Source organism: uncultured Methanobrevibacter sp., assembly GCF_902769175.1.
In the GTDB taxonomy this organism is placed as follows: Archaea; Methanobacteriota; Methanobacteria; order Methanobacteriales; family Methanobacteriaceae; genus Methanobrevibacter.
On the sequence record NZ_CACXNW010000001.1, the window covers coordinates 1 to 57671 of the forward strand.

A 57671-nucleotide genomic window follows, 5' to 3' on the forward strand; every position below is an offset into this window, starting at 1 on the left:
CAAATCATAACACACACAAGACTTTAGAAATATGATTAAATTAATTAAACAAATCAAAATTCTCCTTTAAAATTTTATTCTGCCAATCTCAACCATTTAATTATTTTAATCATATTAACTCCTTTTTTTATGAACATTTTTTAAAACCATCAATCTAATTAAGAAAACTTATATAATATTTTTTTTAATAATCTATAATTAGGTGATAAATTATGAGAATTAAATATTTATTTTTAGCTTTTATGCTTTTAGTCTTAGCAGGAAGCATTACAGCTATTGCAGCTAATGAATCTGTTGTAGATAACTATAAATTTACTGTACCTGACAATTTCACTATAGCAAACAGCACTGAACATGTTGTAACATTACTTAATGGCAAAGATCACAAACTTGTCTTATCTAATTTGGATGATGCAAAAAGCCCAGATCAATTTAAGGCAAATCTTAAATCCAATGGCTATAAGATTTCTGATAATGAAAGCAATTTCACTGCAGGAATCTTCGATGTAAGACAAAACGAAATCAGCAAAGACAAGTTCAAAGGATATGTATATATCTGTGATGACAATACTGATGACGATGGAGACGATGAGCTTTTCATTACTTTCACTTGCACATCAGATAATGAAGACTTTGCTGCTGATAATACTACCGTTGTTAACTTATTAAAATCCATTAAGGAAGTTGATGATTAAATTCAAGCTTTCAACCCACCAAGCTTTTTAAGGCCTTCGGCCTTAAAAACCTTGACCAAAAATATTTTCACTGTTTTATAGTTATAATAAACGGTTGAAATCAGGTTTTACGACTTCTAGAACTTTGATTAAAAAAATATTTTAAAATAAGATGGATTAATCTTTTTTCTCTTTTTTTCTCTTTTTTTAGGATTTTATTATCATTAAATTTACTGATTTTTAAGAAATTATATAAACTTAATCAAATAAACAGTATTATTAAAGGTGATGATAATGAGATTTAAATATTTGTTTTTAGGATTTTTGCTTTTGATAGTAGCAGGAAGCATTACAGCTATTGCAGCTGATGATAATTACGCTTCCCTTGGAGATTATACATTTGACATCCCAGATGGATATCAGATTATAGATGAAAATGACAATTCAGTGACTATGCAACAAGATGATAATCATTCTGTAATTGTTTATTATTTTAATAATGCAATGAACTTGATGAGTTAAATTCATTGGTTGAAAAAACAGGATGTAAGTTTGGAGAGGAGCAAACCTTCCAATCAGGAAATTTCAATGTTACTGAAAAGACTTACAGTTTCATGGATATTCAAGGATATTCCTATGTTTGTGATGATGGAAAAGGAACTCCTATTTTAATTGTAAGTGCAAATCATGGTAGTGAAAACACTACAACTCCAGATCAAGATGTTGCAAGGAAAGTTGTTGAATCTTTAGAATAGGTTTTCGATTACAAGCTTTTAAAAAAGTTTGATTAAAATATTTCCAAACTTTTAGAAAATGTTTGATCAAAATATTTTTCACTTTATGTGAGAATCTTTTCCAAACTTTTAGAAAAAGTTTGATCAAAATACTTTTACTTTAGATGAACTCTTTTTCTCTTTTTTTATTTTTTTAACAATCTTTTTATTCAATCATTAATCATTTTTTAATATTTTTTGCAAATTTTAAAAAACATATAAAGAAATAATAAAAATTTATATAAATTATTTAAAAAAGAATAAAATGTATAAAATGAAATCTAATTCAATTATCAATTTTTAAAATATTTTTTAAGCCTTTAAGGGTGATTATATGGGTTTGTTCGATAAAATCAAAAGTGCAGTATCCTCTCCTAAATCTGAATCAAAGGGAAATAATAAACAAAATGAAACAAGTTCTAAAGGCTCTAAGAACTTTAGTCATTTGGATAAGTTAATTCACAGTGGAAGCAAGAAGATTATTTTATATTCAGACATTGTATTAGGAAGAAGAGAAGACTCCAAATATTTGGATGGAATCGACTTGGATGTTGATGGCCTGTTTATTGATGGAAATGGCCATACAATAGATGCAAAAGGAAAAACAAGAATCTTCTATTGTTCTGGAACCAATATTACACTGAAAAACATAATATTCAAAGGAGCATTCAATGATGGTGATGGCGGTGCAATAAACAATAGAAGAGGTGAGCTCACTATCGTTGAATCCACTTTCATTGAGAATGGAGCTAAATATGGCGGTGGAATATATAATGATGATGGAAAGGTTAAAATCATCAAATCCACATTTAAAGACAATAGGGGAGAAGGAGACTCTAGCGAAGGAGCTGCAATTTATAATAGTGCTGAGATGATCATAACAGATTCTACACTAAGCAATAATGTTGCAAGTTCAGCTGGAGCTATTAAGGCTCCTATTGGAACATTGACTATTGCCAATTCAAGATTTTTAAACAATAGGGCTGAAGAATATGAAGGCGGTGCAATTGGAACCAGCAACTCCTTTGCATCAAGACCTTGTTATCTAAGCATAGAAAAATCCACTTTTGAAGGCAATTCTGCCCAAAGCAATGGCGGTACAATATGTGATAGGGGAGATATTTCAAAAAGCAAATTGGACATATCAGAGTCAATATTCTCAAAGAGTGAGGCCAAAAGTTCAGGTGGCGTAATATATGTCCAAGGTGAGCTGAACATATCAGATTCCAAAATAATCGACAATAGGTTTGAAAACAGAGAGGAATTGTACAACAACGGCAATGTCAAGATTTCAAATTCTGAATTTTCAAACAACGTAAGTTCAGACAAGCTCATTTACAACAGCGATTCAATGAGCATTGAAAACACATCCTTTAAGGATAACCGTTCAAAACGTATTTTAGAAAATTTTGGTCATAGCTTAGGAGTCTTTTACTGTGAATTTTTAGGAAATGATGCTGAGGACAGCATAATTCACAATACTAAGGATAATTGCACTATAGATGGTGCATCCTTTGAAAATTCAAATCTTAACATTTACAATACCGGTGAAATAAACTTAAACAACCCTAAGGTAATGGATGAAGGCAAAACAATACAGAATTATGGATACATCTATTTAAAATCATCACAGGATTTAAGTGATAAGATAGAGGGTACAAGTAAGCTTAAAAGTGATTTAAGCCTAATTCCACAAGAGAATAAAATGGATTTCAGTCGTTTGGATGAATTGATCCATAGCGGAGTCAAGGAAATTGTTCTCGATGAAGACATCTCTCTTGAAAGCTATGAAAAAACTTACTATGAAGGTGGAATAGAACTGGATGTAGATGATTTGGTCATTGATGGAAATGGACATAAAATCGATGGATGCGACAAGTCAAGAATCTTCATTGTCACTGGAAGCAAGATAACTCTGAAAAATATAATATTTGAAAACGGACATTCATTCAAGAATTATGACCACCCATTAAACGACAATGGAGGAGCGATAAAAGTCAATGGAGGAGCTGATTTAACAATTGAAGGCTGCAAATTCATAAGCAACAGTTCAGAAGGATCTGCCGGTGCAATATACAATAGCGGTAAATTGAAAATATTAAAATCAGATCTATCCAGCAATGATTCAAAGCATTATGGAGGATGCATATACAATAGAGGCATATTGAGCATATCCCAATCTAAATTGTTATACAACAAAAGCGCATGGAAAGGTGGAGCAATATATGATTATGGAAAAGAGTTGAACATATCCGATTCCACATTGTCAACCAATTCTACAGGAGCAAATAAAATGTTTGGACCTTGCGGATTTGGAGGAGCGATATATAGTATCTGCAGTCATTTGAATATAGATAAGTCAAGCATAGTTAACAATAAGGCACCAAGCAATGGGGCAGCAATAAGCTTGGCATCAGGATCTTTAGAAATGATTGAATCTAACCTTAGCGATAATATGGTTACTGATGATGATGAGGGAGGAGTGATTTACTTATCAAACAACTTGCCTCATACCTCTATGAGAGTAGATGAAACTAAAGTATGGGATATTGAAACAATAGATAAGGATAATGTAAGTTTCAAGGATTGCATTTTTAAGAACAATAGGCCTGGCAATAATATCATTGAGGAAAGCTATTATGTCTTTTAGGTGATTATCATGAAATGTATTTGTTTTTTAGCTTAATGATTTTGGCTTTGGCATGTTCAGCATGTCATGCAGCTATTGGCCATGATTTTAAAGTTCCAGACAATTATATTATTCAGAATGAGTCTGATAATTATACTCTACTCCAAAGCGATCCATATCATACCATTTCCATTTCCCGTTTAGACAATGATACAGATGAGGATTTAATGAAGTATCTTCTTGAAGAGTCATATTATGATTTTATATATTCTGACAATTACACTAAAGGAAGCTATGAAGTAGAAGAGAATTATTATAATCAGGAGTATCAAAGGGGAATTATGTATTTCTGTAAAAATGAAAAGGAATTATTGGTTATAGATTATAAGATTCCTATTTCTGAAGATGTTAGGGATAGTCCTGTTGAGGTTATTTTAGAGAGTTTGGGTAGTTAAATAAATTAAAGATTATAAATAAAAAATATACATACAATAATTCAAATATGGTAAGATTAATCTTGGGTGGTAGAATGGAAGAGTATAAAGGAATTTATGCATATGTCGACAAAAAAAAAAAAACAGAAGAAATAATTTACATAGGTAAGGATAGTAGTTTATATCGAAAAATATGTCATAGTCAACATCATCAGCCTTCAAAATATGATGTCCAAAGGATTAATCAAATATTACAGAGCAATCCAGATAGATATGAATACGTTGAATTAATTAGATTAGATAAGAATATCACAGATGATGAATTAACTGAATATGAGATAAAATATATTGCTCTATATAATCCAAAATTTAATTTTACAGAAGGAGGGGATGGTTTTGGAAGTGGTGAAAACAATCCTTTCTATGGAAAAACTGGAAAAGATAATCTTTTTTATAAAGATTATGCAAGAGTTATAAAAAGTGGTTCCCCCACTGGAAAGCAAATATATAGTTTAGAGTATGATTCTAAAACTCTTACAACAAGTATTGATAAAGAAAAATTAGAAAAACTAGCTGAAGAGATCAATAATGGAGCAGACCCTAATATATTATTAGAAAAACCTCTTGCTGTGATTAATAAAGATGGAACTAGAAGAGGAGAGCAATATTATGCGGTAGTGGTTGATGAAGAAAGAATCAAAATTAGTAGGGATTTGGAGTTACTTCAAAAAATATGTGATGATATAAATAATGGTGAGGAAGTAGAAATAACATTAAATAAATACAAAGCACCTCCTAAAATTGCCAAAGCGGGAAAAACAGCTGATGGAAAACAATATTTTTCATTAATATATGATGGAAAAAGGATTAAAAGAAGTGCAGATAAAGAATATCTCCAAAAAGTTATGGATGATATAAATGAGGGGGTTGAAGTAGAAGCCGCTTTAAAAAGGAATATGAAAACCTCTGAAATTAAACCACCTAATAGGTAAAGATGGAAAAACAACTGAAGGAGAACAGAGATATGTATTAAAGTACAGAAATAAAAAATTAAAAAGAAGTGTAGACAAGGTTCATCTACAAAACCTTATTGATACTAAAGAATATCTCCGAATATATGAAGAAAAATTTCTAAAAAAATAAAATTTGTTACTTAAAAAATAATTTAATTTTACAGCAACAAATTCTAATATTGATCTGATTCAAAAATACTCCTACTTACACATGTTTTTCCTATTTTAATGTTCAACAACTTTTTAAAAATTTGCTAGACAAATTCCCACTATTCCTCATCAAATGCACTAATAGAATTTTCTTCATCTAAATCTACAAGAGTCATATTAAATGGTTCCGTTTCATTGAATATTGTTTGGTTATCCTTAATAATTACAATTTGACAACTACCTATATTGACTAAATCTTTACGATTTAAAAGTGCGGATACCACAACTGATTTATCACTATTAATATAATTTCCATTATCAATGGTTATGCTTGTTTTATTTGAATAATCAGTACTGTGATAATTGTTCTTAAGAAGGTTTTTGTCTTGATCATAGAAATAAACCACTACTTCGGAACCTATTAATGATGATGAAACATCCGACAAATCACAGCCAAAGAAGTAAATATAATGATCCCCCCATGGATTGCTTTTGTCTTCATAAAATGTATCTACATTTATCATTGTAATATTTTCATAAGGGATATTGTCTGAGATATTAGATGTTATGTTATCTTGTGAATTATCTGTTTTTATATTTCCAATATTTCCGCTAAAAACCATTAAAAATAGTAATAATGCAACAATACAACACAAACACCATGCAAAATCTAAATTACTCATTTTTTTCTGAATTTTTTTGTTTTTAGGGGTTTGTCCTATTTTTTCTTCTATTCTTTCTTGATATGTTTGTTTTTTTTTGAACTTTTTTATTTTCAGTTTTTTTAGATGCTTTCATTATATTTTTGTCATAAATTCTGTTAATGTTAACTTGAGAGTTAGGTTTCTCTTTCGGTAGTTTGCTTCCACATCTTGAACAAAAATTAGTTTTAGCTCTTTTTTCATATCCACAATTTGTGCATTTTATTTTCTCTACAACCAACGAATCTGTCAAATATGAACTATATGTTTCTTGATGTAAGAAATTTCCGCATTTACCACAGAATTCAGCATCACTTGGATTTTCATGATAACAAATCTCGCATTTTATCTTTTTATCTTTTTCTTGTAATAAGTTTCCACAGTCCATACAATATTGCGCATGGTCAGGATTTTCATATTTACAAACAGAACAGATTCTCATACATACCCCTTTTCTTTACCAATTAATCTTTAATCTATTTTATATTACCTATAAATTTTATTATAATTTCTTAAAAATTTAGTTAATTAATTGTTTATTTGTCTATTCATGTATATGCAGAAAAACAAAAAGGAGAACAATATATTAAGTGCCTTTAATTGGATTAAGGCATAATAATAGATTTGAGTTAGTGAATCGTAAGTTTACTTAAGTATAATTAAATAAATAATGATTCTCATTTAGTAAACTGATCAATAATTTTTACATCATAATTTATTTTTATTCTAAATTTCATTTTTTTGTTTTTTTAATAAATTTTATATTTAATTAATTTTATAGTATATTTATAATAATGTAATTGAGGTTATTTCATGAAAGAGCTTTTTGTAGTTGCTGCTATTATAAAAAAAGATAATAAAATTTTAGCTACCCAAAGAGGATATGGTGAATTTGAAGGTCTTTGGGAGTTTCCAGGTGGTAAAATAGAAGAGGGGGAAACTAAAGAGGAAGCTTTAGTTCGTGAAATAAAAGAGGAATTAAATGCTGATATTATAGTTGAAAAATTTGCCCTTGATTTAGAGTGGCAATATCCTAATTTTTACCTTCACATGTCTTGTTTTGAATGTATTTTAAAAAGTGATATAGAGCTATTAGAGCATATGGGAGCTCGATGGCTGTCTTTAGATGAGATTGATTCAGTAGAATGGATAGAAGCAGATATTAAGGCTGTAAATTATATTAAAGAATCCTTAACTTTCTAATTTTTGGTGTGTAAATGAACAAAAATATAAAAGATTTAATTAAAGAGGGAGCAGAGACAGCTTTTATTGATGAAAATTTTGAATCCTCTTCAGAGTATAGGCCTAGATTATTAGTTAATAATAATGGCCATAAGGTCTTGAATTCAATTAAGGATGAATTAAATGATTGTAAAGAGTTTTATATTAGCGTTGCATTCATTACCATGGGTGGACTAACTCCACTATTGCAAGATTTAAAGGATCTTGAGAGGAAAGGTGTAAAAGGAAAGATCCTTACCACTGATTATTTAAATTTTACAGAGCCTGAAGCATTAAAAAAGCTTAATGCTCTATTAAATATTGAAATTAAAATGTATGAAACTGATGAAACAGACGGTTTTCACACTAAAGGATATATTTTTAAAAACAAAGGCATTTATAATGCCATTGTTGGAAGTTCAAACCTTACTTTAAATGCTTTAACTGTCAATAAAGAATGGAATATAGGTTTTACTTCTCTCTATGATGGAGAAATTCTAAAAAGCTTAATCGATGAATTTGATGATTTATGGGAAAAATCCTCAACTGTAGAGGATATCATTGTAGAGTATGAAAATATTTATAATTATAAAAAGAATTTCAGAGATTTTGATAGAGACATTAAAAAAATTAAGGATGAAACAGAAGAGGAATTAGTGCCTAATTCGATGCAAATAGACTTTTTAGATAATCTTAGAACACTTGTTTTAAATGGAGAAGATAGGGCACTTCTTGTTTCAGCTACTGGTACTGGAAAAACATATGCAGCTGCTTTTGCAGTTAAGGATTTTGCTCCTAAGAAATTCTTGTTCATTGTTCACAGGGAACAGATTTTAAAGCAAGCCATAAAGTCATTTAAAAGAATATTTAATGGTGAAGATAATAAATTTGGCCTTCTATCAGGTAATAAAAAGGAATATGACAAGGATTATTGTTTTCAACCGTGCAAACAATGTCTAAAGAAGATTATTATACAAAATTTGATAGGGAAGAATTTGATTTTATTGTTATAGATGAAGTTCATAAAGCAGGAGCTTTTAGTTATAAAAAGCTTTTAAGCTATTTTAAACCTAAATTCTGGCTAGGAATGACTGCTTCACCTGATAGAACTGATGGTGAAAATATTTATGAAATCTTTGATTATAATGTGCCCCTTGACATCAGACTTCAGGATGCATTGGAAGAGGATTTGTTGTGTCCTTTCCATTACTTTGGAATAAGTGATTTAACAGTTGATGGCGAAGTCTTGGATGATGAAAGTGATTTTAGATTTTTGGTATCAGATGACCGTGTAAAGTATTTGCTTGAAAAATCTGAATATTATGGCCATAGTGGGAATAGATGCAAGGGTCTTGTATTTTGCAGTACAAAAAGAGAAGCAAGGGAATTAGCTGACGCATTTACACAAAAAGGCCATCCTTCACAGTTTTTAAGTGGAGATGATTCCCAAGAAAAACGTGAGGAAGCTATTTATAGGCTAACAAGTGATCATGTTACTGATTTTTTAGAATATATTTTCACTGTGGATATTTTTAATGAAGGAGTAGATATTCCAGAAGTCAATCAAGTACTTTTGGTCAGGCCAACTCAATCTTCTATTATCTTTATTCAACAATTGGGAAGGGGTTTACGTAAATTTAAAAATAAGGAATATGTTGTTATCATTGATTTTATTGGAAATTATAAGAATAATTTCTTGATTCCTATTGCTTTATCTGGAGATAGAACTTTTGAAAAAGATAATATCCGCAGATATTTAATGGAAGGATCAAAGGTAATTCCAGGTCAATCTTCAATCAGCTTTGATGAAATATCTAAAAAGAGAATCTATAAAGCTATTGATAATACAAGCTTTTCAAAAATTCCGTTATTTAAGGAAAAATATCAAAATCTTAAATTTAGGCTTGGTAGAATACCATATCTTTGTGACTTTTACATAAATGGTGAATTTAATCCAGAATTAATTTTAAGCCATAATAAATTTGATTCATATTATAACTTCCTAAAGAAAATAGATGACAGCTATGATGAGAATATTGAGGAATTGGATAATCTTTCCTTAAAGTTCATTTCATCTAAAATCATTAAAGGAATAAGACCACATGAAGCTGTTATTTTAAGATATTTAAGATATAATAAATACTTCACTATTCAAGCTATTGAAAACATTTTAGAAGAGGAATACGGTCTAAAAGATCAATTTGAATCTATTAAGGGTGCTATAAACCTCTTAAGTTTGAATTTCTATAAAAAGGAAAGTGCCATCTCTAATCAGACAACACTTTTTGATAATGATAAAGTCAGTTATGATGATTATCAGGCCAATACAGTTACAAGTGCAATTGGCAAGATCGATGATTTCGATTATGAAAATATCTTCTTCAATATGGATGTTGATTTAGATAGCTTAGAAAATCATAAGGAACATAAATTTACTATTTCTGATTACTTTAGAAAGGCCTTAAACAATAATGCTTATTTAAAACACTTTGAAGATGCAATTGAATACACTTTACTCAAAAATATGGTTCTGCATATAAGGTTGAAGATGATGTATTTAAACAATACGCTAAATATTCAAGAGAGGATGTTTTAAGACTCTTGAATTGGAGGTTCTTCATGAACGGCCAGAATATTGGAGGATATAAGATAAAGTATAACACTTGCCCTATCTTTGTAACCTATGATAAAAAAGAGGATATTTCTGAAACCATTAACTATGAAGATGAATTTGATTCAAGAGATGTATTCAGTTGGATGAGCAGAAACAATAGAAGAGTGGAAAGCAATGAGCTTAAGCCTCTTGTCAATTATACAGATTTGGATGTTCGTTTATTTATCAAAAAGAGTGATGATGAAGGAATTGACTTTTATTACATTGGTAAATTAAGTCCTTTATCTTATAAACAGTTGTATAGAAACATTGATGGTAAAGATAATCCTATTGTTAACTTTAAATTTAAAATAGATCACACAGTAGATGAAAATCTCTATAATTACTTTATGGATAAATTAGATGAAGAATAATTTAGTTAGATTCTTCATCAGTTAATTCTTTTATTCCTATTTCTTTTAGGAGCTCAAAAACTGGATTTAACCTTTTATATTTTGGTACAAATATTATAAATCCATCCCGTCCTCTGGTAAGCAACACTCTATATGTATTTTTTCTATATAACTTATCATTGTCTCCACTTCCTTCAAATATAAATGTTCCTTTTCTTTTATTCCATTTCATATCTGTTCCCCATACAACTATAGGCATATCTAGCTCAAGTCCTTGAACACCAAACTCTGATACTGCTTGTTTTAATTTACAGCAGGAATATCGATTGTAAGGTGGCGCATTATACCATTTCCCATAGTTTAAATCACGTGTTGTTTCATAACGCACATCAATACCATATTTTATAAGTCCGTTCGCTTTAGAAGATGCGATAATCCCATATCTTTTAGTTGGTTCATTTTTATATCTACGTTTACAATAGTCTTTAGCAATTTCAAGGTCTCTTGTACAGTACATTGTATAATTGTCAGACAAAATACTTTCTGAAAGTTCCGAAGCTTCTTCTATATTTCCATTTATTAGATTATTGGTAAAATCATTTACATTTTCAGATAAATGGGAACGTAATGATATGGTAAGACCAAATACTTTATCATTTATATTTTCTTTTAACGGATTTTTTTCAAATGTTTCTGACAGTTTAGGTGGATAAACTATTTCCCATTCCTTTTTACTATTATTTATTGCATCATCCCATAATTTTAGACCGGAATTTTCCCCTGTGTGTATTTCCTGGCCTTCACCAACTAATATTAAAAGGACACACCATTCTAAACGTTTTTCGCAAAGTTCAATCATTACTTCAGGTTCAGATTGATCTCCTCTATCATCCTTTTTCATTCGTTCTTTATTCCATGCACGTTGACCTTCGTCAAAAACGATAACATTGTAATTGAAATCTTCTGCCTCGTTGTCTATATACTCTTTTTCTATATTTTGCAAGTCTTTTACAAAAACGTCACTTTGAAGGGTGTCTATTAAAACTTGAACCAAAGGGCCGTTTCCTGACAAGTAAACAGACTTAAATTCTTTAACATTATAAATGTATTGAAGTCCTAAATAAGTTTTTCCAGCACCTGGGACTCCTGTAACAAAAGATATCACGTGTTTTTTATTATTTTTTGCATACTCTGTCAGACTATTTAAGTTTTCCAAGGTTTCTGGAATACAGGTACTATTTACTCTCCGAATATTAGGGAGCTCTTCCTTTTCCATAATTAATCGAGCTGCTTCTACAATTGTTGGTAATGGCTCATATTTTGAATTTATCCATGTTTCTAATAGTTCCGGATTAATATTTTCTGTATAAATATCATCTAATGTATTTTGGAGCAAGTCATCAGAAACACATATTATGCCATTTATTTCTTCATATAAATTTTTAGTTTTTGTTAAAACAAGAATTGGAACAACATTTTTGTCTCTAGATTGATAGTGATATTCTCTTAAATCTCTTGCATAAGCTGATACTTGGTCTAAATCTTCCTCCTTAATTTTATATTTCATTTTGAATTCCAGGACAATTACGAGTTCTTTAGATAATAGAATAACATCCGGTCTTCTTCCACCTTCATATGGAAGAACATATTCAAAATAATGTTTATGTTTGGATTAAGGGAAAGTTTTTTCATGACCTTGTAAGAGTCTTCCCAAGCTATAATTTGCCCCGACTTAATTTAACAAATTTAAACCCATCCTTAAAATTGGTTTTAATTGTTGCATTGAATTCTTTTAATTCTGTTTTATTAAAATTAGCTATTGAATCAGCATAACAGCATCGGTTTTTTAGTGCTGAATCAAAAATGATTGTAGTTGGTACTATTTTTCCATCGCAATAATCTTTTATAAATTTAACACCTGGACGGTTATCTTTTTGAGTATACCAACATTTTTTCTGGTCATTTTCAATAAGACCTATATTTTTCATCTTTTGTTCATTAATCATACTAGGCTCTTCATCTTCTAAATACAGTTCAATTACATTTAATTCATTATTTAGTTTATAGTAAACCATATAATCCCCTTTTTTAATATTTTTGATTTAAATAGGTTTTTCAATGATTTAAATAATTATTTAATTGGTTTACTATATATAACTATTTATAAAAACTTTTATATTTCATAATCTAAAAATAGTATTGATTATCTTAAAAACTAATTTTCAGTGGTAATATGACTTTAGATGAAGATAGAATTATGGATGGTGCTAGGACAGCTTTTATTGACAAAAATATATCCTCTGATGCTGATTTAAAACCTAAACTTATTCATAATGATAATGGGGAAAAGGTGTTAAATTATTTAAAAGAGGAGTTGTCATCTTGTGATGAATTTTTTATTAGCGTATCTTTTATAAGAGATAGTGGTATAAAGCAGATTATACAGGATTTGGATAATTTAAGTGAAAGATGTGTTAAAGGCCGTATATTAACCACTGATTATTTGTATTTTACTCAACCTGAAGCATTGAAAACATTAATGGAATATCCAAATATAGAAGTTAGAATGTATAAAGTTAAAGATAAAGGTTTTCATACAAAAGGATATTTTTTTAAAAAAGATAACAATTATAGGGCTATTGTCGGAAGTTTGAATATTTCAGGAGATGCATTAACAAGAAGTGAGGAATGGAATATTGGTTTTTCATCACTAAATGACGGCGAAATTATTAAAGACATAATTAATAAATTTGATGACTTATGGGAGATTTCATCTAAAATAGAAGATATTATTGAAGAATACACAAAAGATTATGATAAATATAAGAAAAGTTATCAAAAATTAATATATTCCAATAAGTCTAAACATGATAATGAAGATCCTATTAATCCTAATACTATGCAAAAAGAGTTTTTAGAAAATTTAAAGGATTTTAAGGAAGATGGAGAAGATAAAGCATTACTTGTCTCTGCTACAGGTACTGGTAAAACATATGCAGCTGCTTTTTCTGTAGATGAATTTAAACCAAATAAATTATTATTCATTGCTCATAGGGAACAATTATTGAAACAAGCTATAAAATCTTTTAAAAAAATTTTAACAGATGTAGATGAGGGAGAATTTGGTTTAATTTCTGCAAATGGAGAAGATTATGATAAAAATTATTTATTTGCGACTATTCAAAAATTATCTAAAAATGAAATTCTTTATGAAAAGTTCAAAGAAGATGATTTTGATTATATTATAATAGATGAAGTTCATAGAGCAGGTTCTTATAGTTATAAAAAAATATTAGATTATTTTAAACCTAAATTCTGGCTTGGAATGACAGCTTCACCAGAGCGAACAGATGATATAAATATTTTTGAATTATTTAATTATAAAGTTGCTCAGAATATTAGTCTTCAACAAGCTCTAGAATTAGATTTACTATGTCCATTTCATTATTATGGGATAAGTGATTTTACAGTTGATGGTAAATTAATTGATGACTATTCTAAAGTTAATGATTTAGCATCCGAGGACAGAGTGAATTATTTAATAGAAAAATCAGAGCATTTTGGATATTCTGGAGAAAACCGAAAATGTCTAGTATTTTGTCGTTCTACAGATGAAGCTATTAAATTAGCACATGAATTTAATGGTAGAGAAATTAAGGCAAAATCCTTATCATCAAGAAATAGTCAAAAAACTCGTGAAAAGGCTATAAAAAGTTTAATAAGCGATGAAGAAGGTACTTTGGAATATATTTTTACTGTAGACATCTTTAATGAAGGTGTGGATATCCCAGAAGTCAATCAAATAATACTTATAAGACCTACAAAATCACCTATAATTTTTACGCAACAATTAGGTAGAGGACTTAGAAAATCTAAAAATAAAGAGTATGTAGTTATTATTGATTTTATAGGAAATTTTAGGAAAAATTTTTTCATTTCAATTGCATTATCCGGAGATAAAACTTATAATAATGAAAATTTACGTAAATATTTAATTCAAGGATCCAAATTACTTCCTGGTGAATCTACTATAAATTTTGATAAGGTATCCGAAAAAAGAATTTTTAAAGCTATTACAAAAAATTTCTCGGATTTGTATTTAGTATTATACCCGGCTTATAATAGTCTTAAAAAAAGGTTAGATAAAATACCAACTTTAAATGATTTTTATGATGAGGGAGATTTAGATCCTTCATTAATTTTAAATCATAAAGATATTGACTGTTATCATTGTTTTTTAAAGAAAGCAGACAAAAAGGATTATAAAGGTCATTTAAATGATGAAGAAATAAAATATCTAAAATTTATAACAGATATTTTTTCTAATGGAAAAAGACCCCATGAACTTTTGATAATTAAATTATTGATTGAAAATAAGTTTTTTACTATTAATATGTTAGAAGAACATTTGAAAAGTTTTGATATCGAAAACGATTTAGTTTCTATTGAAAGTTCCTTTAATATTTTTAATTTAAACTTCTTTAAACAATTCGCTAAGGAAAAGTATGACGGTGTAAAATTTTTTGAATTTGATTATAATTCAACAGAAGACAATTCTCAAGAGAATGATTATGATTTTAAGGGTTATGCTTTAAAAAATAGAAAAGATGAAGAATTTAAAATTTCCGAAAAATTTAATATTTTTTTAGAGGATCCTTTATTCTTAAAACATATTAATGACTTGATAATGTACTCATTAAAAAAATATGAAGATACCTATAAAACAAATGATAAATTCAAACTTTATGAAAAATATACTAGAAAAGATGTTTGTAGATTATTAAATTGGCCTAAGGATGAAAGCTCAACAATCTATGGATATAGTGTAAAACATAATACTTGTCCAATTTTTGTCACTTATGAAAAGTAAGAAGATATCTCTAGTAGTACAAAATATCCAGATAAGTTTTTATCAAATAATAGATTTAAATGGATGACAAGAAATAAGGTTTCATTACGCAGTAAAGAAGTTAAAGGTATTATGGATGAAAATACAGATATTAGATTATTTGTTAAAAAAAGCGATTTTGAAGATGGTGATTTCTATTATTTGGGCAAATGTAAGCCTGATTCTAGCAATCCCCCTGTTCAAGATAGTATTATCGATGATGATGGAAATTCATTAAAAGCAGTAAAATTTGAATTTAAAATTTATCCTTCTGTTGAAAAAGATTTGTACAATTATTTTTTGAATGATATGTGATTTTATTGTTTTTATGAATAGTAAACCAATATGATTATCCTCGTGATGATATCAATAATCCTTTAGTAAAAAAGGAGAGAATCATTAGAGACGGTTTAAACAAAAAACTCTTCTCATTAGTAGAAGAGTACGAGTTCTTCAGTGTCATAAAAAATAAACAAGGTGATATAGACAATACCATTAGTCTTTTGAACATTATAGAAAGACTGGATTTAGAGACTCCTAGGTTGAAAATAGATTTTCATCATATAGATGAAACTTTTGATAAATGTTGGGAAGGCCTCGGAGATCAAGTTCCTATGACTCCCCAACAAAAAAAGCAAATCCAAAATTTTGCATCTGAATTCTTTGATACATATCAATAAAAGTTCAGAAAAAAAATAAAACAATCCAGAAATTAGGTAGTGTGATTATCCAAAAGGTTAAGGTTTGCAATGAATATGATAATGCTGAAGAAGTTAAAATTATAGTTTCCTTACAAAAGAAGAATAAAAAACAATATAATTAGATGGAGAAGTATTATGAAAATCGCTACATGGAATGTGGAACGACTTAAGCACCGAAAATCTCTTAATGAGATAATTGACATATGTAATAGTATTCAGGCAGATATTCTTGCCCTGACCGAGAATGATGATGCAATTAAGCCAGATTACAAGTATTGGTGCCATACCCCCACACCTCCTCCATTTAAGAGAAAAGGTCATGAGTCAATAACATATTCTCCGTCAGAACATAGGGTATCAATATATACCAACTATGAGATTAAATGTCAGCACGAAACATATGATAAATACACAGCACTATGCCTTGAATTGGAGACAGAAAATGGCAATATACTCGTATATGGTACGATTATGGGAATACAAGGAAACCGTCACTCTTCCTTTAAAAGAGACCTTATAAAACAGACAGAGGACTTCAATAAACTCAGTGAAGAAGGGTACAACCTTTGTATATGTGGCGATTATAACTGTAGCTTTTCCGATAATTACTACTTCACACACAAGTAGAAATCTCATTACCAAGACATTCACCAAGTGTGATGTTCAACTGGTAACGGCTGGAAGTTGGCACGGCATAGATCACATCGCAATATCCAAGAAATTTATAGGTGAAAATCCTGTACTAGTCAGTGAATGGAACACGAAAAAAACTTTATCTGACCATAAGGGAATATCAGTACAATTTGATTAAAATAAGCGAAACAGACAGTACATAGGAAGAATTAAGAGTTATAATATTATTGGTTTCCTTTCATACACTCTATATAAAGTGTAATCAATAAATTCTTTATCAAAATTTAATTCATTTAATATGCATAATTCTAGAAGTAATTTTAAATTAAATGTAAGGCTAATTACATTGTATACATCATGTTCTTTCTCATGACTATAATGGGTGTAATAATTTCGAAGGCCAACAACATCATCAATAAACTCTTTCTTATTTCCATTTGTTATTTTTTGAGTAATATCGAAATTTTCTAAATTCTTAATCAAATCTTTTAAACGTTTTCTGAGAGAAACTTCATTTCCAAATTTAATTTTATTTCTCCAACTATCCTTTTGACCTTCGCTCATAATTGAATTGTTAACATATTCATTTAATTCATTTTTTACAATTTCATATTCTTTGTCATCCATAAATTCATCTTCAAAATTTTCATTTTTTCTCACATATGCTTCTAAAGCCTGAGTATATGATAAAAATTGATATTCTATTGTAATATTATCTGAAAAGTTTGTAAAATAAATATCAAATAAAGGTTTATATTTTTCATGAATATTGAACCATCTTTCAAAAATATCACTTTTTGATTCAATGTCTGAAAAGCAAAGTAAACTTTTATATTTACTGAATTCATTAGGGGGTGTAATTTAATAATTTAGAATAAATATTAATTTTATTTTGTTTGTTGGAGTCATTTGTGTAGCAGATGATGTTTTTGATGTTAGTTTGATTATACATAGCTAATGTTAAAAAGTTCTTCAGAGATCGTATATTTTTTAAAATCTCATCGAAGTTCTGGGAAGAGTTATATTTTAGTTGAATATGATATTTATTTTTAATTGTGAATGAATTAGATTTGATAGTGGTGGAAGGATATAAAATAAAAATTATAATGCCTTTTTCAATTTTATAGGATATTTCCTTATTAATTGGGGTTATAATAAGTGTATTGTTTTCAAAAGTAGTATCAAATGAGTCTTTTTCAATCCATTCTTCTAAGTTATGGAACATCACATTAATGTTGTTGAATTTTAGCTTTGTTTCATTGTTATAATTTTCAAATATATACCTGACTAAAAAATCTTTTTCAAGAGGGTTGGCGATTAAAGAGCATTTATACAATGTTATATGCCTATTCCTAATTTTTCCAACGATTGTAACATGTTTTTTTGGTATAATAATATTTTTATCTATATCTGTTTTTAAATAAAAGTTATCTGTTTTCTCAATAATTTTCCCACAAAATTTATATTCTTCGTTAGTTTCAAACCAAAATTCACCCTTTTTATCTAAAAAATTTTTCATTTTATTCACATCTATGAAGTTTTATATAATTCATGTTAATCACTTTAAGGGTAAAAATAGTTGAAATTTAGAATTATTAAAAAAAGTAAAAAAAGTATAATAGCTAATAAATTATAGCTATTATTGAATAGTTTAACTTATTTTGCATATTCAAATGCAGCCATTGCCTTAACAATTTTTGCATCGTCTTGAGGTTTTGCCTGCAATTGCAATCCTACAGGAATTCCTTCCACTTCACCAGCTTTTACGCTTGCTGCTGGAATACCTGCCAAGTTAGCGATTACAGTAAGAACATCGTATGCATACATTTCCATAGGCTCTAGTTTTTCACCTAATTTGTGTGGCAATTTAGGAACGGTAGGACCTACAATCAAGTCTACACCTTCTAACATATCATTGATTTCATTTCTAATGATTGTTCTTGCTTGAAGTGCTTTTTGGTAGTATTTTCCACTGAATTCCTTTTGTGAAATGTATGAACCCATTTGGATTCTTCTAAGTACCTCTTCACCACATACCTCTTCAATTCTGGAACCGTATTTTCTTCCATCGTATTTTCTTGTTGCAGAGAAGAATTCCACATAATTGATAAGGTAGTAGGTAGGCAAACAAATGTCTATGTAATTGAAGCTTAATTCAACAAGTTCTGCACCTAATTCTTCAAGTTTAGCTACAGACTCATCAATGATTGCATTGATTTCATCATTGGTAACTTCCTTGAACTGTTTACAGGTAGCTATTTTCATTCCAGCTAATGGCTTTTCCTCATCTTTGGTTGCTTCAGCTATTTCAGTAAAGTTAGGAGCATCCCATTTTAAGGTTGTGCACTCAGTTGGATCGTATCCAATGATAGTGTCAAGTGCAAGGGTGATTCCAGTAATGTCACGAGCCATTGGACCGATTTGGTCTAAACTCATTGACAAGTCAAGCAATCCTTGTCTTGAAACTGCACCATAGGTAGGTTTCATACCAAGAACTCCACAGTGGGAAGATGGGTTTCTGATTGATCCACCAGTGTCGGAACCGATTGCAATGTCACACATTTCAGCTGCAACTGCTGCTGCACTTCCTCCACTTGAACCACCAGGGATTCTTCCAGGTGCTGCAGGGTTGTTGACAGCTCCATAGTATGAGGTTTCAGTTGAACTTCCTGCTGCAAACTCATCCATGTTGTTGATACCGATGATGATTCCATCTTCTACCTTTATCATTTTAACGACAGTTGCATCATAGCTTCCTATATAGTCTTCCAAGGTTTTTGATGCAGCGGAAATGATTAAGTCTTCTACATTAATATTAGCTTTAATACCAAACACTAAACCTGCAAGAGCTCCAACTTCTTCTCCTGCTTTGATTTTAGCATCGATTTCTTCTGCTTTAGCAATAGCTTGTTCGGCATTTAATTCAAGAAAAGCATTAATATCTTCATTTTTTTCTTCAATTACCTTTAAGTAAGATTCTACATTTTCCTTAGCAGTAATTTCCTGATTTTTAATTGCATTTAATTTTTCAAGGATATTCATTAAAACACCTTTTTTCTCTTTCACGAATATTTGTAATTATGAGTAACAGTTAGCTATTGTCTTAACTGTTAAAGTAAAATTTATAAAAAATAGTAAATTTTGATTATTTTTTATATAATATATTAATTATATATTTCCATATTTAAATAATATTTGGTATCTTAAGTATTTTTTCATTGTAATTTCTTAGTAATACTTAAGATTTCATTATAATTTTTTCATTGATTGGATAGATTTAGGCATTTTCAAAGTTATTTGTTTCTGTTTATATTAATACATATGTTGGTTTTAAGCATTTTCTATGTTGATTGCATCATTATTTATGCTAATCTCAATATTGTTTATCTCCAATATTTGAGAGTATTCAATATTGTCAACATATTTATTCAATTCATAAGTGTCAGAATTCTCATCCTCAAGCGGGTTGAAGACTATTCCAGAATATTTAATGCCTATCTTTATTGAATCCTTCTTTTTCCTTACAATGATGTCAACCAAGTCAACTTCACCATTTATCCTTATGATGTTTAGAAGCATTTCTTCAATGGCTGAAATGACTATTTCGGATAGTTTTGAATGAGGGATTGTTTTCTTCATATCATTTGATAAGCTTTCAACCTCCTCAGCACTTCCATTGAATGTATATTCAAATAGGTTTTTATAATCAGATTGCTTCAATAGGAAAAATCCTGAAGTCTCTCCATTGGTTTTTTTAGACACATGTCTTGTATAGATGAAAATGGTTAGGATAGTTAAAATTTCAGTCACTGCAAATCCTATCCAAATTCCATTCACTCCCAAAAAGTAAGAAAACACATAAATGAGGATTAATGGGAAAACCAATCCTTCAAGAAGTGCAATGGCATTTGACAATTTGATCTTTTGTGTACTTTGGGCATAATATACATATAGATTGGTTACTGCATAGCCAACGAAGCATAATGAAAACATTTGAACAGCATTTATTACAAATGGAATCCTATCTGGATCATGCACATTGAAAAGATACAGTGCAATGTGTGGGAATGCTATAAATAACATCATAAAGAACAATCCAAATCCAATAGCAAGTTTCATTGACCTGTCACAAACATATGCAACCCCACGATAGTCCTCTTCCTTATAGTAGACTGATACAATTGGAACAATTGACTGGATGGTTCCTAAAATAAAGATCATAACTATGAACAGAACATTATTGCACATATTGAATGCTTCCAACCCAATTACACCGACTAAAGCCGTCAATAGGTAATTGATTAACACTCCTCTAATTCCATCATATAAAAAACGGGCAGATGAAGAATACCCAGATTTACATATTGTTCCTAAATACCTTAGAAATGTTGGAGCCTTCACTTTAATTATTTTTATTGATTTCCTTGAAGAGAAGAAATAAGATGTAATTACAATTGTTCCTATTCCAAATCCTACACTACTGGCTAATCCTGCACCTCCAACACCTAAATTCAGATATTTCATGAAAATAACATCACATGATACATTAATGACATTTGCAATGAGAAATGTCCAAAACTGCAATTTGAGAAAGCCATATGATTTAATGAAATATGCCATGCAAGCTACATAACACAAAAATGGCATTCCAATGGCATATAGGAGCAAATATTGTTTTACAAGAGATTGCAATGCAGCGGACTGGCATAATATTTCTGTATATGCATCACCGAAGATAAAGCATGAAATCATAAAGAGAACTCCAATAATTATGTTTGACAAAAGAGCAACGGTGAAAATCGTATTTGCCTTTTCATCATCAAAATCAGCTTTTGCTATTGAACACAATATGCTTCCTCCAAGACCTATCATCCAGTAAACAACACAAAGGAATAGTGTCAATGGTTCTATGGTTTGAATGACCGCTAAGTATTCAGATCCCAATATGAAACTAACTAAAAGGGCATCTGCCAGTATTGCAAAGTTTCCAGCTATTGAAATTGCCATGGTTGGAATTAGCAATTCCCTGAATTTTCTGTTTATTAAATTAAAGTTTCTCTCGTATTTCATTTAATCATCTTGTAAAAAATTCTTTTTTTATTAAAATTTATTTGCAAATATTTATCTATAAATTAGTATAAATTTTTTTCATTTCTTTATCTTTTAGATAAAATTCTTTATTTTTCCTAGTTTAGTAAAAACTCTTTTATTTTCCCCTATCTTTTTGAAGCTATTATTACTTTATTTAAATTATGCAAAGGCAATTCTATTTTTAAATCCAAAACCTTTATAAGAGCTTCAATACCAATTCTTCCATTTGGAGCATATTGGTAAGTGCTTTCAGGAATTAATATCAATCCACTATTCTTTACTTTGTTAATAGTCTTTAATAAATAGTATGCTAAACAGTCTGCATTTTTATTGGATATGCTTTTATTTAAATTAAGGACAACACAATCAAACTTGCCTTTAACATCATCCACTTTATCTAGTTTAACCTGCATTAAATCCATCTCTTCAAATATTTGGTCTGTTATAAAAAGACATGAACCATATGGACGGATTCTTCTTAAAATGGATTTGATATCATCATCAGATTTTTCTTCATTGGTCTTGTCCTCTTTGCTGGAAGGACTGCTTAACACCAATTGAAATGCATGCTTTTCAACGCTTCGTAAAAAGTCAAGGTCTTTTCTGATTTGATGGCCATCAGGATGTGATAGGTAAACGGTTCCTTCAGTTGTTTCTAGATTTTGTGTTTTGACAAAAGTTCTTGCTTCATCAAAAATGCCTGGTGTGGTCTTATAATGGCTTTGCAGCTTATTGCTGATATATGCCATAGGAGAGGATTCAGCAATAATATCCTTAGGAACGGAGAAAAACTTCATTATGCCATAACCATATAGCTTATATCCTTTGTCACGTTCGTAGTAAAAGTTTTTAGGGTTTAAGTATGAATCAAGAATGTTGTCTGTTTCATGCTGACCTGAAAAGCTATCCAAATATTCTGCGTCCATATTTCCCCCACATGGACGGCAATTAACTTCAATCAACACAGGTCCATTCTCATCCACCATATATTCTCCATGCACAGCGCCATACTTAATGCCTAATGCATCAGCTACATTATATGCATATTCCACTAGAGATGCTTCACCGATATTTAATTCGTTAACTGTTTCACGATAGTCATAAATATTGGATCCATCAGTTGTTTTAAACTTATGATATTTCCAAATAAGGGTTACACGATGGTCACCATTGCATGAAGCAGTATTTACACAGTATTCTTCACCATCAATATACTCCTGAACTATAAATTCATCGATTTTGTCCCCATATAAATTGACATCATTGAATAGTTCTTCAAGGGAATTTATCATTTCTTCCTTGTTTGAGCATATCTTAAGACCTACAGAACCAGCACTATAAATAGGCTTTATAACAACTTTCTCAAATCCTGATTTGTCATAAAATTCAATAGCCTCTTCGATTGAATGTATTGTTTGACCACGGATGTGTCTAAGGCCTTTTTCAGCTATTTTCTCCTGCATTTTGTCTTTAAGGGTCATTGCATCAAGATTTTCTATTGGATTGCATAGGAGGTTTAAGTCATTAGCTAATTTGGTAGCTAAAATAACTCCCTTTTCAGATCCTGCAATAACCAATAGGGGATCGTATTTTTTTACCATTTCGAGAGTTTCTTCATAAGAGTCCTTTTCATGAATCAACTCAAAATCAGCTTCAATGGATTCAAGGGATTTATCCACTAATTCATTATATCCCCACTCATCTACATCCATTGATTTTAGTTTTAAACCTATTGGATTATAGTTTCTGTTAATGATGTCTTGAATAAAATTCGCTCCAGTCGATGCAATTTCGACAATAACTATGTTTCTCATATATATCTGTCCAATATTATATTTTTTGTCGAAATTTTATTTTCCAAGTTTGATGTTTTTTAAAGTTAGTGGCTATGGTTTATTTTTCTTTGTTTTCCTTTGTTTGTTTTATGGTATTTGTTTAGTGGCAGTGTTTTATTTTTCTTTGTTTATTCCTTTGTTTTATTTCTATAATAAAGTTTTTATTACTTGCTCTTATTATTCATTAAATTATTTAAGTAGCAACAGTATTATTTTTTGTGCTGCTACTTAGTTTAGACTAAAAGTTCTACAATCTCTAATGATTCTTATTTTCAACTGGCAACAGATTTATTTTATAATCTTTTTGAAGCTATTGTAACCTTTTTAAAGTCTTGCAATGGCAATTCAAGTTTCAATCCTAAGGCCTTTACCAATGCTTCAGCACCGATTCTTTCATTAGGTAAATATTGATAGCTTGAATGAGGAATGAATATAAATCCTCCAACCTTTACCTTATCAATAATGTTCAGCATTAAATTTGCCACTTCATCATCTTTTTTTATTGATTATGCTTTTATTCAAATTGACAATCACACAATCAAATTCACCGTTTATATCTTCGATATCTTTAGGCAAGACCTGCATCAAGTCGATGTCATCAAAGACTTCTTCTGTTACAAATAAGGTTAATCCGTATGCCTGAATCTTATTTAAAATGGATTTAAGGTCTTCATAGTCTTCTTTTTCATCAAATGATGTTTTCTTTTCTTTTCGATTGCTCAAGAACAGTTGAAATGCATACTTTTCCACATCACATAGGAAATCAAGGTCCTTTTGAACAACATATGGATCATTATGAGCTAAGTAAATTGTTCCTCCTGTTGTTTCCAAATCCTGTGTTTTGGTAAAGAACTTAGCCTGCTCGATAATTTCCATGCTGGTTTCACAATGGCTTTTTAACTTATGGCTGAATTCAGTCACTGGAGCTGATTCTGCAGTAATGTCTTTTGGAACAACAATTGACTTTATCGCTCCATGCCCATATAATGTGTAGCCCTTATTTTTTTCGTAATTGAACTTTTCAGGATTCAAATAGGAATCAAGTGCACTGTCTGTTTCATGTTGTCCGGATATTTTATCTAAAAATGGAGCTGACATATTCAATCCACATGGACGACAGTTTACTTCAATCAGGACAGGCCCGTTTTCGTCAATCATGTATTCTCCATGAACCGGTCCGTATTTGATGCCTATAGCACTTGCTACGTCATAGGCATATTCAACCAAATCCGCTTCGCCAAGGCCTAATTCATTAATAGTTACTTGAGAATCATAGATTTGTCCACCTTCATTGGTTTTTCGCTTATTATATTTCCATATGAGAGTTATGCGATGAATTCCATTGCAGGAAACTGTATTCACAATATATTCCTCTCCATTAATTCTCTCTTGAATTACAAATTCATTTACTTCGTCTCCATATACATTGACTTCATTGAACAGTTCTTCAAGGGAATTTATCATTTCTTCCTTATTTAAGCAAATCCTAACTCCAACTGATCCTGCACTGTATACAGGCTTTACAACAACTTCCTTAAATCCGCATTCGTCGTAATAGTCAATAGCCTCTTCAATGGAACGTATTACTTTACCGCGAATGTGCCTAAGACCTTTTTCAGCTATTCTTTCCTGCATCTTATCTTTAAGGGTCATTGCATCAAGATTTTCTATTGGATTGCATAGGAGGTTTAAGTCATTTGCCAATTTTGTTGCTAAAATAACTCCCTTCTCAGATCCTGCAATAACCAATAGGGGATCGTATTTTTTTACCATATCGAGAGTTTCTTCGTAGGAATCCTTTTCATGAATAAGTTCAAAATCAGTTTTTATTTTTTTATAGGATTCTTCTACCAACTTTTCATAAAGTTGATTTGCTTCTCCCTCTTCGTTTTTTGTCTGCAATACTATAGGATTATAATTTCTGTTTTTAATGTCTTGAATAAAGTTAATTCCAGTAGAAACACATTCTACAATTATGATATTTCTCAATTTTCACACCTTTTATTTAATTCATCCCGATTTTTATAATATTTTGTATAAGTTCAGCAATTTTTTTTTAATTTTTCATAGGTTTTCCATTGTTGCCTTTATTTCTTGTTTTTTTCACATATATATCTTATTAGTCATTTAATCATTTTGGTATTGTTTTAGTTTTTTCAATGCCTTTTTAGACCATTCGTCATCCATTAAAAAAGCTCTGCCAATTCCAATCAAGTCACAGAATCCTTCTTGAAGCAATTTTTCAGCATCTTTTGCCTTTTTAACTCCTCCAGTAAGAATCACAGGAACGTCACATGATTCCTTAGCTATTTTGCTCAATTCCTTAAAGTATCCTGGCTCTTTGCTTACAGGGCTTCTGTATCTACATAGTCCACCGCTGATGTCTATCAAGTCAACTCCATTTTCAATAAATGAGTTTACAGCTATTGGAATGTCTTCAAGCTTTTACCCGCCTTCCAAATAGTCATATGCACCTAATCGGATTGCTATTATATAGTCTTCACCAGTAAGCCTTCTCACTTCCTGTATTATCTCATTATGCAATCTTATTCTGTTTTCCAGATTTCCACCATATTCGTCTGTTCTTTTATTTGTGTATGGTGAATAGAACTGATTTAGGAAATATCCATGTGCTGAATGGATTTCAACACCATCAAATCCTGCCTCTTTAGTTCTAACTGCAGCTTGAATAAATGCATTCTTGAGGCGATTTATATCTTCAAGAGCCATCCTATTCAAATTGACCTTGTTTTCGCTTATGGACTCAAATCCTGCATGGCTGATTTGAGCTATTGCAAAGCTGCCCATTGAATGTATGGCCTCTGTCAGTTTCTTATAGCCTTCTATAACACTATCATCTGCTATTGAAAGCTGTCTTTTGCTTGCTATTCCTTCAGGAGAAACATATGCATGTTCCACTATTATAAGACCTGTTCCATCAGCTCTTTTAGAGTAATAATCAATCAATTCTTCTGTCACTTTACCGTATTCACTTAGTTCTCTTGCCATAGGTGGCAAGACTATACGGTTTGAAAGTGTAATGTTTTTTATTTTTAATGGAGTATTCAATATCATGATTTCACTTGTTCATTGATTTTTCACACTTATCTTATTGTTTATTATTCATTATTCAATTATTAATGAAATTTTCATTTGTTAATGTTTATTTTTCATTATTCAATTATTAATGAAGTTTTCATTTGTTATTGTTTATTTTTCATTATTCTATTAGTAATGAAGTTTTCATGTGTTTTTTAAAATTTATATATTACTAATTTTAAATTATATTTAATAAAAGCTTATTGTAGAATTAATTTTATTTGGGCGATTGGAATGACTAAAAAAGCTATAGTATTTGATAACTCGGGAACATTGCTTGAGAGATTCAGAGTTATAAAGGATGTATCTACATGTGAATTCATAACCAATATAAACTCTTTAGACCTTATTGACAGCTGCATAAATGCTGCTTTAGTGGTTCTTCAATTCAATACAAGCCGCTTAAAGGACATGGATGAAAATATGCAAATCAGCGATTTTGTATTGGAGAATGACATTGAATTTGAAATCAGCTATTCATCTACAGATGTTTCCAAAGAGGATATAGTTGCTATTTTTGAAAAGGATAATGCTGTTTTAAAGGACATTTCAGACACTTTCCCATTATTGAAGGAAAGGGTTCCAAATATGGAATTATGCAATGGATCTGCTGTAATTGTTGATATTGAAGAAGAGAAAATTGCATATACAATCACATCTGCAGGCCAATTATTCAGTGGCGTAAAGGATACCATAGCCAAGCTTCAGGACAATGATATAGATGTATTCATTGCATCAGGAGACAGATCTGGGGCCATCAAAATGCTTGCTGACATTACCGGAATTCCAAAAGACCATGCATTTCCTACAGCAAACACTCAAAGAAAGGCGGAAATAGTAGGGAATCTTCAGGATGAAGGCTATAAGGTCATGATGGTTGGTGACGGTCCAAATGATGTTTTGGCTTTCCAGCAAGCAGATTCCGCTGTGCTAACAATAGAACAGCATGATGGTGAATTTCCTGAAAAATTAAGTGATTATGCTGATTTCGTCATTGAAGAAATTAGTGAAGTTCTTGAAATAGACTTTTAGCTTAAAAAAGTTTTAGATTTATTAGTGAAGTTCTTGATATAGGTTTTTAGTTTAAAAAAGTTTTAAAATTATTTTTTACAAGTTTTTGGACTTATTCATTTAAAATGATAAGCCCAAAAACCTGATTGGTTTATCTTGTTAGAGAGGTGAATAATTAAATATGATTTTACACTTGAAACGGTACTCTTCTTTTGTAAAAATTTTCATCAAAATTATTGATTTTCCTTTAGGAAATCGTCAATAACCTTTTTGCTTTTCATTACATTATCAAAGTTATTCAATTCAATTATTCCATGCTTAACATGTTTTAATAGATTCAAGTCAAGGGTTCCATCACCAACTGCCTGATGCTTATCCTTTATTCCATCATTGTCATTAATGTGGTTATATAGGATATTAGGGATCTTAAAGTAACTTTCCTGGTCTTTGCATGTATTTACATGTCCTAAGTCTATTGTAATGTTGCAGCCTGTTTCATTTGTAAGGTTTTCAAGTTCATATGCTCGATTTCCAAGGTATGAAAATCTTTCAGGCATATTTTCTATGGAAATTTTAGCTTCCTTGTCTTCTGCATAAGCTACTAGCTCATGAGTTGATTCAGTAAGGAATTCAAGTGCCATATCCCTTAAGTACTTTTCAGGTCTGCCTATTTTTCCAGGATGTGCTGTTATTCCTATAGCGCCTATTTCATCTGCAAGATCAAGACAATCCTTGGTTTGCTTTACAGACTCTTTTCTTATTCCTGGGTTTTAGCTTGCAAGATTTATGTCAACATTCACTGCATGCATGTAAACATCCAAGTCATAAGAGTGAAATACTTCAGATACTTCCTTATTGCCAAGCATTTCATCTGGCCTAAATGGACCTTCAGCCAACAATTCAACACTATCAAAGCCATTTTCTACAGCTATTGTAAGCATTTCATCAGCATTTTTCATAAATAGTGAAAGTAGTGAAAACCCTAATTTCATTCCTATCCCTTCCGTGTTTTTATAATTTTAATTATGAGTATTAGGCTATTTTAAAAATTTTTTATTTTTTTTTAAATAATTCTCTTTAAGATTTATTTTTTAAAACCGATAGATAAGGAATCTATGTTCATTGACATAGACTCCTAATCTATCAATCTTTTGATTTATTGATGTTAAGTGGATTATGATTTTTTAATTCATAGATTTATAGTCATTAAATCTACTACATTAATGGCAAATCTATATTTCTATAAATGATTGAATAATATCCAGATTTCCGGATACTTTTCAGCTATTGCATCATCTATTAGTTTAGATGCTTCATTACTTATGCTGAATTCCGGTTCTGTTTTTCTCAAGTACCTTAAGACTGCTGCTGATCTTGCAGACCATAAAGTTATTCTTGGGTTTTTTTCCACAGTTTCAATAACTTCATCTACCAGTTTTTCTTCTTTTTCTGTTAAAAAACTAGGTCCATTATTTATATCATCGAAAGCTTCTACTATTTTGGCACTTTCTTTATTATTTTCATTTAAATTAATTGTTGAATCAATATTTTTTACATTTTCTTTTGACTCAATTATTTTATTATTTTCCTTAATCTTTAAGTCATCATTATGGAAGACATTTGTATATTTTGATGAAGTTTTTTCTTCTTCGATTTCTTCAGCATCAACTTCCTCTTCAACAATTTCCTCTTCATACTTTTCAACATCAGCCTCTTCAACTAAGATGCCTTCATCATCATTGAAATCCTCTTCAGTAAAATTCAATTCCTTTTCTGCATCTACAGGTTCTTCTTCGGAAGTTAATTCTTCTTCACCAGGAGTTTCTTCTATTATTTCCTCCTCTTCTTCTTCCTCTTCATTATCATCGAAGATTACTTCCTTATCCTCATCGGCAGGTTCTTCTTCTTTAATGATTTCTTCTTTTTTCTCATTTTTCTTTACTTTTTTATTTTTCTTATTCTCTTTTTTATTCTCTTTTTTATTATCCTTCTTGTTATCCTTTTTATTATCTTTTTTGTTCTTTTTGCTGTCTTCTTTATTTTCTTCTTCATCTTCTATATCTGTCTTTAATCGTTCTTCTAATTTTGATTTAGACTTCAATATGTCTTCTAAGTTTAATCCTTCTTCAACTTCTTTTTCCTCTACTTTAGGAAATAAGGAATTTATTCCTTTCCCTAAACCAGATTTCTTTTCTTTTTTTGCCATTAATACCAAACCCTAATACTCAATGATTTATTATAAATCTAATTTTCTTCATCCATTTTTATCATTTCTTGTGCCAATTTAAAGTAAGCTATTGCACCTTTGCTTTCTGGATCATATACAATGCATGGTTTACCGTAACTTGGAGCTTCTGCAAGTTTGATGTTTCTTGGAATAACTGTTTTAAAGACGTATTCCTTATCTTTAAAGTATTTTTTCAATTCTGCATAAACTTCTCTTCCTAATATGGTTCTTGCATCATATAATGTTAAAAGAATTCCTTTTATAGGAGTAGGACTTCTTAATCTTGTTTCAACGAGTTTAATTGTGTTCATTAAGTCTGCTAATCCTTCAAGTGCAAAATATTCAGCTTGTATTGGCACCAATACGCTGTCTGCAGCTATTAATGAATTGATTGTAATTACCCCTAATGATGGAGGCAAGTCTATAATAATGTAATCAAATATATCCTTTATAGGCTCAAGCAGGTTCTTAAGTGCTATGTGGTAGTTTTCCTCTTTGCTTAATTCCACTTCTATTCCACTTAAGTCTATATTGCTTGGCAATATGAAAAGGTTTTCAATTTTTGTTGGAACAGTTGCCTTTTGAACACTGCATTCATTTACCAATGCTGTGTAAACTGTTTTCTTTATTTCTATTTTATTTATTCCAAAGCTTGTTGTTGCATTCGCTTGGGGATCCATATCAACTACAAGAACTGCCTTTCCTAATGCAGCAAGTGATGTTGCTAAGTTTACTACTGTAGTTGTTTTACCACATCCGCCTTTTTGATTCATTACCGCGATTGTTTCTCCCATTATATTAATTCTCCTTAGTATTTTTTCTAAAATAAAGTGATTTAGTGTTATTCATAAGATCATTAAAACTTATAAGTTAAAATTCATATTTTAAGTTTTAAATTATAAATTTTAACTTATGTCTTTTAACTTTTAATGAATAAGTTATTAGTTATATCTTATACTTTATAATTTATAAGTTATACTATATAAGTTTTAAGTTATATCTTCTCACTTTTACTTTATAATTTATACTTTATAATTTAAAACTTCTACTTTATAAGTTTTACTTTATAACTTTTAATTTATAACAGCTACTTTATAACTTTTACCTTATATCTTTTAACTTATATCTTTTAATTTATAAGTTCTTACTTTTAACTTATTTGTTATATTTTATAAGTTATTAGTTATAACTTATTACTTATAACTATAACTTATTGTAGTTTTTCAGTATAACTTATCACTTATAACTAAAAATTTTTGCAATTTTTCAGTATAACTTATAAGTTATAACTACTATTTTTATTAAATTTCTATAAGATCTCTTTTAAAAATTAGCTAAATTATAGTCATAAAATAGTCATAAAATAGTCATAAAATAGTCATAAAATAGTCATAAAATAGTCATAAAGATGTTCAAATCTCATCATAATAAAGTGATGAAATTAATTAAAATCTTATAATAAATCTACATGAAACACTTGAAAAACAAAGATTAATTTATAAAAAATATAAAAAAAAGTTGAAAAACAAAGATCAATTTATAAAAAATATAAAAAAAGAGAGGAGTTATCACATAAAGTGATAACAAAAGTTTTGCATTGGTGAAAAAATGGATAAAAATAAAATAGGAATTAAAAAAAAAAATATGAATGGAATTATTTGGAGTTTTCCATACTTCCATCCATGTAGCTTGCGTATCCTTTAAAGTCCATTAATCCATGGCCAGAGAAGTTAACAACAATAGTTTTCTCTTCACCTGTTTCCTTACATTTTTTAGCTTCATCAATAGCAGCTTTAATTGCATGGTTTGTTTCAGGAGCAGGAATGATTCCTTCACACATTGCAAACATTTTACCTGCTGCAAATACATCTCTTTGATGAACGCTTACTGGCTTAATGTAACCTTCATTCTTAAGCAAGGAAACTTGAGTGTTCATACCGTGGTATCTTAATCCTCCAGCGTGTACGGAAGGTGCTACAAACTTATGTCCTAATGTAAACATTTTTAAAAGTGGGGTGAATCCAACTTCATCACCGAAGTCGTATCTGTATTCTCCTGCAGTTAAAGTAGGACACGCAGATGGTTCTACAGCAATGAATTCAGTGTCTGAGTTTCCTTGGAGCTTGTCCTTAATGAATGGGAATAATGATCCACCGAAGTTACTTCCACCACCAACACATGCAATCATGGTGTCAGGTTCTTCTTCTACCTTTTCTAGTTGGACTTTGATTTCTTGTCCGATAACAGTTTGGTGTAAGATAACGTGGTTTAATACACTTCCTAATGTGTATTTTACTTTGTCATCACTCATTGCATCTTCAACTGCTTCAGAAATAGCAATTCCAAGGGAACCTGGTGTATCTGGAGTTTCTGCAAGAACTTTTCTACCAACTTCAGTGTGTTCACTTGGAGAAGCATATACTTTTCCATCATACAATTCCATGATGGTTTTTCTGAATGGCTTTTGGTCATAAGAAACTCTTACCATGTATACAGTACAGTCAATTCCCATCATGGAAGCTGCAAGAGATAATGCAGTACCCCATTGTCCTGCACCGGTTTCAGTTGTAATTCTTTCGATACCTTCTTTTTTAGCATAATATGCTTGAGCTATTGCACTGTTTAACTTGTGAGATCCTGTAGGAGAAGTGTCTTCCCGTTTATAATAGATTTTTGCAGGAGTGTTTAATTTCTCTTCCAAGCCTCTTGCTCTGCATAAAGGAGTTGGTCTTCCTAACCTTTGGTAGAGTTCCCTTACTTCATTAGGTATTTTAATGTATCTTTCAGTAGCAAACTCTTGGTTAAGACACTCGTTTACAAATATTTCAGGTAATGTGCCTATTTGGTCTTTTCCTTCACTGTTTTTAGGAGCAGGAAGTTCTACAGGTAAATCAGCGTTAATATTATACCATTTGGTTGGTACTTCATCATTGGTTAAATCAATTCTGTATTGCATTTTATCACGTTCGATTTTTTCTAATTTTTTAATTTTTATATTTTTATAATTTTTTAAATTATTATAAGTATAAGTAGATTATATTTAATCTGTACTAATAGTATGTATAATGTCTATATAAAACTTTGTAGTACATTTTTGTACATTATATTTTAATTATCATTTTTTCATAACTTTCAATAAAAGTGATTTTTTTAATAAAAAGAATTTTTCATACTTATTTTTTAAAAATATCCTTAAAATAATTCTTATTCAATAATAAAAATAATATTTAAATATTTTTAAAACAAATAGAAAACTATGAAAATTTTAGCTATTGATGTAGGAACAGGTACAGAAGATATCTTGTTGTATGATACAGAAAAAGAGATTGAAAATTCTATGAAATTGGTCATTCCATCTCCCCATTTGACTGTTGGACAATTGATTTCCCAATGTCAAAATGACATTTACTTTGACGGAGTCATTATGGGTGGGGGAAAGATCAAGGATAGATGTATTGAGCATATGGAAAAAGGATATAAAGTTGTTTTTGAAGACTTGGCAGCAAGAACAATACGTGACAATATAGATCAAGTAAAATCCTATGGATTTGAAGTAGCAGATGAAAATGCATTTGAAACAGATCCAAAATATGCTGATTTCACTAAAATATCTTTAAAGGATGTAGATGTAAATCATTTGATTGACATATTCCGCTCATTTGATTTGGACCTTGAAGTGGATGAGCTTATTGTAGCTGTACAAGACCATGGATACAGTGAAGATATGGGAGACAGAGACTTTAGATTTGAAAAGATCAAGGAAAAATTGCCTGAGCCACTTCCTCCTGAATCATTTGCTATGGAAATGGAAGAGGTTCCTGAATACTTTACAAGAATGCAATCTGTAATCAAATCATTGGCTAAAGACAATCCGGAATTTAAGCCTGTTCTTATGGATACTAAGTTTGCTTCACTTGCTGGTGTCTGTTACGATAAGGAAGTTTCAAAGCTCAACAGCTATGTAGTAATGGATATAGGAAATGGGCATACTACTGCAGCATCCATTGAAGACGGTAAAATCCAAGGTGTATTTGAACACCACACAAGAGACCTTTCATCTGAAAGACTTGAAGAGCTTGTTTTGGCCTTAGCAGATGGAACAATCAAGCATGAAGATGTTCACGATGAAGGAGGACATGGCGCATTTGCATTGAATCCTATTTCAAACTTAGAAAAAGTAATTGTTGCAGGTCCTAAGAGAGCATTGATTGAAGGAACTAATCTTGACTATTATCATGCAGCTCCTGGAGGAGATGTTATGATGACTGGAACTGTTGGTCTTGTAAAATCAATGGAATTTTTAAGAAAATAATGTTTTCCCCATATATCAAATATATTATTTTTCTTAATTTTTCTTAATTTTTTTATTATTTGAGAATTTTTGATTTTTTTGTTATTTTTTAGTTGTTTCATCTATATTTCATATTTGATTTTAACATATTTCTAACATTTTTTTTATAGGTTTATTATAAATCTATTACCTCATAGTTAAAAAATTGCTTTCATTAAAAAAATCTGGTCATTTTTTATTATTTCTGTCTAATATTTCTGATTTTAAATATATTTTTATTGTTTTTCCCCTATTTCTGTTACTTTTTTATCCTTCTCTTAAAAATTTTGATGATTTTTATCCTTTTTCTTGTTACTTTAACCTCATTTTCATTTACTTTTTTATGTTTTTTTATCATTTCCCTGCAACTTTTTATCGATATACAATAAATTTTTTTGATGATTTTTTAATATTTTTCCAATATTTTTTAATAATTTTATTAAAAACTTTTATATTATTAATACTAATATAAGATTGAAGACAAGTAAATTTTAATTTAATTTTTAGTATACAATAACGAGGAATAATATGAAATTTGATCCACATATTCATAGTGTTTATTCAGGAGATGCTCGTTCAGAACCTATTGACATTTTGGCACGAGCAAAAAAAATAGGCTTGGATGCTATTGCAATCAGTGATCATAATGAAATAAAGGGGTCTCGAATTGCAAGAGAACATGCTGAAGACATTATTGTAGTGCCTTCAATAGAAGTCTCTTCAGACAAAGGCCATATTTTAGGATTAGGTGTAGATGAAATAATTCCTAAAGGATTCTCTGCATTAGAAACTGTAGATAGAATCCATGATGCTGGAGGACTAGCTATTGTCCCACATCCATTTTCATATTATAGACATGGACTTTTCTGCAATGTTGACAAGAATCTTGTTGTAGATGGAGTGGAAACAAAAAATGCAAGATATATTTTTGGATACTCCAATAAGCAAGCTGAAACTTTAGCCTATAACAAAAGACTTGCTACATTAGGTGCAAGCGATTCCCATTTCCTCAAATCTATTGGAGATGCTTATACAGATGTGAATACCAAAGGTGATGATTCTGTAGATGGAATCTTAAAGGCAATTAAACATAGACGCTGCAAGGCAATGGGTCATAGAACAAGCAATTTCCTAATAGGCAAAGAAGTCTTTGTAAAAAAAGTCCTAAAAAGATATCCAAAAAGAGATGAATAAATTTATTTTTGTATTTTGTCTTTTTTATAAAAAAATTCTATTTTTACAAAATATTCTATTTAGGAATTAATTCATTATTTTTTTTAATATATTTTTAATATATTTTTAGTCTATTTTTTTTCGAGAAATTTTGAAATTTGATCTTTCATTTTTCTAAATTCTGAAATAAAATTTCATTATTCATAATTGGATTAATTTTTTCACTGGTAAAAATTTTGTAGTTAGAATATATTATTCATGAATTTGAAAATATTATAATTTTTTCGCTGGTAAAAATTTGGATGTTGAAATTTTTTATTCATGAATTTGAAAATATTTATAATTTTTTCGATATTAAAATGTTGAAATAATTTTCTATATTCTAAATTTTTAATTTTTTTCGATATAAAATTTTGAAGTCAAATTTCATAATTCATAAATTTAAAAATATAATTTTTTTATTATCGAATAATATAAAATTAGTTTCAAGATCAAAAATTTTTGATTAACTAACACCTATAACTAAAGTCAAAATGTTCCTCAATCCAGGTGCTAATCCTAATACAAATACTGTTAATTTTAATAGATTTTTTATAGTCAAGTCATCAAAATATTGGTTGATTATGTATAATACTGAAAGTATAACTATAATCTTCATAGGGAACACTGTGAAATATGTATCAAACAGTTGATTTAGAACATTTGGCAAAACGTGCTGTTCATAGTAGTTGAAATGTTCTACTGCAACAATAGTTGTGGATGCATCAAACAATTGAGTCATAAGTATAATCCTGTTTGTTTTGTTAGAAACTAATTCTACTATTGACGAATAATTTTTGAATATTTTTTCTCCAATAATCAATAGAACATGAACAATCAGGCTTGCAGCAATGAAAGTTGCAAAAATATAAATTATAGGCTTGACATTTAATTGAGGTATAAAATATAGGATAGGCAGGATCAATATCAATCCAATTGCAAATAATGTGTATCTGTAATCAATATTTTTCCTTTTATATAACTCCAAGCTAAACATAAATGATATGATGCTTATCATTCCAACTAAAATATAAATTTCAGGGGTAATTAAAAAAACGGTTTTTGGAAATATCCCATTATCCACTAATGCTCTGGTTAAACATCCAAGAGCAATAAATGGTATTATTGAATAAAGAATTGATAATGGATCTATTTTTATTTTTCTAAAGAGCTTTATTATTGCAAGTATGAAAATGACTAGAATAAGTGTATAGATAACTGTATTTAATACAGTATATCCTGAAAAGAAGTATGATTGTATGAAATCAGGAAGAAAACTATCTATAGTTGCCATTTTATCACTTTATTTATTCAATTATTTAAAGGTTAATTTGTCCTTTAAATATTTTTTATATTTTTTTATTTTTATTTTCATCAATAATTTTTAAGCTTGTTTTTATTAATGATAAGAGTTTTTAATTTTTATTTTCATCAATGACATTCAATAGCTTATTTGTAGCATTGATAATCGCAATCACACTTGACATGATTACATCTTCTTGGGTAGCTCTTCCTGTAGCTTTGTGTCCTTCATTATCTGAAACCACTACGAAAGTTTCTGCCATTGCATCGGTACCGCCAGTGATTGCCTCAAGCCTATATTCATCAAGGTTTATTTCAACAGTTTCCTTTACAAGTGTTTTTATCGCTCCAATGGATGCGTCTACAGGACCAACTCCTATTTGAGAGGTTTCTAAAATATCACCTCAATGGAAAGTCTGACGGTTGCAGTTGCAGATACAGATTCTCCGGTCATCACATTAAGTCCAAGCAATTTGATGTATTCTTTGCCTGTTGTAGCGAGTTCTGTAATAACGATTGATTTCAAATCTTCATCTGAAACACATATTCCCTTATCTCCAAGAGTTTTGACTTGTTTGAAAATATTTTCAAATTGCTTTGATGTGACATCTAAATGAAGTGCATCCAACTTGGATTTGATGCTTGCACGACCTGTGTGCTTACCAAGGGTTATTCTTCTTTGGTGCCCTACTATTTCAGGAGGAATAGGTTCATAGGTTGCTACATTTTTCAATATTCCATCAACATGTATTCCAGATTCATGAGTAAAGACATTTTCTCCTACAATAGGTTTGTTTGGAGGCAATTTTATGTTAGTTATGGATCCTATGAAATTTGAAGTGTTGAATAATTTTGTAGTATCCACATCGATATTTGCACCATATGCTATTTTTAAGCTAACTACAAGTTCTTCAAGACATGTGTTTCCTGCTCTTTCGCCAATACCATTTATAGTACAGTGGACCTGATTTGCTCCCTCTTCCACTCCGATAATTGAATTGCCTACAGCAAGCCCAAAGTCATTATGGAAATGAAGGCTTATAGGAATGTTTATTTTCTTTCTAAGTGTTCTAATCAATTTTCTTGTTGTGGCAGGTGTTAGTATGCCAACAGTATCCGGCACATTTATGATGTCTGTACCTGCATTTTCCACTGCCTTATAAAATTCTATTAGGTAATTTAATTCTGTTCTTGTAGAATCTTCAGCAGAAAATTCCACAGTAAGGCCATGGTCTTTAGCATATTCAACTGCTCTTATGGCTTGTGATATAATCTCTTCCTTAGATTTCTTTAGCTTATAATCTCTGTGGAGAGGGGAAGTTCCTATGAATAAGTGAACATAATCTAAACCACTATCAATAACAGCATCAATATCACTTTCTACAACTCTTGCAAGACCACTTACATTTGCATTTAAACCTAAATCCCCTATGCTTTTTGCAGATTCCATTTCCCCTTCAGATACAGCAGGGAAACCTACTTCTATTTTATTCACCCCTATGTCATCTAATGCTTGGGCTATTCTGATTTTCTCATCTACTGTTAACGCTATCCCTGGAGATTGTTCACCATCTCTTAATGTTGTATCAAATATAAGTATCTTATCTGGTATTTTCAATTCCTTTTTTGCATCTTCCATATTTATTGCAAACATATGCCTACCTCTATAGATTCAATATTGACTTCTATATAAGTGATTTTAAAATTAATTATTACTTTTATTAGTTTATTATATCTTAACACCCATATTAAAAATTTTTTTGTTTTTCATTTCCATTTATTTGACTTAATTAATAATTATCTAAAGCTGTCTGATAGTTTCCATCCAATTTAATGTATGGCTCTGCCCTTTTGATGACAACTCCTATCCTTTGTAGTTCTTCCATTTTTTTAAATGGCTTGTTTTTACGCACTGTCATAATTGTCCTTGCAGATTTTGTTCCTATTCCAGGTACACGTATCAAGTGATTGTAAGGGGCATGATTAATTTCTACAGGGAAGATATCCATTTCCCTTGCAGCAAGGATTTTAGGATCCTCGTTCAGATATAGCTTGTCGTTATCGTCAAAAACAAGTTCCTTCACATCAAACTTATAAAGGTTCAATAATGCATCTGCATGGTAAAGCTTGGCGGTTCTATCAGTGTTGCAGCTCTCTTTCTTTTCAAATTCTGTTCCTTCAACTGGTGAAAATGCACTGAAGTAACTTCTTTTCAAGTCTACTTTTTTATAAAGGCTTTCCATCCTTTTCAGTATTTCAAGGTCTGTCTCATCATTGGCTCCAACAATCAGCTGTGTTGTATGTCCAGACTTTGCAAAGCTTGGATTCCTTCTGCCTATCTGATTCATCCAATCCAACCTTTTAAGGATATCCTTGTTGTAATCCTTTGTTGTTGTGATTTCATTAAGGCCGTCTTTTGTAGCTGCCTCAATGTTTAGGCTTACCCTATTTGCCAAGCTCATTGCTCTTTTTATAGAGTCTTTTGATGCTCCTGGAATGATCTTTAAGTGTATATAATCATCATATCCATAGTCCTTTCTTAGGATTCTTGCAGTTTCAATGGTCTTTTCCATTGTTTCATCTACATTGTTAGATATCCCTGAACTTAGGAAAAGTCCGTTTACATATCCATTGTTATAATAGTGGAGGAATGCTCTTGACAGTTCCTCAGGACTTAATTCAAGCCTTGTAAAGTTACGTTTGCTTTGGTTGATGCAGTATTTGCAATCGTTTTTACACTTGTTTGTCATCAAAGTTTTAAAAAGAGGGATTTTGCATCCATTTTTTCCAGTTGCATTGTATATTCCTGGAAGATTTATTTGAGAGCTCTTGCTATGGCTAACATAATCGCATAAATCATATTGTGCACTATCTGCCAATACTTGCATTTTTTCTAATGTAGACATACTAATCTCGTTTTTTTTAATGATTTAATATTTTATTAATTAAAAATTTTTTATTAATTATATTATTATAATATTTGGTTTTTTATAAAACTTTTTAAAATATGCGTCTTTTTTAACTAATATTGCCAATAATATTTTTAACTAATATTTAACTTACATTAACTAATATTTTTAGATAATATTTTTAACTAAATTTAATAATATTAACTAATATTTTTAGATAATATTTTAACTAATATTTTTTTAACTGTGATTTTTTAATTAATATTTAACTCATATTTTTACTTAATATTTTTTAATTAATCAGTTAAATAAATATGTTTTATTATTAAACAAAATGTTGAATAGTATCTTTATTTTTTCTAATTTCTATTCTTTCATTTTTCATATTCATTATCTTTTTATCTTTTCCTTTTTAATATTACTTTTTTTAATTAAAATCCCTTATTGTTAATACTTTTATTCATTATCCCTTTAAAATTAAAGCAAATCAAATTCTAAATAAGAAAATTTTATATAAAATATCTGATAATCTAATATTATGAAAGTCGTACTAGCTGGAACTGGAAGTGTTGTAGGAAAAACAACCATTTCAACTGGAATTATGAAAGCGCTTCAAGATGAAAATGTTCAACCCTTTAAAGTTGGCCCTGATTTTATTGATCCATCTTACCATACCATTGCTACAGGCAACGTATCCCGTAATTTGGATTCCTTTTTCATGAATGAATTTCAGATTGTCAAATCTTTTGAAAGAGCAATGAAAATATCCAATTCCAAGATGGGGATCATTGAAGGAGTAAGAGGTTTATATGAAGGAATCAGTCCTATAAGCGACATAGGAAATACAGCTTCTATCGCAAAAGCCTTAGATGCACCAGTTGTATTGCTTATGGATTCTCGCAGTTTAGTTAAAAGTGCTGCTGCGGTTGTTTTGGGCTTTAAAGCCCTTGACCCTGAAATTCGTATTGAAGGTGTTATTTTAAATAAAGTTAAGGGTCAGAGACACTATTTAAAGGCTAAAGAGTCTGTTGAAAAATTAGCTAATGTTCCAGTAATTGGTGGCATTCCACGTAATGAAGAGATTGCAGTAGAGGAAAGACACCTTGGTTTGGTACCTGCTCTTGAGAAGGAAAAGATCAATAGGAATATTGAGCTTTGGGGAAAAATAGCTGAGGAATATATAGACCTTGATGCCTTAAAGGATATAATGAAAACATCAAGCAAATCTGCTGTAAAAGACAATCAAAATAAAGCTATGGAATCACTTGAAGATGATTCTAATAACGGGGATGCTTATCATCCTCACCTTGATTTATCCATTCATGAGGATGAATTCAATAAGGAACATAATGAGGCAATCAATCTTGAGGTAACTAATGGTTCCAATCCTGGCGAGCTATGGAAAACAGGTAACAAGACTCCACTTAAGATAGGTGTGGCTTTAGATGAGATTTTCACTTTCTATTATAAGGAAACATTGGAATCCCTTGAGGATAATGGTGCAAAGATTGTTCCATTCAGCCCATATAAGGATGAGGAAATTCCAGATGTGGATGCTCTTTATATTGGTGGAGGATATCCTGAAGTATTCAAAAAGGATTTGTCTGAAAATGAAACAATGTTAAAATCAATCAATAAATTCCATAATGAAGACAGGCCAATCTATGGTGAATGTGGCGGATTGATCTATTTATCCCAATCTATCGATGGTTTAGGTATGGTTAATGCAATTCCATACAGTTCAGAAATGACTCCAAGAGTTCAAGGGCTGAATTATGTTGTAGCGAGATCCAATAGGGACAACCTTATTTCAGATAAGGGAGACATTTTCAGAGCACATGAGTTCCACTACACCAAACTAAATATTGACAGCACAAAAGATCTTGTATTTGATGTTTTGAGGGGAAGAGGTGTATTTGATAAAATGGATGGAGTTAGTGTGAGAAATACTTTAGCTAACTATATTCACATTCATGCATGTTCTTGTCCTAACTTTGCTTATAACTTTACAAGAAACATAGATGAATTAGATATATGATTCTTTTTTTATTTTTCTAAATCTTTTTTCAATATGTTTTTTATACTATTTTTTTTAGTTTTCTAAATCTTTTTTTCAATATATTTTTATACTATTTTTTTGTTTTTTGAAATATATTCCATATCTCTCTTATATTTTTTTTATTTTTTCAAATCTCTTTTCAATATATTTTTTATACTATTTTTTTATATTTGAAATCTTTTTTCAATATATTTTTTATACCATTTTTTAATATTTTTTTAAAATCTATTTTAATATTTTTTCTAAAATATTTTCTATTATATTAAATCTTTTTTTTAAATTTTATCTCAATATTTTTTAAAATTTTATAAATCGTTTTTATTATTTTTTATTATTTTCTCAAATAATTTTTATACATTTTTTTATTTTTTCTTGGAATTTTCTCCTACATATTTTTCATTATATTTTTTAAGATCTTAAAAATTTTTTTTTATTTTCTAAAAAAATTCATTTTTTCTTCAACACTTTTCTAACTTTATTAATTTTTCGTTTCACATTCAACAAATTATATTGTTTTCAAATTTCATATTTTCTTAAAATTTATTGTATATTTTTTCATATATCTTTTATAGAAAATTATTACTCATTATTTTCTACAGTATATTTTTTTAGCATTTTTTCCTCTAAAAATTTTAAAATTTTTGATTTTTTTTAGAAATTTTTCCAGATTCAGGAATACTTTTTTTTTTGAAAAATTTGGATCTTGTCCTGATTTTGGGAGAAAAATTTCATTTTTTTAAAATGGTTTAAATTTTTTTATTTTATCTTAAACGTGAGTTTTTTTATTATTTTTCTTAATATAAATTAATTTAATCTTATTTTTATATTTAAAATATTATGTTTTCTTATTCCATGATGACTCAATGATGTTATTTTTCATATATTTTACATTACATTTTAACTCAATGATATTACATGCTATATTTTTATACATTGATGTACAATAATTTCTTATTTTTTTCTTCATTTTTTTCACTTATTTCACCTTCTTGATCTAGTCCAATTGAGCTTATTTTTCATTTTTTCATCAATGATATTATCATCTGGGATAAATATTTTTCAATGAGTTAATTTTTTAATGATTTTCATCATCAAATTTTACACTTGAAATGGTACTTTTCAAAAATTTTTGTTTTTATTAGTCAAAACCATCTTTTGCTAACTCAATTTTTTTATCAAAAACACTCATGTTATTATCAAAACATTACATCAATTTTTATTTCTTTGAATTTTATCTCTTCCAATACTCCTATTTTTTTTAAAGATTTCCACTTGAAAAATTTTGTAACTCAAATTGATAATTTTCATTATCATATCATATACATTGAGTTATCATATCCTATTTTTAAAGGCAAGTTTATATGCAATGATTTTCATATATAATATTATAATTTTAATATTATAATTTTTTTGTAATGCTTTATGATTTGTATTTAATCTTCTTTGAGGAATAATTATGTTAGAAAAAGAAGTAAAACAGTATAAAAGAGGTAACAGTTTCACTTACCGTATTGACCTTTCAAAAAAGGATAATTTTGAAGGTGGAGAAAAGGTAATGATCCTTAGGTTAAGTGAATATGAATCTTACCTCGATGAGATAGACGATTTAAAAAATCAAATTGAGGACCACAATAGGACCATTTCTGATTTAAAGGAAAGCCGCAGTGAAGCAAATTCCAATGTCAATAATGTAATCGAAGAGCATAATAAGGAAATAGCCCAGAAAAATCAGGAAATCAAGGATTTGATTGAAGAAAATAAAAAATCCATTCAAAAATGTTATGATATTATCGATGAAAAGGACAAGCAGCTTTCACAGGCCAATGAGGAAATCAGAGTGGAAAGGGAAAAGACAGATAGTGCCAGAGCTAAAGCCCAAGAAGATATTCTAAAGGAAAGGGCAAGACATGATGAACTTGTTCTGGAAAAGGATCGTCAATTGAATGTAGTCAATCAACAGCTTCAGGATAGCCTTAAGGAAATTGCATATAAAGATAAAGTCATTACAGTTGATAGGCTTCTTATTGATAGATATAAAAACAGAAGTTTCTTGGATCGTTTGTTAAACAGAATCCCTGATGGCAGCGATTTAAAAATAGATGAACCTAAGGAAACTTATGTTCTTGATGCAGAAAATAAAGGTTAATTTTTCTTATTTTCTCTTTATTTTTTTTTTAATTTTTAACAGTCTACCTCTTTATTTCATATCTAATCTTCTTTTTTCCTAATGCTGCTTTTAGGATAGGTCTATATTTTTTAATTTTTTCTCATATTTTATTTCTTATCTTATTTGCATTAACATAATTTTTTTTTAATTTTTTCTCATATTTTATTCCTTTTCTTATTTGCATTAACATAATTTTTTTTTAATTTTTTCTCATATTTCATTTCTTATCTTGTTTGCATTAACATAATTTTTATAAATTTTTTCTTATTCAATATTAAGAATCAAGTCTACTTTTTCAGCTATTCAATCTGTTAAAAAAAATTTAATGTTAATATCAAAATATTTTCTGATAACTCATTTTATAATCATTTTATATTCTTTTCATATTCATTCAAATTTTTATAGTTTCAAATGCCATTTTGTAACTCTTAGACGTCTATTTCAACTGTAAATTGTGTTTACATGATAATATCAAATAATTTTCTGATAACTCATTTTATTTTTATGACATGTATTTCAAGTGTAAAATTTTGAAATTTTTAAAAAAATGAAATTGAATGATAATATCAATGTTCAATTAAGTTAATTTCATTTCAATATCATTTTCTAACTTTTACAACTCAAGGGTAAAATGATGCTTTTTTCAAATTTTTTTATTAAAAAAATGATATTATCATCAATTTTTCATGATCTTAGAAAAAATTTTCTCATTTTTCCATTTTTCGATTCAAATTTTTTTCTAATTTTTTTTAAATTTTTTTAGCTCTGCAGATTAAAAAATTATTTTTTGTTCTATGGCATTCAAACAAAATGATATTTTTTTCTCCTGTATAATTTTTGAAATTTTTATTACTTATTCGATAATTTTTTCTGTATATTGTATTTAATGGATTGTCTGCTTGTATTTTTTTTTATTGTGTCAATTTTTGTTTTTATTTGGGAAAATTAGGCATTTTTACAAAGATTTATATATGGGCTTAATTAAATTAAATAATATATTTACATTCGCATATCCATTTTATTTTTTTATTGCATGTTTTTTTGGTCTAGAAATTTTTTTCAAAAAAATAGTTTTAAAATTTCTCAATTGGATAATTGGGTTGCAAATATAAGGTTTATATAAATCTAAAAAAATATCTATTGTATATGATTTTTTTAGTATATTGTAAATTTTTTTAAAAAACATGAAAAACAATGGTTTGCGCTAATGTAATTATAACATTTTATTGAAAATTGTTCAATCAATTATGATTATTTATGAAAACTTTCGATCAGCATGATTGTGTTGATCTTTTCTCTTAGGAGGAGACTTGAAAATATGTTAAAAGAATATAGAAAAAAGATATTTATTATTGCTTTGCTATTGTTTTTAATAGTATCATTATCTGCCGTAAGTGCAGATGATTCTGTTTCAAATGATACTGCACAAAGCAATAATGCTGTTACAGAAACTGTAGCAGATATATCTACAGTAGATTCTCATGTGGATGATATCCCAGAGGAAGTTTCTATTGATGATGCTAGCATCACGGAAACGGTTCCTGCAACTGAATCCAATGAGAATATAATAGAAAATGATGATGTAATGGATTCATCATCTAAGACTGTCGATTCTAAAAATCTTCTATCTTCTAATAAATTAGGGGAAGATGATCATGTAATATATGTAAGTCCATATGGTCCTGATGATGGTGATGGATCTCTATTAAGGTCTTCAATACAATCAAGAAAGCTTTAGATAGCATTACCGGAGATGAGCATTATACTATAATTATAAGAAATGGCAATTATACAGGACCTGCAAATAACAATCTTGCATTTGTAAACAAGAACATTACCATTAAAGCATATGATGGAGCAAAACCTTTAATAAATTTCTATAATAATTCTTATAATAATTATGCAGGTTGGAATATCACAGGTTCCAATATAGAAATCCAAGGATTAATATTCAACTCTACCTATAGCTATAATGCTGTATTCTTGAGAATTACAAATTCAGATGTTAACGTTACAGAATGTACTTTTACCAATACAAGTTATGGATATCGCTTAATCAATATCACTGGTTCTAATGTTAAAATTGATAAGAGTAAGTTTATTAATATATCTTATTCTACTTATTACCCTATCATTAACGCTACCCGTAGTAATATTACTATCAGTAACAGCGAATTTGCAAAAAGTTCTAATTATCCAATCCTATTAAATTACTCTAATGCAAATATATCTGGCAATGAATTCCATGATTTCAATTCTAATTATGGAATAAATTCTGATAACAGTAATTCTACAATATGTGATAATCTATTTTATAATAGAGTTGCTTATGCCCCTACAATCAATTTACAGAGAAGCAATTCTACCCTTAGCGGAAACACTTTCCGTAACCTTAGCTCTAGCTATACTGGTGCAACATACAGTCCTATTGCTTCAATAAACGGTTATGCCAATATAAGCGACAATGACTTTATTGATACCTATTCATATTATGGTGGAGCTATCTATATAAGCGGACCTAGTAACGTTATAGAAAACAATAGATTTGTTAACACCAGTGCAGTTTATGGTGGAGCTATCTATAATATGGGTTATAATTTAACATTGTCTGGCAATACCATTACAGATTCCAATGCTACATATGGTAAAAAAAATATTCAATAACTATGGTTCTAATAGTGCAAATATTAATACAGTATATTTAACATTATTGAATAATGAAACTATCAACTCAAGTTCATCTATTGTAGATGTTGATGTTTTGGTTACCGATGATATGAGAAATGAAATTTTCGGTAAAATTGTACCTGTAGATTTGAATGATACCAGAGTTGGAAATGTCAGCATTACTGATGGTGATGTAAGCATTGCTGTTTCAAATCCAGGTGAAGGCACTTATCTTGTAAATGGTAATTATACTGGTGCATTGAATACAATTGTCAAAACTGGAGTCATTACTTTCCTTGAACCATATACTGGTCCATTCTATGTAGCTACCAATGGTAGCGATAGCAACAATGGGGATGTTGATCATCCATTTGCAACAATTGAACAAGCCATCAAAGCTGCAGCGGTTTCCAATAACACTCATGCAATATTCATTAACGAAGGCACCTACCATGAATATGATTTAAGTGTACCTGCCGGAATGAATATTACTGGTATAGGTGACGTAACCATAGACGCCGACAATAAGGGAAGAATCATGAATGTTTCCGGTTCTAATGTAAACATTTCCAATATCAAATTTTCCAATGGAAATTTTGTTTCATCATCAACATCTTTTGCCGGTGCCCTTTATTGGACTGGAATAAACGGTACCTTAAACAATGCCCGCTTCTTGAATAATAATGTAGTTGGAAATTATTCAACTGCTTCTGGTGGTGCTGTTTATTGGACTGGAGCAAATGGTCTTATAAACAATACTAAATTTGAAAACAGTATGGCAAACACTACCAGTTCTTCATATTATGCTTATGGTGGTGCTGTTTATTGGGCTGGTGATAAGGGTACCCTTGCCAACTCCACATTTGACAATAGTACTGTAACCTCAATTTATTCCTCTCGTACTTATGGTGGTGCTGTTTATTGGAAAGGTTACCATGGTCGTTTATTAGACAATTCATTTGACAATTCAAATGGTTATTATGGTGGAACTATCTATAATTATGGTTATAATCTTACATTATCCGGCAATGAAATCAATAATACAAACGGTACCTATGGAAGATATATTGCCACCGACTTTTCTTATGGTTCTATCAATGGTGCTGTAGTTACTATCTTAAACAATACAACTGTCAGCTCATCTCTTCCTAGCATTAAATGTACAGTAAATGTAACTGATGATATGGGCAACCCTATATATGGTGGATATATTAATGTTACCTTAAACAGTACCAAAGTGGGCAGTGGTCAATCTAACTATGATATTGTTTCTGTAACCATTAATAATTCTGGTGAAGGACAATACTTGGTCGTTCCTCATTATTATCATTATTCTGCAGGGGCTTATAATGATAATTACACTTCAAAAACAGGTGTAATCAATTGGGGATAAGTTTATAATGGTCCATTTTATGTAGCTGAAGATGGGGATGACAGCAATAGCGGTGATGAGGAGCATCCATTTGCAAGCATCGCAGCAGCTATTATAGCAGCTAACCAAACCAATGTAGTTCCTGTAATTTACATCAAGGAAGGAACCTACAAGGAAAATTATTTAAACATCACCAAGCCAATGAACATTACAGGATTGGGTAATGTTACTATTGATGGTGAAAATAAAAATGACATATTAAACATTTCCGGAACTAATGTAAACATTTCCAATATTAATTTTGTAAATGGTAACAGTTCTTCTAATGGTGGTGCAATTTCTTGGTATGGTCAAAATGGTCGATTAAGCAATTCTACATTTATAAACAATACTGCTGCCATTTATGGTGGAGCGATTTATAATAACGGACGTAATTTAACCTTATCCAACAATACCATTAAAGATTGTGACGCAAGCATGGGAAGAAGCATTTACAATATGGGATCCCTCAATGGAACAACTTTAATATTAATGGACAATCAAACTGTAGTTGTTCCAGAAGGTCAAACCAGTGTCGATGTTAGCGTAAAATTAGTTGATGATAACGGCAACTCAATTGCAGGAGGGTATGTAAATCTTACTTTGAATGCTCTTAAAGTCGCTTCTATGGTAAACCTTACAGATGATTTGGTTTTAAGCGTTACTACTCCAGGAATTGGTGAATACCTTGTTAACGGAAGTTATAAAACAGATCGTTATACCTATTATGACTATAATAATTACACTGTCCAAACTGGTCTTTTAACTTTCTTGAGCGAACCTTACTATGGCCCTTATTATGTTTCAGAGGATGGGGATGACAATAATGACGGTTCCCAAAATCATCCATTTGCAACTATTGAGCAAGCCATAAAGGCTGCTTCCCAAAATGATGTTGTTCCTGCAATATACATCAATGAAGGTGTTTACAATGAAAGCAACTTGAACATTACAAAACCAATGAACATAACAGGTTTAGGTGATGTTACAATAAATGCAAACAATTCCGGATATATATTTGATGTTAATGGAACTGATGTAAACATTTCCAATATTGGATTTGCAAATGCAAATAAAGTCGGTAGCGGCGCTGCTGTAAGCTGGAGTGGAGCCAACGGTAGTTTAACAAATGCAACATTTGTAAACAACTCTGCAGCTGTAAATGGTGGTGCTGTATATTGGACTGGCCAAAACGGTACTTTAGTAAACTCTACATTCATCAACAACACTGCAGGAGACAGAGGTGGAGCATTGACTTATGTAGGTAATCTCAATGTCACCAATAATACATTCATCAACAACTCTGCAGTAAATGAAGGGGGAGCAATATTTACCAATAAGACCGGACCTGTTGATATGGCTAATTCTACATTTATCAACAACTCAGGTAGATTAGGTGGAGCAATCTTTGTAGACTATAACAATGTGTTTGCTGAAAACCTATACAACAACAGCCAATTCAATATTTTAGACAGCAGCTTCATAAACAACACTGCTCAAGCTGGTGGTGCAGTTGTATTGTATGCCTCTAACAGCACAGTCTCCAACAGCATTTTCATAGGAAACAATGCTACCCGCTATGGTGACGGTGCATTAAGTTCAGGTGGTCAAAACAATACTATTATAAACAACACTTTCATAAACAACACTGCTCACATATATGCTGGTGCAGTAGGTTCAAACGGATCTCAAATCATAAACAACAGATTTATCAATAACTCTGCTTACCATGGTAGAGCTATTTTAACAGTAAACGATACAATCATCAACAACACATACATTGGCAACAATGCTACAGTGGGAAAATCTATTGTATTCTTGGACAACTATAATCTAACCAACTATACATGCAACTGTAGTCTTGATGGCTATGAATGCTGTGGTGAAGACTGTCACTGTCAAGATGAGAACTTTACAGGAATCTGCAATTGTACAGATCATGTGATTGCTACAAATTACACTGTATTGATAAACAATACATTACCTGAAGGTTCTGTATATGTTTACAATGGCGATGAGCTTAATGTAACCCTAAACTATAATGGACATTACTTTGTATCTCCATTGAATGGTGAAATCCTCTTCAGTGAAGGATATTGTATTGAAATGAACAATTCAATGCCTTGGGAAATCAATGGTACTACAGGTATTGCAATCCATAATTTAACATATGTCAGAAACAGCTTAGATGGCTCATATGTTGGAGATTACATTAAGGTTGCCATACTCTTAAAAGAGCAACTTACTTTCTGGAACATCAAGGAATTAATATTTGAATTCACTGACAAGGATTACAGAAACAGTGAAAACCCAGATGTCCAATACATTATAGATGTTGTAAATGATCCAACCACTGTTCTTAATGATGGTGACAATTGGATTAACGGTACATGGTATTGTGGTATTTTCTATACATTCATCCATCCTACAACCAGACAAAATCTCATATTGGTCAATGGTTGCGGAGACTTCCCACTTCCAGACTTTGAACCTCATAAGGTAGCTAACGTCACGCGTGGAGAAGACGGAGATTATATCAACTATACCATTACAGTAACAAATACTGGCCCTATTTGGCTACACAATGTAACTGTTAACGATATTCCTGAACATGGCTACATAAAATATGTAAATTGGACAAATTCCAAATTCAATGGAACTGATGAGGCTTGGATAAAGGACAATGATAGTTTGGTTTGGTACCTTGACAGACCTTTAAAGCCAAATGAAACAGCTACATTCAATGTGATTTTCCGCATTGCCTCTCCTTACTCTCCTGAAGATGTCATTGAAACAAATACCATCAATGTAACTACATATGAAGTTCCTTATAAGTTGGATTCAGTTGATGTTATTATCAATGCATTTAATTTAGGAATCAAGAAAATTACTTTAGATACCAATGTAACTATTGGTGATGAAGTGAAATGGCTTTTAACCGTAACAAATTATGGTAATTCCTCTGTTGACCCTGTTTTCATAGATGATACCTTCGGATATTTCCCATTAATTAATTGGTATTCTGTTGATAATTATAATTGGACCAGAACTAGCACTTACACTTGGAAATTAGATGGTCCTTTAGCAGGAGGTGCTTCTGCAGGTATTATTCTTGTCTATAATGCTACCAATGCTGGTACTATGATAAGCAATACTGCAGTTGTCCATTCAGATGTTGGTCCTGTCAATATGTCCACAAATTATACCAATGTTTCCGGTTGGTCTTTACAAATCAAGAAAGACACATTGGATGCAAATGTATCTGTTGGCGATCAAGTAAAATTCCTTATTACTGTAACCAATACGGGAGAAGGTCCATGTAATAATGTTTATATGACAAACAGTCACAGATGCGTTCCGCAGAAGAAAATAGGAGAAGGGCCATGTAATAATGTTTATATAGAAGATAGCGGCTATAACAGTTATGCATTAACTTACCTTAATTGGTATAATGCAGGATATTATAATTGGACCAAGACAAGCAGCGGCACATGGAAGTTGAATGGTCCATTGCCTGGTGGTGCTTCTGAGGGTATTGTTTTAGTATTCAATGCTACTAATCCATACACAATGGCATCTAACACTGCTTATGTTCATTCTGATTACGGAGGCTCCAACAGTTCAACTAACTTTACCAACATTTCAGGTTATTCTTTACAATTCAAAAAGTTACTTTAGATACAAATGTATCTGTTGGTGATGAAGTAAAATTCCTCATTACAGTTACAAATACAGGTAACGGTAGTTGTAATGCGGTTTGTATTGAAGATGGAAATTATAATGGCGGTGCATTAAGCTATCTTAATTGGTATAATTCTGGATATTATAATTGGACCAAGACAGGCTCCAGCACATGGAAGTTGAATGGTCCATTGCCTGGTGGTGCTTCTGCAAGTATTGTTGTAGTATTTAATGCTACTAGTCCATACATAAATGCATATAACACTGCTTATGTCCATGCTAATGGCGGCGGTTCAAACAGTTCAACTAACTTTACCAACATTTCAGGCTGGTCTTTACAAGTTCAAAAAATCAGTTTAGATCCAGTAGTTGAATTAGGCGACACTGTTAGATTCCTCATTATTGCATCAAACACAGGAAACAGTTCTGTAGATCCGGTATACATTGAAGAAAGTTTCTCTAGCAATCATCTTGAAATCATAAGCTGGGAAAATATGGGAGATCGTACCTGGACAAGAACAGGTTCCACACAATGGAAGCTAAATGGTCCATTGGCTTCTCAATCCTCTGCATCATTTATGGTGACATTTAGGACAAAACAAGTTGGTGTAATGTTAAATACTGCTTATGTACATTCAAATACTGGAGGCAGCAATCAGTCTACCAATTTCACAAATGTGACTGATTATCAAACATATACCTATAAGTTTGTCAATGGTTCAAGCATTGTAACAGTAGGGGATCAAGTAATCTTTGGAATTGTTGTTTCTACTGCAACTATTGGTCCAAATCCTAAAAACATATCTGGAATATTTATAGAGGATACAATTCCTGATGGTTTAGTATATGACAGCTATACTTCATTTAGAGGAAATTGGTCTCATTCAGTCAGTGATGATGGAAGGCATAGATGGACTTTAGATGGAGATTTGCTAAGTGGAAATTATGTTCAAATATTAGTGGTATGTAATGCAAGCAAGGTAGGTAACTTCACTAACTTTGCTACAGGTGGAAGCAGTGATACCAACAATACCACTGCAAATGCTTCAGTGCTTGTACAAGGATTAATCATTGAAAAGATTACCAATAATGTCACTGTGGCTCCTGGTGAAAATGTAGAGTTCACTATCCGTGTAATGAATTCCGGAAACACTACATTGAATTATGTATTTGTTGTAGAAAAACCTTCTGAAGGTTTAGTCTATATAGATTATGCCAACAAGACAGGCAATTGGACATATGATGGCATTGACAAATGGACTCTTGCAGGTGGCTTAGATGCAAATGAAACTGCAGAATTTATAGTAATCTATAATGCTACTAAAATAGGTAACTTGACCAATGTGATCGTTGTCGGCTCCAATGAAACCAAAAATCAAACTGCAAACAATACAACAACTGTTCTTGCTCCTGGAATGGAAGTAATAAAAATCACCAACAACCAAACAGTCAAATATGGTGAAACAGTTGAATTTACAATTGTAGTTAGAAATACTGGTGAAACCAATCTTACAGATGTATTTGTTGAAGAAAGACCTTCTGAAGGATTGGTATATCTTGACTATGTGAACAAGACAGGCAATTGGAATAAGGATGGTGGCATATGGACTCTTGCAGGTAATTTAGAGCTTGGCGGAACTGCTGAATTTACAGTAATCTATAATGCTACCAAAACAGGTAACTTAACTAACCTTATCGTTGCAGGTTCCAACCAAACTGAAAACCAAACTGCAGACAACAACACTACTGTCATTTCAAACCCTGGCTTAACTGTAGAAAAATTAATTATCGGAAATCAAACTGTTAAAGTAGGAGAAACTGTTGGATTCACTATTGTAGTAACAAATATCGGTGATCAAGATTTAACTGGCGTATTTGTTGAAGAGCAAATTCCTGAAGGATTAGTCTATCTTGACTATGTAAACAAGACTGGCTCTTGGGATAAGGAAGGAAATAAATGGACTCTTGCAGGCAATTTAGAGTATGGCGGAACTGCTGAATTGGTAATTATTTTCAATACCACTGAGGTAGGAAACCTAACCAATATAGTTGTAGCAGGTTCTGATGATACTCCTAACGAAACTGCAAACAACACTACAACAGTAATCAACCCAAGCTTGACAGTTGTAAAGGTTTCAAATAATGTCACTGTCAAAAAAGGAGAAAAGGTTGAGTTTGTCATCATAGTTACAAATAATGGTGATGAGGACTTAACTGGCGTATTCGTGAAAGAAGAGATTCCAGATGGATTAGCTTACTCTAGCTTCATATCCGAATCTGGCAAATGGTTCTTTAATGGAGCAGATATGTGGATTTACGATGGAACTTTAGCTGCTGGCGAATCATCTAACCTCACAATAATCTTTGATACTGAAAAAGCTGGAAACCTTACCAATGTAGTTGTTGCAGGATCTGATGAAACTCCTAACGAAACTGCAAACAACACTACTGAAGTAACTAATCCAAACTTAACAGTAAGCAAATATGCAAACAATGGAACAGTTTACGCAGGTAACCTTACTGAATACACAATCGTTGTAAACAATACAGGTGAATGTGACCTTACAGGCGTATTTGTTGAAGAGCAAGCTCCTGACGGATTGGTCTATGTTGACTTTGTTGATGAAAGCAACAAGTGGACATATGATGAAGAGACCCATGTATTTACTTACAATGGCGTTTTAGTTCCTGGAGAAGTAGTCCAATTTGTTGTAATATTCAATACTACAAAATCTGGAAACTACACCAATGTAGTTACATACGGTTCAGACCAAACTGAAAACAGCACAAATGAAAGTGGAAACATGTCTGTTGTTTTCACTCCAGATATGGAAGTTGTAAAAATAGCAAATGATGAAGTCGTTTACGTTGGAAACATTACCAGCTACACAATTCAAGTAACTAACACTGGTGACTGTGACCTTACAAATGTATTTGTTGAGGAACAAGCTCCTGAAGGATTAGTTTACATTGATTATGTAAACAGAACCGGTACTTGGGATAAACATGGCAATAAGTGGACTTATGTTGGTGCTTTGGCTCCTGGTAAATCTGCTTCATTTGTTGTGATTTATAACACTACCAAGTCTATGAACATTGACAATGTGGTTATTGCTGGCTCTAATGAAACCGGTAACGAAACTACTAACAATAACACTACTGATGTATTCAGTCCTGATTTCGAAGTTGTTAAAATTGCTAATGATGAAGTCGTCTATGTTGGAAACATTACCAGCTACACTATTGAGGTAACCAATACTGGTGACTGTGATCTTACAAGAGTATTTGTTGAAGAGCAAGCTCCTGAAGGTCTTGTATATGTTGATTATGTAGAAATAGTTGGCAGCTGGGATAAACAGGGCAATAAGTGGACTTATGAAGGTACTTTAGCTCCTGGTGATTCAGTAGCATTTGTTGTGATTTATAACACTACCAAGTCTATGAATATTGATAATGTGGTTATTGCTGGTTCTAATGAAACTGGTAATGAAACTACCAATAACAATACTACTAATGTATATAGTCCTGATTTCGAAGTTGTTAAAGTTGCTAATGATGAGGTTGTCTATGCAGGTAACATTACAAGTTACACTATTGAAGTAACTAATACTGGTGATTGTGATCTTACAAATGTATTTGTTGAAGAGCAAGCTCCTGAAGGATTAATCTATATTGATTATGTAAACAGAACCGGTACTTGGGATAAGGAAGGAGACAAATGGACTTATGTTGGTGCTTTAGCTCCTGGCAAATCTGCTTCATTTGTTGTAATCTATAACACAACCAAATCCATGAACATTGACAATGTGGTTATTGCTGGCTCTAATGAAACCGGTAACGAAACTACCAATAACAATACTACTAATGTATACAGTCCTAAATTCGATATTGTTAAAGTGGCAAGCGATGAAGTTGTATATGCTGGTAACACTACCAGTTACACTATTGAAGTAACCAATTATATTATGGGGTGATATAGTATGAAAGAATACACTTTTCTACCAGTTACACTATTGAAGTAACCAATACTGGTGACTGTGACCTTACTGGAATCTTTGTTGAAGAGCAAGCTCCTGAAGGATTAGTATATGTAGGCTATGTTAACACTACTGGCAGCTGGGATAAGGAAGGAGACAAATGGACTTATGTTGGTACTTTAGCTCCTGGTGATTCAGTAGCATTTGAAGTAATCTATAATACAACCAAGTCTATGAATATTGACAATGTGGTTATTGCTGGTTCTAATGAAACTGGTAACGAAACTACCATAATAATACTACTGATGTATTCAGTCCTGATTTCGAAGTTGTTAAAATTGCTAATGATGAAGTCGTTTACGTTGGAAACATTACCAGTTACACTATTGAGGTAACCAATACTGGTGATTGTGATCTTACAAACGTATTTGTTGAAGAGCAAGCTCCTGAAGGATTAGTTTACATTGATTATGTAGATAGAGTTGGCGCATGGGATAAACATGCCAATAAGTGGACTTATAGAGGTACTTTAGCTCCTGGCAAATCTGTTTCATTTGTTGTGATTTATAATACAACCAAGTCTATGAATATTGACAATATGGTTATTGCTGGTACTAATGAAACCGGTAACGAAACTACTAACAATAATACTACTGATGTATACAGTCCTAAGTTTGATATTGTTAAAGTAGCAAGTGATGAAGTTGTTTATGCTGGTAATACTACAAGTCACACTATTGAAGTAACTAACACTGGTGATTGTGATCTTACTGGAATCTTTGTTGAAGAGCAAGCTCCTGAAGGATTAGTATATGTAGGCTATGTTAACACTACTGGCAGTTGGGATAAGGAAGGTAATGTATGGACTTATGTTGATACTTTAGCTCCTGGTGATTCAGTAGCATTTGAAGTAATCTATAACACAACTAAATCCATGAACATTGATAACGTTGTTGTTGCTGGTTCTAATGAAACCGGTAATGAAACTACTAACAATAACACTACTAATGTATACACTCCTAAATTCGAGATTATCAAAATTGCAAATGAAATTGTCGTTTATGCTGGTAACACTACCAGTTACACTATTGAGGTAACCAATACTGGTGACTGTGATCTTACTGGAATCTTCGTTGAGGAACAAGCTCCTGAAGGATTAATTTACGTAGGCTATGTCAACACTACTGGCAGTTGGAATAAGGAAGGGGACAAATGGACTTATGTTGATACTTTAGCTCCTGAAGAAACTGTTTCATTCACTGTGATTTATAATACTACCAAATCCATGAATATTGATAACGTTGTTGTTGCTGGTTCTAATGAAACTGGTAACGAAACTACCAATAATAATACTACTGATGTATTCAGTCCTGATTTCGAAGTTGTTAAAGTAGCTAGTGATGAGATCGTTTACGCTGGAAACACTACCAGTTACACTATTAAAGTAACTAATACTGGTGATTGTGATCTTACTGGTGTATTTGTAGAAGAGCAAGCTCCTGAAGGATTAGTATATGTTGGTTATGTCAACAAGACTGGTACTTGGGAGAAAGAAGGCAATAAGTGGACTTATGTCGGTTCTTTATCTGCTGGTGAAACTGTAGCATTTGAAGTAATCTATAACACAACCAAGTCCATGAATATTGATAACGTTGTTGTTGCAGGTACTGATATTACTGGTAATGAAACTGCTAATAACAATACTACTAATGTATACACTCCTAAGTTTGATATTGTTAAAGTAGCTAGTGATGAGATCGTTTATGCTGGTAATACTACAAGTTACACTATTGAGGTAACTAACACTGGTGATTGTGATCTTACTGGAATCTTTGTTGAAGAGCAAGCTCCAGAAGGATTAATTTACGTA

General features: G+C 30.7%; 40 protein-coding genes and 5 pseudogenes (1 of these 45 running past the window's edge). 24 read left to right on the forward strand and 21 right to left on the reverse strand.

Annotation, left to right across the window (positions count from 1 at the left end; all coding sequences use genetic code 11):
- Nucleotides 1–212 precede the first annotated feature (212 nt).
- From QZV12_RS00005 to QZV12_RS00030, 6 genes are all read left to right on the forward strand, one after another.
- Complete coding sequence (locus QZV12_RS00005; RefSeq protein ID WP_295615372.1) at nt 213–695, forward strand: hypothetical protein; 483 nt, start codon at nt 213–215, stop codon at nt 693–695.
- Nucleotides 696–968: 273 nt separating this feature from the next.
- Nucleotides 969–1196 (forward strand): hypothetical protein, encoded by a 228-nt coding sequence (locus tag QZV12_RS00010; RefSeq protein WP_295615378.1) that lies wholly within the window; start codon nt 969–971, stop codon nt 1194–1196.
- Between the two features lie 5 nt (nt 1197–1201).
- Nucleotides 1202–1429: a hypothetical protein gene (locus QZV12_RS00015; RefSeq protein WP_295615382.1), complete on the forward strand. Its 228-nt coding sequence runs from the start codon at nt 1202–1204 to the stop codon at nt 1427–1429.
- Between the two features lie 352 nt (nt 1430–1781).
- The gene (locus QZV12_RS00020) at nt 1782–4097 is read left to right on the forward strand and encodes a pectate lyase-like adhesive domain-containing protein (protein WP_295615385.1); all 2316 of its coding nucleotides are present in this window, start codon (nt 1782–1784) and stop codon (nt 4095–4097) included.
- A 14-nt stretch (nt 4098–4111) separates the two neighbouring features.
- Nucleotides 4112–4531: a hypothetical protein gene (locus QZV12_RS00025; RefSeq protein WP_295615391.1), complete on the forward strand. Its 420-nt coding sequence runs from the start codon at nt 4112–4114 to the stop codon at nt 4529–4531.
- A gap of 74 nt (nt 4532–4605) precedes the next feature.
- Nucleotides 4606–5502, forward strand: coding sequence for a hypothetical protein (locus QZV12_RS00030; protein ID WP_295615394.1), 897 nt, complete (start codon nt 4606–4608; stop codon nt 5500–5502).
- A gap of 290 nt (nt 5503–5792) precedes the next feature.
- Here the strand turns inward: QZV12_RS00030 and QZV12_RS00035 are convergent, their stop codons facing one another.
- Together QZV12_RS00035 and QZV12_RS00040 are read right to left on the reverse strand one after the other, a co-directional pair.
- On the reverse strand, nt 5793–6296 hold the full coding sequence (locus QZV12_RS00035) for a hypothetical protein (RefSeq protein WP_295615399.1): 504 nt from the start codon (nt 6294–6296) through the stop codon (nt 5793–5795).
- Between the two features lie 82 nt (nt 6297–6378).
- Nucleotides 6379–6816, reverse strand: coding sequence for a zinc ribbon domain-containing protein (locus QZV12_RS00040; protein ID WP_295615404.1), 438 nt, complete (start codon nt 6814–6816; stop codon nt 6379–6381).
- Between the two features lie 371 nt (nt 6817–7187).
- On the opposite strand from QZV12_RS00040, the gene QZV12_RS00045 reads away from it, so the two are divergent.
- The 4 genes and pseudogenes from QZV12_RS00045 (at nt 7188) to QZV12_RS00060 (ending at nt 10622) form a co-directional block, all read left to right on the forward strand.
- A complete protein-coding gene (locus QZV12_RS00045) occupies nt 7188–7577 on the forward strand; it encodes a (deoxy)nucleoside triphosphate pyrophosphohydrolase (protein ID WP_295615406.1) in 390 nt (129 codons plus the stop codon).
- Between the two features lie 203 nt (nt 7578–7780).
- A pseudogene (locus tag QZV12_RS13575) lies at nt 7781–9168 on the forward strand (DEAD/DEAH box helicase family protein); the annotation flags it as partial.
- A gap of 186 nt (nt 9169–9354) precedes the next feature.
- Nucleotides 9355–10191 (forward strand): DUF3427 domain-containing protein, encoded by an 837-nt coding sequence (locus QZV12_RS13580; protein ID WP_366925510.1) that lies wholly within the window; start codon nt 9355–9357, stop codon nt 10189–10191.
- Nucleotides 10101–10622 (forward strand): DUF3427 domain-containing protein, encoded by a 522-nt coding sequence (locus tag QZV12_RS00060; RefSeq protein ID WP_295615648.1) that lies wholly within the window; start codon nt 10101–10103, stop codon nt 10620–10622. The genes QZV12_RS13580 and QZV12_RS00060 overlap by 91 nt, the downstream gene beginning before the upstream one ends.
- A 1-nt stretch (nt 10623) precedes the next feature.
- Here the strand turns inward: QZV12_RS00060 and QZV12_RS00065 are convergent, their stop codons facing one another.
- Nucleotides 10624–12168: a DNA/RNA helicase domain-containing protein gene (locus QZV12_RS00065; protein WP_295615412.1), complete on the reverse strand. Its 1545-nt coding sequence runs from the start codon at nt 12166–12168 to the stop codon at nt 10624–10626.
- Nucleotides 12169–12316: 148 nt separating this feature from the next.
- Complete coding sequence (locus QZV12_RS00070; RefSeq protein ID WP_295615414.1) at nt 12317–12676, reverse strand: hypothetical protein; 360 nt, start codon at nt 12674–12676, stop codon at nt 12317–12319.
- A 182-nt stretch (nt 12677–12858) separates the two neighbouring features.
- Between QZV12_RS00070 and QZV12_RS00075 the strand changes: the two are divergent.
- Together QZV12_RS00075 and QZV12_RS13585 are read left to right on the forward strand one after the other, a co-directional pair.
- Nucleotides 12859–15804, forward strand: a pseudogene (locus QZV12_RS00075) (DEAD/DEAH box helicase).
- 521 nt (nt 15805–16325) lie between these two features.
- On the forward strand, nt 16326–16817 hold the full coding sequence (locus QZV12_RS13585; protein ID WP_366925508.1) for an endonuclease/exonuclease/phosphatase family protein: 492 nt from the start codon (nt 16326–16328) through the stop codon (nt 16815–16817).
- Between the two features lie 222 nt (nt 16818–17039).
- Here the strand turns inward: QZV12_RS13585 and QZV12_RS00085 are convergent, their stop codons facing one another.
- The 8 genes and pseudogenes from QZV12_RS00085 to QZV12_RS00120 form a co-directional block, all read right to left on the reverse strand.
- Entirely contained in the window at nt 17040–17684 is a 645-nt protein-coding gene (locus tag QZV12_RS00085) for a HEPN domain-containing protein (RefSeq protein ID WP_295615651.1), read from the reverse strand.
- A complete protein-coding gene (locus QZV12_RS00090; protein WP_295615418.1) occupies nt 17671–18342 on the reverse strand; it encodes a hypothetical protein in 672 nt (223 codons plus the stop codon). The genes QZV12_RS00085 and QZV12_RS00090 overlap by 14 nt, the downstream gene beginning before the upstream one ends.
- Before the next feature lie 137 nt (nt 18343–18479).
- Entirely contained in the window at nt 18480–19865 is a 1386-nt protein-coding gene (gatA, locus tag QZV12_RS00095; protein WP_295615420.1) for an Asp-tRNA(Asn)/Glu-tRNA(Gln) amidotransferase subunit GatA, read from the reverse strand.
- A gap of 288 nt (nt 19866–20153) precedes the next feature.
- Nucleotides 20154–21893 (reverse strand): MATE family efflux transporter, encoded by a 1740-nt coding sequence (locus QZV12_RS00100; protein ID WP_295615422.1) that lies wholly within the window; start codon nt 21891–21893, stop codon nt 20154–20156.
- 146 nt (nt 21894–22039) lie between these two features.
- On the reverse strand, nt 22040–23728 hold the full coding sequence (locus QZV12_RS00105; protein WP_295615424.1) for an ATP-grasp domain-containing protein: 1689 nt from the start codon (nt 23726–23728) through the stop codon (nt 22040–22042).
- A gap of 314 nt (nt 23729–24042) precedes the next feature.
- Nucleotides 24043–24234: a hypothetical protein gene (locus QZV12_RS00110; protein WP_295615426.1), complete on the reverse strand. Its 192-nt coding sequence runs from the start codon at nt 24232–24234 to the stop codon at nt 24043–24045.
- 4 nt (nt 24235–24238) lie between these two features.
- Nucleotides 24239–25738 (reverse strand): ATP-grasp domain-containing protein, encoded by a 1500-nt coding sequence (locus QZV12_RS00115; RefSeq protein WP_295615428.1) that lies wholly within the window; start codon nt 25736–25738, stop codon nt 24239–24241.
- 138 nt (nt 25739–25876) lie between these two features.
- Nucleotides 25877–26824: pseudogene (locus QZV12_RS00120) on the reverse strand (NADH:flavin oxidoreductase).
- A 258-nt stretch (nt 26825–27082) separates the two neighbouring features.
- On the opposite strand from QZV12_RS00120, the gene QZV12_RS00125 reads away from it, so the two are divergent.
- Nucleotides 27083–27880, forward strand: coding sequence for an HAD family hydrolase (locus QZV12_RS00125; RefSeq protein ID WP_295615430.1), 798 nt, complete (start codon nt 27083–27085; stop codon nt 27878–27880).
- Nucleotides 27881–28092: 212 nt separating this feature from the next.
- On the opposite strand, the gene QZV12_RS00130 is transcribed toward QZV12_RS00125, so the two are convergent.
- From QZV12_RS00130 to QZV12_RS00150, 5 genes are all read right to left on the reverse strand, one after another.
- A complete protein-coding gene (locus QZV12_RS00130; protein ID WP_295615655.1) occupies nt 28093–28620 on the reverse strand; it encodes a sugar phosphate isomerase/epimerase in 528 nt (175 codons plus the stop codon).
- A 9-nt stretch (nt 28621–28629) separates the two neighbouring features.
- Complete coding sequence (locus QZV12_RS00135) at nt 28630–28851, reverse strand: hypothetical protein (protein WP_295615432.1); 222 nt, start codon at nt 28849–28851, stop codon at nt 28630–28632.
- A 248-nt stretch (nt 28852–29099) separates the two neighbouring features.
- A complete protein-coding gene (locus QZV12_RS00140; RefSeq protein WP_295615434.1) occupies nt 29100–30074 on the reverse strand; it encodes a hypothetical protein in 975 nt (324 codons plus the stop codon).
- 29 nt (nt 30075–30103) lie between these two features.
- A complete protein-coding gene (locus QZV12_RS00145; RefSeq protein ID WP_295615436.1) occupies nt 30104–30880 on the reverse strand; it encodes a ParA family protein in 777 nt (258 codons plus the stop codon).
- An 860-nt stretch (nt 30881–31740) separates the two neighbouring features.
- Nucleotides 31741–33042 (reverse strand): TrpB-like pyridoxal phosphate-dependent enzyme, encoded by a 1302-nt coding sequence (locus QZV12_RS00150; RefSeq protein ID WP_295615438.1) that lies wholly within the window; start codon nt 33040–33042, stop codon nt 31741–31743.
- 300 nt (nt 33043–33342) lie between these two features.
- On the opposite strand from QZV12_RS00150, the gene QZV12_RS00155 reads away from it, so the two are divergent.
- Entirely contained in the window at nt 33343–34398 is a 1056-nt protein-coding gene (locus tag QZV12_RS00155) for a DUF1786 domain-containing protein (RefSeq protein ID WP_295615439.1), read from the forward strand.
- A gap of 546 nt (nt 34399–34944) precedes the next feature.
- Nucleotides 34945–35610: a PHP domain-containing protein gene (locus QZV12_RS00160; RefSeq protein WP_295615441.1), complete on the forward strand. Its 666-nt coding sequence runs from the start codon at nt 34945–34947 to the stop codon at nt 35608–35610.
- 484 nt (nt 35611–36094) lie between these two features.
- On the opposite strand, the gene QZV12_RS00165 is transcribed toward QZV12_RS00160, so the two are convergent.
- The 3 genes and pseudogenes from QZV12_RS00165 to QZV12_RS00175 form a co-directional block, all read right to left on the reverse strand.
- The gene (locus tag QZV12_RS00165) at nt 36095–36922 is read right to left on the reverse strand and encodes a DUF63 family protein (protein WP_295615443.1); all 828 of its coding nucleotides are present in this window, start codon (nt 36920–36922) and stop codon (nt 36095–36097) included.
- Nucleotides 36923–37043: 121 nt separating this feature from the next.
- Nucleotides 37044–38584: pseudogene (locus QZV12_RS00170) on the reverse strand (2-isopropylmalate synthase).
- Nucleotides 38585–38720: 136 nt separating this feature from the next.
- Complete coding sequence (locus QZV12_RS00175; protein WP_295615445.1) at nt 38721–39836, reverse strand: radical SAM protein; 1116 nt, start codon at nt 39834–39836, stop codon at nt 38721–38723.
- Between the two features lie 541 nt (nt 39837–40377).
- Between QZV12_RS00175 and QZV12_RS00180 the strand changes: the two genes are divergently transcribed.
- The 8 genes and pseudogenes from QZV12_RS00180 to QZV12_RS13590 form a co-directional block, all read left to right on the forward strand.
- Nucleotides 40378–41877 carry a cobyrinate a,c-diamide synthase gene (locus QZV12_RS00180; protein WP_295615447.1) on the forward strand — a complete coding sequence of 500 codons (1500 nt, stop codon included), beginning with the start codon at nt 40378–40380 and terminating at the stop codon, nt 41875–41877.
- Nucleotides 41878–43354: 1477 nt separating this feature from the next.
- Nucleotides 43355–44044, forward strand: a complete 690-nt coding sequence (locus QZV12_RS00185) for a hypothetical protein (protein WP_295615449.1) — start codon at nt 43355–43357, stop codon at nt 44042–44044.
- Between the two features lie 1339 nt (nt 44045–45383).
- Entirely contained in the window at nt 45384–45803 is a 420-nt protein-coding gene (locus QZV12_RS00190; protein ID WP_295615451.1) for a hypothetical protein, read from the forward strand.
- Between the two features lie 245 nt (nt 45804–46048).
- Nucleotides 46049–46729, forward strand: a complete 681-nt coding sequence (locus QZV12_RS00195) for a right-handed parallel beta-helix repeat-containing protein (RefSeq protein ID WP_295615453.1) — start codon at nt 46049–46051, stop codon at nt 46727–46729.
- The gene (locus QZV12_RS00200; RefSeq protein WP_295615455.1) at nt 46707–48125 is read left to right on the forward strand and encodes a hypothetical protein; all 1419 of its coding nucleotides are present in this window, start codon (nt 46707–46709) and stop codon (nt 48123–48125) included. The genes QZV12_RS00195 and QZV12_RS00200 overlap by 23 nt, the downstream gene beginning before the upstream one ends.
- A 180-nt stretch (nt 48126–48305) precedes the next feature.
- Nucleotides 48306–51821, forward strand: coding sequence for a hypothetical protein (locus QZV12_RS00205; RefSeq protein WP_366925509.1), 3516 nt, complete (start codon nt 48306–48308; stop codon nt 51819–51821).
- On the forward strand, nt 51803–55798 hold the full coding sequence (locus tag QZV12_RS00210; protein WP_295615660.1) for a hypothetical protein: 3996 nt from the start codon (nt 51803–51805) through the stop codon (nt 55796–55798). Before QZV12_RS00205 ends, QZV12_RS00210 begins: the two co-directional genes overlap by 19 nt.
- A gap of 38 nt (nt 55799–55836) precedes the next feature.
- Nucleotides 55837–56013, forward strand: a pseudogene (locus tag QZV12_RS13590) (hypothetical protein); the annotation flags it as partial.
- Nucleotides 56014–56015: 2 nt separating this feature from the next.
- Here the strand turns inward: QZV12_RS13590 and QZV12_RS00215 are convergent.
- Complete coding sequence (locus QZV12_RS00215; RefSeq protein ID WP_295615457.1) at nt 56016–56243, reverse strand: hypothetical protein; 228 nt, start codon at nt 56241–56243, stop codon at nt 56016–56018.
- Between QZV12_RS00215 and QZV12_RS00220 the strand changes: the two genes are divergently transcribed.
- Nucleotides 56172–57671, forward strand: the 5' portion of a protein-coding gene (locus QZV12_RS00220) for a hypothetical protein (RefSeq protein WP_295615663.1). 1452 nt of this gene lie beyond the right edge of the window; 1500 of the gene's 2952 nt are visible here — the first part of the coding sequence; the start codon lies at nt 56172–56174; its stop codon lies off the right edge, out of view. The genes QZV12_RS00215 and QZV12_RS00220 overlap by 72 nt on opposite strands.

Coding starts and splice junctions, on each gene's coding strand:
- QZV12_RS00020 (WP_295615385.1), top strand. CDS start 1,782: ATGGGTTTGTTCGATAAAATCAAAAGTGCAGTATCCTCTCCTAAATCT.
- QZV12_RS13585 (WP_366925508.1), top strand. CDS start 16,326: ATGAAAATCGCTACATGGAATGTGGAACGACTTAAGCACCGAAAATCT.
- QZV12_RS00070 (WP_295615414.1), bottom strand. CDS start 12,676: ATGGTTTACTATAAACTAAATAATGAATTAAATGTAATTGAACTGTAT.
- QZV12_RS00100 (WP_295615422.1), bottom strand. CDS start 21,893: ATGAAATACGAGAGAAACTTTAATTTAATAAACAGAAAATTCAGGGAA.
- QZV12_RS00200 (WP_295615455.1), top strand. CDS start 46,707: ATGGTAAAAAAAATATTCAATAACTATGGTTCTAATAGTGCAAATATT.
- QZV12_RS00035 (WP_295615399.1), bottom strand. CDS start 6,296: ATGGTTTTTAGCGGAAATATTGGAAATATAAAAACAGATAATTCACAA.
- QZV12_RS00150 (WP_295615438.1), bottom strand. CDS start 33,042: ATGCAATACAGAATTGATTTAACCAATGATGAAGTACCAACCAAATGG.
- QZV12_RS00090 (WP_295615418.1), bottom strand. CDS start 18,342: ATGAAAAATTTTTTAGATAAAAAGGGTGAATTTTGGTTTGAAACTAAC.
- QZV12_RS00155 (WP_295615439.1), top strand. CDS start 33,343: ATGAAAATTTTAGCTATTGATGTAGGAACAGGTACAGAAGATATCTTG.
- gatA (WP_295615420.1), bottom strand. CDS start 19,865: ATGAATATCCTTGAAAAATTAAATGCAATTAAAAATCAGGAAATTACT.
- QZV12_RS00190 (WP_295615451.1), top strand. CDS start 45,384: ATGTTAAAAGAATATAGAAAAAAGATATTTATTATTGCTTTGCTATTG.
- QZV12_RS00145 (WP_295615436.1), bottom strand. CDS start 30,880: ATGGGAGAAACAATCGCGGTAATGAATCAAAAAGGCGGATGTGGTAAA.
- QZV12_RS00165 (WP_295615443.1), bottom strand. CDS start 36,922: ATGGCAACTATAGATAGTTTTCTTCCTGATTTCATACAATCATACTTC.
- QZV12_RS00175 (WP_295615445.1), bottom strand. CDS start 39,836: ATGTCTACATTAGAAAAAATGCAAGTATTGGCAGATAGTGCACAATAT.
- QZV12_RS00025 (WP_295615391.1), top strand. CDS start 4,112: ATGTATTTGTTTTTTAGCTTAATGATTTTGGCTTTGGCATGTTCAGCA.
- QZV12_RS00005 (WP_295615372.1), top strand. CDS start 213: ATGAGAATTAAATATTTATTTTTAGCTTTTATGCTTTTAGTCTTAGCA.
- QZV12_RS00105 (WP_295615424.1), bottom strand. CDS start 23,728: ATGAGAAACATAGTTATTGTCGAAATTGCATCGACTGGAGCGAATTTT.
- QZV12_RS00040 (WP_295615404.1), bottom strand. CDS start 6,816: ATGAGAATCTGTTCTGTTTGTAAATATGAAAATCCTGACCATGCGCAA.
- QZV12_RS00135 (WP_295615432.1), bottom strand. CDS start 28,851: ATGAAATTAGGGTTTTCACTACTTTCACTATTTATGAAAAATGCTGAT.
- QZV12_RS13580 (WP_366925510.1), top strand. CDS start 9,355: ATGGAAGGATCAAAGGTAATTCCAGGTCAATCTTCAATCAGCTTTGAT.
- QZV12_RS00030 (WP_295615394.1), top strand. CDS start 4,606: ATGGAAGAGTATAAAGGAATTTATGCATATGTCGACAAAAAAAAAAAA.
- QZV12_RS00205 (WP_366925509.1), top strand. CDS start 48,306: ATGAACATTACAGGATTGGGTAATGTTACTATTGATGGTGAAAATAAA.
- QZV12_RS00045 (WP_295615406.1), top strand. CDS start 7,188: ATGAAAGAGCTTTTTGTAGTTGCTGCTATTATAAAAAAAGATAATAAA.
- QZV12_RS00160 (WP_295615441.1), top strand. CDS start 34,945: ATGAAATTTGATCCACATATTCATAGTGTTTATTCAGGAGATGCTCGT.
- QZV12_RS00180 (WP_295615447.1), top strand. CDS start 40,378: ATGAAAGTCGTACTAGCTGGAACTGGAAGTGTTGTAGGAAAAACAACC.
- QZV12_RS00065 (WP_295615412.1), bottom strand. CDS start 12,168: ATGAAATATAAAATTAAGGAGGAAGATTTAGACCAAGTATCAGCTTAT.
- QZV12_RS00010 (WP_295615378.1), top strand. CDS start 969: ATGAGATTTAAATATTTGTTTTTAGGATTTTTGCTTTTGATAGTAGCA.
- QZV12_RS00185 (WP_295615449.1), top strand. CDS start 43,355: ATGTTAGAAAAAGAAGTAAAACAGTATAAAAGAGGTAACAGTTTCACT.
- QZV12_RS00125 (WP_295615430.1), top strand. CDS start 27,083: ATGACTAAAAAAGCTATAGTATTTGATAACTCGGGAACATTGCTTGAG.